This window comes from Lacrimispora sp. 38-1 (assembly GCF_049890855.1).
In the GTDB taxonomy this organism is placed as follows: domain Bacteria; phylum Bacillota; class Clostridia; order Lachnospirales; family Lachnospiraceae; genus Lacrimispora.
In genome coordinates, this window is sequence record NZ_JBANEW010000032.1 from 1 (window position 1) to 57,501 (window position 57,501).

At 42.8% G+C, this 57,501-nt stretch carries 58 protein-coding genes and 1 other RNA gene (1 of these 59 only partly in view); 17 read left to right on the forward strand and 42 right to left on the reverse strand.

Annotated elements, in window-relative coordinates; genetic code table 11:
* Positions 1 to 339: 339 nt before the first annotated feature.
* The 9 genes from V7D18_RS07130 to tadA form a co-directional block, all read right to left on the reverse strand.
* Positions 340 to 1,074 carry a CvpA family protein gene (locus V7D18_RS07130; RefSeq protein ID WP_426152852.1) on the reverse strand — a complete coding sequence of 245 codons (735 nt, stop codon included), beginning with the start codon at positions 1,072 to 1,074 and terminating at the stop codon, positions 340 to 342.
* Positions 1,071 to 1,904, reverse strand: a complete 834-nt coding sequence (locus tag V7D18_RS07135; protein ID WP_426152854.1) for a Cof-type HAD-IIB family hydrolase — start codon at positions 1,902 to 1,904, stop codon at positions 1,071 to 1,073. The genes V7D18_RS07130 and V7D18_RS07135 overlap by 4 nt, the downstream gene beginning before the upstream one ends.
* Before the next feature lie 13 nt (positions 1,905 to 1,917).
* On the reverse strand, positions 1,918 to 4,056 hold the full coding sequence (locus V7D18_RS07140) for a tetratricopeptide repeat protein (protein ID WP_426152856.1): 2,139 nt from the start codon (positions 4,054 to 4,056) through the stop codon (positions 1,918 to 1,920).
* A gap of 29 nt (positions 4,057 to 4,085) precedes the next feature.
* A complete protein-coding gene (recR, locus tag V7D18_RS07145) occupies positions 4,086 to 4,682 on the reverse strand; it encodes a recombination mediator RecR (RefSeq protein WP_097006959.1) in 597 nt (198 codons plus the stop codon).
* Between the two features lie 2 nt (positions 4,683 to 4,684).
* Positions 4,685 to 5,038, reverse strand: coding sequence for a YbaB/EbfC family nucleoid-associated protein (locus V7D18_RS07150; protein WP_117420068.1), 354 nt, complete (start codon positions 5,036 to 5,038; stop codon positions 4,685 to 4,687).
* 32 nt (positions 5,039 to 5,070) lie between these two features.
* On the reverse strand, positions 5,071 to 6,666 hold the full coding sequence (gene dnaX, locus V7D18_RS07155) for a DNA polymerase III subunit gamma/tau (RefSeq protein ID WP_426152859.1): 1,596 nt from the start codon (positions 6,664 to 6,666) through the stop codon (positions 5,071 to 5,073).
* 12 nt (positions 6,667 to 6,678) lie between these two features.
* Positions 6,679 to 7,758 carry a 6-phosphofructokinase gene (locus tag V7D18_RS07160; RefSeq protein WP_426152861.1) on the reverse strand — a complete coding sequence of 360 codons (1,080 nt, stop codon included), beginning with the start codon at positions 7,756 to 7,758 and terminating at the stop codon, positions 6,679 to 6,681.
* A gap of 201 nt (positions 7,759 to 7,959) precedes the next feature.
* An RNA gene (gene ffs / locus V7D18_RS07165) (signal recognition particle sRNA large type) lies at positions 7,960 to 8,221 on the reverse strand.
* Positions 8,222 to 8,289: 68 nt separating this feature from the next.
* Complete coding sequence (gene tadA, locus V7D18_RS07170) at positions 8,290 to 8,778, reverse strand: tRNA adenosine(34) deaminase TadA (RefSeq protein WP_426152863.1); 489 nt, start codon at positions 8,776 to 8,778, stop codon at positions 8,290 to 8,292.
* Between the two features lie 73 nt (positions 8,779 to 8,851).
* On the opposite strand from tadA, the gene V7D18_RS07175 reads away from it, so the two are divergent.
* Entirely contained in the window at positions 8,852 to 9,547 is a 696-nt protein-coding gene (locus V7D18_RS07175) for an anaerobic ribonucleoside-triphosphate reductase activating protein (protein ID WP_426152865.1), read from the forward strand.
* A 19-nt stretch (positions 9,548 to 9,566) separates the two neighbouring features.
* Here the strand turns inward: V7D18_RS07175 and V7D18_RS07180 are convergent, their stop codons facing one another.
* Positions 9,567 to 11,192 (reverse strand): DUF6128 domain-containing protein, encoded by a 1,626-nt coding sequence (locus V7D18_RS07180; protein WP_426152867.1) that lies wholly within the window; start codon positions 11,190 to 11,192, stop codon positions 9,567 to 9,569.
* A 117-nt stretch (positions 11,193 to 11,309) separates the two neighbouring features.
* On the opposite strand from V7D18_RS07180, the gene nagB reads away from it, so the two are divergent.
* From nagB to V7D18_RS07215, 7 genes are all read left to right on the forward strand, one after another.
* Complete coding sequence (gene nagB, locus V7D18_RS07185) at positions 11,310 to 12,044, forward strand: glucosamine-6-phosphate deaminase (protein WP_426152869.1); 735 nt, start codon at positions 11,310 to 11,312, stop codon at positions 12,042 to 12,044.
* Positions 12,045 to 12,400: 356 nt separating this feature from the next.
* Positions 12,401 to 13,231 carry a hypothetical protein gene (locus V7D18_RS07190; protein ID WP_426152871.1) on the forward strand — a complete coding sequence of 277 codons (831 nt, stop codon included), beginning with the start codon at positions 12,401 to 12,403 and terminating at the stop codon, positions 13,229 to 13,231.
* Complete coding sequence (locus V7D18_RS07195; protein ID WP_426152873.1) at positions 13,221 to 14,081, forward strand: ABC-2 family transporter protein; 861 nt, start codon at positions 13,221 to 13,223, stop codon at positions 14,079 to 14,081. Before V7D18_RS07190 ends, V7D18_RS07195 begins: the two co-directional genes overlap by 11 nt.
* A complete protein-coding gene (locus V7D18_RS07200; protein WP_426152875.1) occupies positions 14,035 to 15,045 on the forward strand; it encodes an ABC transporter ATP-binding protein in 1,011 nt (336 codons plus the stop codon). The genes V7D18_RS07195 and V7D18_RS07200 overlap by 47 nt, the downstream gene beginning before the upstream one ends.
* Before the next feature lie 68 nt (positions 15,046 to 15,113).
* The gene (locus tag V7D18_RS07205; RefSeq protein WP_426152877.1) at positions 15,114 to 15,518 is read left to right on the forward strand and encodes a bacteriohemerythrin; all 405 of its coding nucleotides are present in this window, start codon (positions 15,114 to 15,116) and stop codon (positions 15,516 to 15,518) included.
* Positions 15,519 to 15,687: 169 nt separating this feature from the next.
* Positions 15,688 to 16,107 (forward strand): HIT family protein, encoded by a 420-nt coding sequence (locus V7D18_RS07210; RefSeq protein ID WP_288827384.1) that lies wholly within the window; start codon positions 15,688 to 15,690, stop codon positions 16,105 to 16,107.
* Between the two features lie 39 nt (positions 16,108 to 16,146).
* Positions 16,147 to 16,698: a TIGR01440 family protein gene (locus tag V7D18_RS07215; protein WP_117420105.1), complete on the forward strand. Its 552-nt coding sequence runs from the start codon at positions 16,147 to 16,149 to the stop codon at positions 16,696 to 16,698.
* Positions 16,699 to 16,753: 55 nt separating this feature from the next.
* Here V7D18_RS07215 and V7D18_RS07220 read toward each other — a convergent pair whose 3' ends face one another.
* Both V7D18_RS07220 and V7D18_RS07225 read right to left on the reverse strand, forming a co-directional pair.
* On the reverse strand, positions 16,754 to 18,427 hold the full coding sequence (locus V7D18_RS07220) for a peptide ABC transporter substrate-binding protein (RefSeq protein ID WP_426152879.1): 1,674 nt from the start codon (positions 18,425 to 18,427) through the stop codon (positions 16,754 to 16,756).
* Positions 18,428 to 18,635: 208 nt separating this feature from the next.
* Positions 18,636 to 20,366: an oleate hydratase gene (locus tag V7D18_RS07225; RefSeq protein ID WP_426152881.1), complete on the reverse strand. Its 1,731-nt coding sequence runs from the start codon at positions 20,364 to 20,366 to the stop codon at positions 18,636 to 18,638.
* Positions 20,367 to 20,574: 208 nt separating this feature from the next.
* Here V7D18_RS07225 and V7D18_RS07230 point away from each other — a divergent pair, with 208 nt between their 5' ends.
* Complete coding sequence (locus V7D18_RS07230; RefSeq protein WP_426152883.1) at positions 20,575 to 20,808, forward strand: hypothetical protein; 234 nt, start codon at positions 20,575 to 20,577, stop codon at positions 20,806 to 20,808.
* Here the strand turns inward: V7D18_RS07230 and V7D18_RS07235 are convergent.
* From V7D18_RS07235 to V7D18_RS07245, 3 genes are all read right to left on the reverse strand, one after another.
* Positions 20,805 to 21,368 carry a TetR/AcrR family transcriptional regulator C-terminal domain-containing protein gene (locus V7D18_RS07235; RefSeq protein ID WP_426152885.1) on the reverse strand — a complete coding sequence of 188 codons (564 nt, stop codon included), beginning with the start codon at positions 21,366 to 21,368 and terminating at the stop codon, positions 20,805 to 20,807. The two genes, V7D18_RS07230 and V7D18_RS07235, sit on opposite strands and share 4 nt — an antisense overlap.
* A gap of 16 nt (positions 21,369 to 21,384) precedes the next feature.
* Entirely contained in the window at positions 21,385 to 22,257 is an 873-nt protein-coding gene (gene rsmA / locus V7D18_RS07240; protein WP_426152887.1) for a 16S rRNA (adenine(1518)-N(6)/adenine(1519)-N(6))-dimethyltransferase RsmA, read from the reverse strand.
* A 115-nt stretch (positions 22,258 to 22,372) separates the two neighbouring features.
* Entirely contained in the window at positions 22,373 to 23,557 is a 1,185-nt protein-coding gene (locus tag V7D18_RS07245) for an MBL fold metallo-hydrolase (protein ID WP_426152889.1), read from the reverse strand.
* 199 nt (positions 23,558 to 23,756) lie between these two features.
* Here V7D18_RS07245 and V7D18_RS07250 point away from each other — a divergent pair, with 199 nt between their 5' ends.
* Entirely contained in the window at positions 23,757 to 24,344 is a 588-nt protein-coding gene (locus V7D18_RS07250; protein WP_426152891.1) for a TetR/AcrR family transcriptional regulator, read from the forward strand.
* Positions 24,345 to 24,353: 9 nt separating this feature from the next.
* Here the strand turns inward: V7D18_RS07250 and V7D18_RS07255 are convergent, their stop codons facing one another.
* From V7D18_RS07255 to metG, 3 genes are all read right to left on the reverse strand, one after another.
* Positions 24,354 to 25,121, reverse strand: coding sequence for a TatD family hydrolase (locus V7D18_RS07255; protein ID WP_426152893.1), 768 nt, complete (start codon positions 25,119 to 25,121; stop codon positions 24,354 to 24,356).
* A 22-nt stretch (positions 25,122 to 25,143) separates the two neighbouring features.
* Entirely contained in the window at positions 25,144 to 25,899 is a 756-nt protein-coding gene (locus V7D18_RS07260; RefSeq protein WP_426152895.1) for a TraX family protein, read from the reverse strand.
* A gap of 82 nt (positions 25,900 to 25,981) precedes the next feature.
* Positions 25,982 to 27,958 (reverse strand): methionine--tRNA ligase, encoded by a 1,977-nt coding sequence (metG, locus tag V7D18_RS07265; RefSeq protein WP_426152897.1) that lies wholly within the window; start codon positions 27,956 to 27,958, stop codon positions 25,982 to 25,984.
* Between the two features lie 518 nt (positions 27,959 to 28,476).
* Here metG and V7D18_RS07270 point away from each other — a divergent pair.
* The gene (locus tag V7D18_RS07270; RefSeq protein WP_426152899.1) at positions 28,477 to 30,294 is read left to right on the forward strand and encodes a DUF885 domain-containing protein; all 1,818 of its coding nucleotides are present in this window, start codon (positions 28,477 to 28,479) and stop codon (positions 30,292 to 30,294) included.
* Positions 30,295 to 30,349: 55 nt separating this feature from the next.
* Here the strand turns inward: V7D18_RS07270 and V7D18_RS07275 are convergent, their stop codons facing one another.
* From V7D18_RS07275 to V7D18_RS07290, 4 genes are all read right to left on the reverse strand, one after another.
* Positions 30,350 to 30,877, reverse strand: a complete 528-nt coding sequence (locus V7D18_RS07275; protein ID WP_426152901.1) for a GerMN domain-containing protein — start codon at positions 30,875 to 30,877, stop codon at positions 30,350 to 30,352.
* 27 nt (positions 30,878 to 30,904) lie between these two features.
* Positions 30,905 to 31,354: a MarR family winged helix-turn-helix transcriptional regulator gene (locus V7D18_RS07280; protein ID WP_426152903.1), complete on the reverse strand. Its 450-nt coding sequence runs from the start codon at positions 31,352 to 31,354 to the stop codon at positions 30,905 to 30,907.
* A gap of 106 nt (positions 31,355 to 31,460) precedes the next feature.
* A complete protein-coding gene (locus V7D18_RS07285; RefSeq protein ID WP_426152905.1) occupies positions 31,461 to 31,988 on the reverse strand; it encodes a nucleoside recognition domain-containing protein in 528 nt (175 codons plus the stop codon).
* A gap of 32 nt (positions 31,989 to 32,020) precedes the next feature.
* The gene (locus tag V7D18_RS07290) at positions 32,021 to 32,353 is read right to left on the reverse strand and encodes a hypothetical protein (RefSeq protein WP_426152907.1); all 333 of its coding nucleotides are present in this window, start codon (positions 32,351 to 32,353) and stop codon (positions 32,021 to 32,023) included.
* Positions 32,354 to 32,465: 112 nt separating this feature from the next.
* On the opposite strand from V7D18_RS07290, the gene V7D18_RS07295 reads away from it, so the two are divergent.
* Positions 32,466 to 33,536 (forward strand): undecaprenyldiphospho-muramoylpentapeptide beta-N-acetylglucosaminyltransferase, encoded by a 1,071-nt coding sequence (locus tag V7D18_RS07295; protein WP_426152909.1) that lies wholly within the window; start codon positions 32,466 to 32,468, stop codon positions 33,534 to 33,536.
* Here the strand turns inward: V7D18_RS07295 and V7D18_RS07300 are convergent.
* Genes V7D18_RS07300 through V7D18_RS07365 form a run of 14 tightly spaced genes read right to left on the reverse strand, consistent with a single transcriptional unit; the run spans position 33,533 to position 45,171 of the window.
* Positions 33,533 to 34,078: an RNA polymerase sigma factor gene (locus tag V7D18_RS07300; RefSeq protein ID WP_426152911.1), complete on the reverse strand. Its 546-nt coding sequence runs from the start codon at positions 34,076 to 34,078 to the stop codon at positions 33,533 to 33,535. The two genes, V7D18_RS07295 and V7D18_RS07300, sit on opposite strands and share 4 nt — an antisense overlap.
* Before the next feature lie 17 nt (positions 34,079 to 34,095).
* Positions 34,096 to 34,512: an HIT family protein gene (locus tag V7D18_RS07305; RefSeq protein ID WP_426152913.1), complete on the reverse strand. Its 417-nt coding sequence runs from the start codon at positions 34,510 to 34,512 to the stop codon at positions 34,096 to 34,098.
* A gap of 37 nt (positions 34,513 to 34,549) precedes the next feature.
* Entirely contained in the window at positions 34,550 to 35,155 is a 606-nt protein-coding gene (locus V7D18_RS07310; protein WP_426152915.1) for a rhomboid family intramembrane serine protease, read from the reverse strand.
* Positions 35,156 to 35,207: 52 nt separating this feature from the next.
* Complete coding sequence (locus tag V7D18_RS07315; protein WP_426152917.1) at positions 35,208 to 36,533, reverse strand: DUF6382 domain-containing protein; 1,326 nt, start codon at positions 36,531 to 36,533, stop codon at positions 35,208 to 35,210.
* Position 36,534: 1 nt separating this feature from the next.
* Positions 36,535 to 36,924: a hypothetical protein gene (locus tag V7D18_RS07320; protein WP_426152919.1), complete on the reverse strand. Its 390-nt coding sequence runs from the start codon at positions 36,922 to 36,924 to the stop codon at positions 36,535 to 36,537.
* Positions 36,921 to 37,355 (reverse strand): prepilin peptidase, encoded by a 435-nt coding sequence (locus V7D18_RS07325; protein ID WP_426152921.1) that lies wholly within the window; start codon positions 37,353 to 37,355, stop codon positions 36,921 to 36,923. Before V7D18_RS07325 ends, V7D18_RS07320 begins: the two co-directional genes overlap by 4 nt.
* A gap of 10 nt (positions 37,356 to 37,365) precedes the next feature.
* Complete coding sequence (locus V7D18_RS07330) at positions 37,366 to 38,289, reverse strand: hypothetical protein (protein ID WP_426152923.1); 924 nt, start codon at positions 38,287 to 38,289, stop codon at positions 37,366 to 37,368.
* A 14-nt stretch (positions 38,290 to 38,303) separates the two neighbouring features.
* Positions 38,304 to 40,208, reverse strand: coding sequence for a DUF5702 domain-containing protein (locus V7D18_RS07335; RefSeq protein ID WP_426152925.1), 1,905 nt, complete (start codon positions 40,206 to 40,208; stop codon positions 38,304 to 38,306).
* Positions 40,208 to 40,381 carry a Flp1 family type IVb pilin gene (locus V7D18_RS07340; RefSeq protein ID WP_117418860.1) on the reverse strand — a complete coding sequence of 58 codons (174 nt, stop codon included), beginning with the start codon at positions 40,379 to 40,381 and terminating at the stop codon, positions 40,208 to 40,210. Before V7D18_RS07340 ends, V7D18_RS07335 begins: the two co-directional genes overlap by 1 nt.
* Before the next feature lie 27 nt (positions 40,382 to 40,408).
* Positions 40,409 to 41,671 carry an immunoglobulin-like domain-containing protein gene (locus V7D18_RS07345; RefSeq protein ID WP_426152927.1) on the reverse strand — a complete coding sequence of 421 codons (1,263 nt, stop codon included), beginning with the start codon at positions 41,669 to 41,671 and terminating at the stop codon, positions 40,409 to 40,411.
* A 12-nt stretch (positions 41,672 to 41,683) separates the two neighbouring features.
* Positions 41,684 to 42,496: a type II secretion system F family protein gene (locus V7D18_RS07350; RefSeq protein ID WP_426152929.1), complete on the reverse strand. Its 813-nt coding sequence runs from the start codon at positions 42,494 to 42,496 to the stop codon at positions 41,684 to 41,686.
* Positions 42,411 to 43,607 carry a CpaF family protein gene (locus V7D18_RS07355; protein WP_426153108.1) on the reverse strand — a complete coding sequence of 399 codons (1,197 nt, stop codon included), beginning with the start codon at positions 43,605 to 43,607 and terminating at the stop codon, positions 42,411 to 42,413. The genes V7D18_RS07350 and V7D18_RS07355 overlap by 86 nt, the downstream gene beginning before the upstream one ends.
* A gap of 37 nt (positions 43,608 to 43,644) precedes the next feature.
* Positions 43,645 to 44,646: a hypothetical protein gene (locus tag V7D18_RS07360; RefSeq protein ID WP_426152931.1), complete on the reverse strand. Its 1,002-nt coding sequence runs from the start codon at positions 44,644 to 44,646 to the stop codon at positions 43,645 to 43,647.
* A gap of 12 nt (positions 44,647 to 44,658) precedes the next feature.
* Positions 44,659 to 45,171: a prepilin peptidase gene (locus tag V7D18_RS07365; RefSeq protein WP_426152933.1), complete on the reverse strand. Its 513-nt coding sequence runs from the start codon at positions 45,169 to 45,171 to the stop codon at positions 44,659 to 44,661.
* A gap of 370 nt (positions 45,172 to 45,541) precedes the next feature.
* Between V7D18_RS07365 and V7D18_RS07370 the strand changes: the two genes are divergently transcribed.
* The 4 genes from V7D18_RS07370 to V7D18_RS07385 all read left to right on the forward strand — a co-directional run bounded on the left by V7D18_RS07370 (position 45,542) and on the right by V7D18_RS07385 (position 49,110).
* A complete protein-coding gene (locus V7D18_RS07370; protein WP_426152935.1) occupies positions 45,542 to 45,943 on the forward strand; it encodes an ArsR/SmtB family transcription factor in 402 nt (133 codons plus the stop codon).
* A 71-nt stretch (positions 45,944 to 46,014) separates the two neighbouring features.
* Positions 46,015 to 46,233, forward strand: a complete 219-nt coding sequence (locus V7D18_RS07375) for a YaaL family protein (RefSeq protein ID WP_426152937.1) — start codon at positions 46,015 to 46,017, stop codon at positions 46,231 to 46,233.
* 87 nt (positions 46,234 to 46,320) lie between these two features.
* Positions 46,321 to 48,231, forward strand: coding sequence for a 1,4-alpha-glucan branching protein GlgB (gene glgB / locus V7D18_RS07380; protein ID WP_426152939.1), 1,911 nt, complete (start codon positions 46,321 to 46,323; stop codon positions 48,229 to 48,231).
* 129 nt (positions 48,232 to 48,360) lie between these two features.
* Positions 48,361 to 49,110 (forward strand): phosphotransferase family protein, encoded by a 750-nt coding sequence (locus V7D18_RS07385; RefSeq protein WP_426152941.1) that lies wholly within the window; start codon positions 48,361 to 48,363, stop codon positions 49,108 to 49,110.
* 45 nt (positions 49,111 to 49,155) lie between these two features.
* On the opposite strand, the gene V7D18_RS07390 is transcribed toward V7D18_RS07385, so the two are convergent.
* From V7D18_RS07390 to V7D18_RS07415, 6 genes are all read right to left on the reverse strand, one after another.
* Entirely contained in the window at positions 49,156 to 50,913 is a 1,758-nt protein-coding gene (locus V7D18_RS07390) for an ABC transporter ATP-binding protein (protein ID WP_426152943.1), read from the reverse strand.
* Positions 50,910 to 52,643, reverse strand: a complete 1,734-nt coding sequence (locus tag V7D18_RS07395; protein ID WP_426152945.1) for an ABC transporter ATP-binding protein — start codon at positions 52,641 to 52,643, stop codon at positions 50,910 to 50,912. Before V7D18_RS07395 ends, V7D18_RS07390 begins: the two co-directional genes overlap by 4 nt.
* Positions 52,640 to 53,050, reverse strand: a complete 411-nt coding sequence (locus tag V7D18_RS07400; protein WP_426152947.1) for a DUF3783 domain-containing protein — start codon at positions 53,048 to 53,050, stop codon at positions 52,640 to 52,642. Before V7D18_RS07400 ends, V7D18_RS07395 begins: the two co-directional genes overlap by 4 nt.
* Positions 53,051 to 53,265: 215 nt before the next feature.
* Positions 53,266 to 53,553, reverse strand: a complete 288-nt coding sequence (gene spoVG, locus V7D18_RS07405; protein ID WP_104439707.1) for a septation regulator SpoVG — start codon at positions 53,551 to 53,553, stop codon at positions 53,266 to 53,268.
* Between the two features lie 26 nt (positions 53,554 to 53,579).
* The gene (glgD, locus tag V7D18_RS07410) at positions 53,580 to 54,701 is read right to left on the reverse strand and encodes a glucose-1-phosphate adenylyltransferase subunit GlgD (protein WP_426152950.1); all 1,122 of its coding nucleotides are present in this window, start codon (positions 54,699 to 54,701) and stop codon (positions 53,580 to 53,582) included.
* Positions 54,698 to 55,972 carry a glucose-1-phosphate adenylyltransferase gene (locus V7D18_RS07415; protein ID WP_426152952.1) on the reverse strand — a complete coding sequence of 425 codons (1,275 nt, stop codon included), beginning with the start codon at positions 55,970 to 55,972 and terminating at the stop codon, positions 54,698 to 54,700. The genes glgD and V7D18_RS07415 overlap by 4 nt, the downstream gene beginning before the upstream one ends.
* 244 nt (positions 55,973 to 56,216) lie before the next feature.
* On the opposite strand from V7D18_RS07415, the gene asnS reads away from it, so the two are divergent.
* A protein-coding gene (gene asnS, locus V7D18_RS07420; protein ID WP_426152953.1) for an asparagine--tRNA ligase crosses the window boundary here: on the forward strand, positions 56,217 to 57,501 show its 5' portion. It continues 107 nt past the right edge of the window; 1,285 of the gene's 1,392 nt are visible here — the first part of the coding sequence; its start codon is at positions 56,217 to 56,219; the stop codon falls past the right edge of the window.

The following is a 57,501-nucleotide window of genomic DNA, read 5'->3' on the forward strand; positions in this document are numbered from 1 at the left end:
TTTTTGTTGTTCTCTCTCGATCAGCAACTCATTTATTCTATCACGTTGCCGTTTCTTTGTCAACAACTTTTTTTACTTTTTCAATCGGTATAATTTGATTGCCTTTGCGGTATGTTCCGCATCGGAACTATAATATAACATGTACCCAGGAGATTGTCAAGGAGATTTGTGTCATTTATTGATACAATTTTTTGAGTCTTATTTTCACTACTATATATATACGTTTTTACGGAATTTCTCTATATCTTGGGATGAAAACAAAAAACTGCAGAAAAGGCATTTAGGCCTTTAACCTGCAGATTTGTTTTAATTGCATATATCATAAATACAATTATTTTCTCAAATTAGTCCACGCAATACCCCCATAACCATCAGGTTCAGAAGATTGTGGCTGTAAAGAAACGACAGCCATTGACTGGACTCAATCTGCCGTGTAATAATCATACCCCATTCTGTACCAGAGAATGCAGTAACAAGCAGACATGCCAGCCAAAGGAACAACAATCCCTCAAGACCGCCGGCAATCGCTCCTGCTATTTTATTAATTCCCGATATAATAGGAAGTCTTGCAATAATATCCAGCCATCTGATAACCAGCTTTGATGCCAGATAAACAGCCGCAAACAGCAAAACAAATCCGGCTGAATTAATAATTGTATCTGCAAGATAGTTCCCTACATAATCAGTGAACGCCTGGACTCCCATCATCTGATAAATCTCGCTGTTGTTATTTTCAATCAGCGCTGACTTAACCGTACGAGGTAAATTCAGGTTCTCTATAATCGTTCTTTGAGCAGACGGCTTGTCTGAGGTCTCTTCCTGGGAACTCTGTTCCTGCCCAAGACCTGCTGCCTTTACGATATTCTGAGCTACTGTCTGCTGAAGAGTCGTGTTCTCTTTTAAATAAGTGGTTACAGCTGGCAGTGATACACGAACAATGGTCAAAGATAAAATCATTGCAAATATTGATACAACCAGCCGGATAAATCCTCTGTGATGTCCGTAAAGAACCATCCCAAGCAGATATACTCCGGCAATCACAGATAACCAGTTTTCCATATACAGTCTCGTCATATTTTCATTTCCAATACCAAATTCCTGATGGCAGAAGCTACTCCGTCCTCATCATTGGTCTCCGTTACATAGTCTGCTGCTTCAATGAGCTCTTTGCTGCCATTTTTCATGGCAACTCCGACTCCGGCTTTTAATATCATGGTAAAATCATTCTCTCCGTCACCGATTCCCATGGTTTGACTGGGGCTGATTCCCAGATGGGATGAAAGCCGAATGATCGCATCCCCTTTTGTTGCATCAAGTGCGTTGATCTCCAGATTATTGGAAATCGACGAGGTAACCAGAATGTCATTTCTTTTTTCCAGCTCTGCCCTCAGCTTCGCTCTTTCTTCCATATCAGGAAAAAACAGATTGATCTTTTCAACTGGCTTATTGGCCTTTTCTACGAACTCTATAATGTTAGGGCAGATATCTCGGGTATTTCGAACCAGATCCTGCAGCTCAGGAGTCAAAGCAAACTCTGGCAAATGATCGATGAAACGGGATTCCGTGATCCCACGTCTTTCTATGTATGGATCGTACATCACACGGTACGGATCCACAAACCGCAAGAGCTCCAATGCAAGATCACAGGTCAGCATCCTGGTATCTATTACTATATTTTCTTTCATGTCCTCAATGACAGCACCGTTGGTGGTGATGGCATACCGGATTCCGGGTATGTCTTTTACCTCAGCGGGTATTCCATCAACGGTCCGTCCGGTACATGGAACAATGTGTATTCCTTTACGGATACAGCTTTTCAGAGCTTCACGATTATGATCAGACAAACATTTTCTGCTGTTTAACAAGGTTCCGTCCAGATCAATCGCAATGAGTTTAATATCCACGTTTTATCTCCATTTAATAAATAAAATGTTCCTCTTTTAAAATAAGCAATCCATCTTTATCGTATTTTGTAGAGAACAGACCCTTGATTCGCTTTCCAACGGTTGGTTTTTCAGCACGGTCTGCGGCCTCTTCAATCAGACCTTCTGCATTAGCTCTGTTTAAAGGAACGCCATCTTCCTCCATGATTTCAATTCTCTCGTAGAGTGCAAGCATGCTCTTCCCGGTAATGTTGCAGTCAATCTCATTGGCGTATCTGCAGGCATACTGAGCAAATTCATCGATATCCATTTCCTCATCAGAATATACTGGTCCAGCCTGTTGTCTGGAGGAGGGCTCGTCCACAGGCTCATCGTAAAAATCTTCCTCATCATAGCCGCTCTCCTGTTCATACTCATCATAGCCAGAGTAATTATACTCCTGACTCTGCTGATATTCCACAGTACTGTTTTGGATTACCGGATCTTGCTGATACATATCTCTTCCCCTGATTACTCCGGCATCACTGTCTGCAGGCACGGGATCAGGAGCCGAAACTTCTTCTCCGGTTCCAATGCATTCGAATTTACTCGCCAGAACCGGGTGATCCTGATGCAGCGCTTCCATCTGTTTAGGATTATCGATCAGTACTACGATCATTCCGCTTGCATCTCTTTCCATGAGCTGGTTTAATTCATCAAGAGCCTGTGGTGTTAAATCGCCAGCTTCTTCTATTACCAGATCTTTTCCGGTAAGCCTGTCCGCAGATGCAAAGACACCCCGATTAGACAGCTTTGCTCCAGTGATCTTGGCAACAGGATTGTTCACACCGCTTTCCCTGTGGATCTGCTTTAATGCTTCCACTGCCATCTGAAGTCCTTTTTCCGGAGTCCTGGCTTCAATCATGAGGTGATTACGAACAGGCGTCTCCGGAATGTCCTCTTCATCCTCTTCTCCGTACAACTCTTCAAAATCAAGCTCTTCCTCTTCTGCCTGAGGGAAATTATAACCGCTTCCGTCAGCCTCTGGGAACTCAGTTTCTTCTGCCTCATAGTAATTAGAATATTGTTCTTCCTCATTATCAAAACTGTCTTCCTGAGGCAGATCATAGTCTTCATCACTTTCTGCAGTAGCAGCTGACTGGGTTCCGTAGATCTCCTGACCGAAATTCTGGGGTTCTTCCTCTTCGATGATTGGCTCCGAGTGCTTTTCCTCTTCTTCCTCTTCCGGTATATAGTTTTCCACTGATCTGGGGAATACAGATATGTTGTGTCCAACTCTACGGATATCTTCCAGTACTCTGGTATGCTCCGCAGCCGGCTCTGCTTCATTGACTGGTTCATCATAGGAAATCTTGGACATTTCCCTTGCAAGAGATTCCTGGACTTCCGCATCCTGCATGCTGGCTTCATAATCATCTTCCACCGACTCCTCATACACCATGTTGGTGTACTGACCGGCTTCCGGTTCTTCCTGATAATAATCAATTTCCGGTTCCAGCTGCACGCTGACTTTTTTCCCGGTTCCATACTCCTGCTCAACTGCCCGGAGCCTGGCTTCATATTTGTCTCTGTTTTCTATCAGATCCATCTGATAATTTGTCAGGGGAGCATACTGTACTTTTAAGTCCATTGCCTTTTCCACATATTTTCCAAGTCCAAACATCAGCATAATGCGGTCACAGGTTTCTACACAGCGCTCCGCCATACCGGCAAGACTGTAAAGCTCCGCCAGCTCGTAAAGCCATTTTTCATCAAGCTCCACACTGGTGTAGGATTCAAGTGAATGAATGAGCTGCTGGGCCGGCGCCCCTTTTGCTTTTAAAATCATATAGCGGAGGAGCTGCTGCCTGGGATCTTCAGAAGCCAGATCTCCGAATTCCTTGTAATAGCTTTCTGCTTCTTCGATATTACCCTCTTTGACTGCAAGCTCGGCCAGTTTATAGAGAAGCCTTTTTCCAATAGGGGCCCGCTCAAAGGCCTGTAAAAGGATCTCTTTTGCCTCCTGATAATCTTCATTTTTTTCGTATACCATGGCTACCATGGAAAGCAAATTGGTGTTGCGGACTCTTCTCCAGTCGATTGTATCGGCGATCTTCATAGCCGTCTCATAGTCGTTTTTGCCGACCAGTTTTTTAATTTGTTCAACTTTTATATTAAACTCGTACTTATCCATTCTTTGCATCTCCTAACAAGGCAAATGAGTTACAGTTCGACTCTGCCCTCCAGAGCCCGTAACAATGTCACCTCATCTATGTACTCTAAGTCTCCGCCAACGGGAACACCGCTGGCTATGCGGGTAACCCTGATTCCTGTAGGTTTGATCAGCTTACTGATATACATGGCTGTTGTCTCACCTTCGAGACTGGAATTCGTGGCAATGATTACTTCTTCCACATCTCCCTGCAGCCTCTGCATTAATTCTTTCAGCTTTATATCTCCAGGTCCGATTCCCAGCATAGGGGATATGGCTCCATGGAGCACATGGTAAACGCCTTCAAACTTTCCGGTTTTTTCATAGGCAGCTAAATCTCTGGTATCTTCCACCACCATAATCACCTTATGATTGCGTTTCTCACTCTTGCAAATGGGGCAGCGCTCCTGATCCGTCAAGGTAAAACATTCTTTGCAGTAATGCACGTTACGTTTTGCTTCGGTTATGGATGAAGCAAGACCTGTTACCTGTTCTTCCGGCATATTAATAATATGGAACGCCAGGCGCTGTGCAGATTTACTGCCAATGCCGGGAAGCTTTGAAAGCTCTTCAATTAATCTGGTTATCTGACTGCTGTAGTAATCCATAGTTAGAACGGAAAGCCTCCGCCTAATCCACCCATTCCACCGGTTAATTTAGACATGGCAGAACTGCTGTCTTCTTCCATCTGGCGGAATGCTTCATTGGTAGCCGCCATAATTAAATCTTCCAGCATCTCAATGTCATCGGGATCAACCACTTCCTGGGATAATTTTACGGAAGTCACTTCTTTTTTGCCGGAAACTGTGACAGAAACCGCTCCACCGCCTGCTGCAGCTGTATATTCCTTCTCTTCAAGAGCTTTTGTTGTCTCTTCCATCTGACGCTGCATCTTCTGTGCCTGCTTCATTAAATTATTCATATTGCCAGGCATAGCGCCTGGAAAACCGCCACGTTTTGCCATGGTGTATATCCTCCTATATTTTCATAATCATTTTATTCTTCTATTGTAATATCCATTAAAATATTGGCTTTTAATTCTTCGTCGCTGACGTAAATGGTATCCATACGTTCGCCTCCGCCCCTGAGCCTTGTCTGAAAAGCAATGGATTTTTTATAATGATCTTCCACATACCGTTCAATCTCCGCAATTGTAGTTTCTCGGCTTCCGATCATGTAATTACTCTGATCAGAAAAGACGACACAAAGGCGGCTCTCACCAGCCGGTTCAACCACCGTTTCCCGAAAACTGGCACGTATGGGACCACCCAGCTCCCGTATGATTTTTCCCCAGTCACTTCGGATCAGATTTAAGTCTTCCAACTGCCCCTGGGGAAGTGCAACTCTCTGGGCCGGAGTCAGGGGATCGGACTCTGCATTACCTGACCCCGATTCGGCAGATAAAGAAGCTGCTCCTTCGCCCTTTTGAAGAAATGTTCCGCTCTCCAGCTGCTGTTCAATGCTTTTAAGCCGTTGAAGAATGGAATCATAATTCTGCTCCATCTGCGGACGTGTCAGCTTGATGAGCGCAACTTCTATGAGTACACGCTTTTGGGAAGCGTAGCGCAGCTGATTGGATAAATCTGAGAACACACGGATATACCGGAGAAGTGTCTCATGATCCGCAAGCGCACTGTCTTCTCTTAAAAAATTCTGGTTCTCCGTTGACATATCAAGCAGGTTCTCCCCGTCGTCCACGGATTTAATGATAAGCAGATTCCTTAAATACCAGATAAAATCAACTACAAACTGCCCCAATTCTCTCCCCTGTATCACCATATCTTCCAGACATGTGATACAGTCTTTGGTTTTATTTTGTGCAACAGCTCTGAAAAGCCTTCCAAATACCGTGATATCCACTGCACCTAGTACATCAAGTACATTGTCATAGGTAAGAAGCTCCCCGTAATGGAAAGCGATACACTGATCCAACAGGCTTAATGCGTCTCTCAAAGCTCCGTCTGCCGACTTTGCAATGTAATTCAGTGCTTTCTCCTCTACCCGGATCTGTTCCGCTTCTGTAAGTTCTTTCAGATGTTCTGCAATTGTCTCAACCGTGATCCGTTTGAAATCATAGCGCTGACATCTGGATAATACTGTGACGGGAATCTTGTGCACTTCTGTTGTCGCCAGAATAAATATAACATACGAAGGAGGTTCTTCCAGAGTTTTCAGCAGCGCATTAAATGCTCCGGTAGAAAGCATATGAACCTCATCGATAATATAAACCCGGTATTTTCCTTCTGTAGGCGGATACTGGACCTGCTCCCTGATCTCCCGGATGTTTTCCACACCATTATTAGATGCCGCATCAATCTCAACAACATTCAGAGAAGCACCTGCTGCTATATTCCTGCAGGTCCGGCATTCCCCGCATGGACTGCCATCTGCCGGCTGCTCACAATTGACTGCTTTCGCGAAAATCTTTGCGATACTGGTTTTACCGGTTCCCCGAGTTCCGCAGAACAGATATGCATGCCCGATACGCTGGGATATAATCTGGTTTTTAAGTGTTTGCACAATATGGTCCTGCCCCTTCACATCTGCAAAGGATGAAGGGCGCCATTTCCGATATAATGCCGTATATGACATGCCTGTTACTCCTTATTTGTCGCCGAAGCTGATTCCTATCATCTTGGCTTCCTTAACGATGGAACATTCCGGATCGACGGTCTTTAATTTACCGGCCACCTCGGCTAAGGGCGCCTTAACAATCTCATTGTTTTTGACTGCCACCATGTAGCCGTATTCCCTGTTCTTTATCAGTTTTGCTGCTTCTGCCCCAAGGCGGGTGGAAATTACTCTGTCATAAGGACATGGCTCTCCGCCCCTCTGCATATGACCCGGAACGGTAACCCTGACTTCCTGTCCAGTCCGTTCCGTGATCTGGGCTCCGATCTCATAGGCCACAGAAGGATAAATCACGCCGCTCTTCTTTTTTTCTTTCAGTTCTTTTTTCGTCAGGACCGCATTCTCTTTGGAAATCGCACCTTCTGCAACGGCAATGATGGAAAATTTCTTTCCTTCTCCGGTTCTTTTCTTTAAAGCTTCTATAATTACATCCAGATCATATGGAATCTCCGGAACCAGAATAATGTCGGCTCCTCCGGCGATCCCCGCATAGAGAGTCAGCCAGCCTACCTTATGACCCATAACTTCAACAATAAAGACTCGTCCATGGGAAGCAGCCGTTGTATGAATACAGTCAATGGCGTTAGTCGCCACATTAACCGCACTCTGGAAGCCAAAGGTTATGTCCGTACCCCATAAGTCATTATCTATGGTCTTTGGCAGCGATACAACATTTAACCCTTCCTCCCGTAAGAGGTTGGCTGTCTTCTGGCTGCCGTTGCCGCCAAGAACGACCAGACACTCCAGCTTTAAGTTTCTATAGGTGTGCTTCATTGCTTCTACCTTATCAAGACCGTTCCCGTCCGGTATCCGCATCAGTTTAAACGGCTGTCTGGAGGTTCCCAGAATCGTTCCCCCTTTTGTCAGAATTCCGGAAAACTCTTCAGGCTTCATCACGCGGTAATTTGCATAAATAAGGCCCTTATAGCCATCTTCAAATCCAACAATCTCGATTTCGTCAAACAGCCGGTATAATGCCTTGGCAACGCCCCGCATGGTAGCATTTAAGCTTTGACAGTCACCGCCGCTTGTAAGAATTCCAATTCTCATCATAAAAGCACACCTCTTCTTTGATTAGATTTGTTATTTGGAAATAGGTACTATTATACCCATTTTATTCTCAATTATAATACAAAGGGGATTGTGGGGCAAGGGAAAACTTTATTTCATAAGATAATGTAAGGAAATATTAAAAATGAAAAAACACCGCAAAGCAAATCACTGCTCTCCGGCGTCCTGATAACTATATTTAATCCGTGCGTCTCACTTTGAACCGCTATCACAGGCGTTACCCTGACAGTTAACTCGGTCCAGGCACCCTCACGGCACACAGAAGGTTCCACTTAGTGCTGCTGCATTCCTGCCCTGACACGGTTCATGAAGATCTGTTGCGTAAGACCCAAACGTCATCGTCACTTATCAGGGGCAGCCCTGCAATAGCCGGCCCTGGGTGAGACATCACCCCTGCTGGAGCGGATTGCAGGTACAGGGCACCGCTATCTCCCCGGCTGCACGGAAACTTTATGACGTATTATTACTTAATCGCAGTTAAGTATACATGGAAACCTCGGGATTGTCAAGGATTTACGGGGCAATTGTATCTTCCATTTTCTGTTTTTTATTATCACGTAATTCTTTAAAAAATTTTTTCATCATCTGTGTGCATTCCTCACCCAAAACCCCGGATTCCATTTCCACCTGATGATTAAATCCGCTTTCATGAAATAAGTCCAGGACAGAGCCTGCACAGCCCGCCTTTGGATTCATACAGCCAATGACGACCTTTTTCATTCTGGCCTGGACAATTGCCCCGGCACACATGGGGCAGGGTTCCAGAGTTACATACATCGTACAGTCTTCCAGTCTCCAGTCTCCCAGCTTTTTACAAGCCTTTCTGATTGCAAGGATCTCTGCATGGGACAGTACATTTTTATCTGCTGTCCGCCGGTTGTATCCTCTGGCAATGACTTTATCTTCATATACAATAACACAGCCAATCGGCACTTCACCAACTGCTCCGGCTTTCTTTGCCTGTGTAACTGCCTGACGCATATATTTTTCATCTGTGGTCATAATTATTCCTCTTTGCTGTTTAATGTGGTATACTTGTCCTTAGTATATCATGAAATAAAGGAATGGTGAAGAGATGAAGCTTTGCGGTCTTCAAAAAACAACACTTCTGGATTATCCGGGTCATGTAGCTGCGACGATTTTTCTGGGCGGTTGCAATTTCCGCTGTCCTTTTTGCCATAACAGTGGATTGATTGGAAGCGAAGCTAAGACGCTGTTCTCACAAGAAGAAATTATAAATTTTCTTATAAAGAGAAAGGGAATCCTGGAAGGTGTCTGTATTACAGGAGGAGAACCTACACTCTCCGGAGAGCTTGAATCATTTATCCGGAGAATCCGGGAGCTGGGTTATCTTATTAAGCTGGATACCAACGGCTATCGTCCTGAGGTATTAAAGAAACTGATCACAGACGGCCTTCTGGATTATGCAGCCATGGATATTAAATCAGGACGGGAGCATTATAAAAAAGCTGCAGGGATCGGAGATCTTAAAATAAGAAATGTGGAAGAAAGTGCAGCATTTTTAATGGAAAACCATATACCTTACGAGTTCCGCACTACGGTTGTAAAAGGAATTCATACTATGGGAGATTTCGTGGATATTGGTAAATGGCTGGAAGGTAATTCCCCGTACTTTCTTCAGAATTATGTGGACTCAGATCAGGTTTTATATCCAGGCTATACCTCTTTTTCTGACAGTGAACTCCAGGGTTTTTTAAAAATATTGAAACCATTTCTTCCCGGAGCTTTTATTAGGGGTGATTCTTTCTGACGTAAAGCAGGGGGCTTTATCAGCCCCCTATTTTTATATCAGTATACCAGAATCCAAAACGCCCGTCTTCAATGGGCTGGTCTTTTGAAAGCACAAAATTAGGAAAGCCGAACATTGATGCCATATATCGCTCATTGCTGTAATAATGACCCGGGATACCCAGCAGATAACGGGGCGTTCCTTCAGGATTAAACAGTTTGGCGAGAATTAAGTATCGGTAATTATAGTAACCATGAAGTAAAAAACTGTTATTTCCATACACCCATGCATCTCTGGGGAGAAGTCCGATATCCTGAGGCTTGATGGTCAGGATCTCGCATCCGTCTTCATAATCAAATGCCAGTATCCTGGTATGTTCTTTTCTCAGTCTATCCCAGACTACGCTATGTGAATTTTCTTCCAGATTTTCTCTCTGGCGCAGCTGCTCAAGTGCCTTCGGATCTCCCAGTTTCGGATCAATCTGATTTTGGTTTTCTGTTTCTTTTATTACGGCGTCTGCACGATACAAACGGGTAGTTCCTGCATCGGGCTCATGGAGCACCTCTGCGTTCTCGGCCAGACTGGATGTATTGGAACTCATCTGAAGAGTTTCTTTTAATCCAGTATCCTCTGTCTCGGCAATGATCGGTTTTGGCATCAGGGGCACAGCCTCCTGCTGTCTTTGTACAGCGGTATCATCCTCAGCTGGCGGATCCGTGAGTACGGATTCGGCAGACATTGGTGCTGTCGGCATTGGTGCTGTGGGACGCGGACTGGGCTGTATCGGTCCGGTAGGCATCTGTCCCGTTGGCATGGGGGCGGTAGGCATCGGCCCGTTCGGACGGGGCTCCTGCCACCAGCCGGGTATTGGTCCGGTCATTACTGGTCGGGTATTTTGCTGCCGATCCGGCATAGGTGCAGTGATAGGAGGTGGATTTCCCTGCCTCCAGCCTGCCGTAGGACCAGTTACCGTGGTTCCTGTATTCCCACCTGCCGGTACAGAACCGGTCATTTGCTGGATCTCAGGCATGATGGAGTCATCATCCTGGGGAATTTCCGTCTCTTGGTCTTCCTGGCTTGGCTCACTCCCGGTTGGCACCGAACTTTCTGTTTGGAGAGCAATCTCTTCATCCTCAGACTTAAGATTCTCTGTTTTAACAGGCATCTCCTCCGTATCCTGACTGCCGCCATCTTCCAGCGGAAACTCTTTTTCTATTTCCTGAACAGCTTCTTTTATCTGTTCTTCCGATATTGCAGAGGTCTCTTTCAGTGTAGAATCTGTATGCTCCAGATCTACTTCTGCCGCATGGGCGACCGCGTCCTCCCATATGGTAGTATAAGATCTCCATGTATTTTTTACATCATGTATGGTCAGTCCAAAACATTGGTCCATATTAATCCCGGAATGTTCAATATCATTTACAGATACTGTGGCTCTGAATTCACCGGAACCGCCTCGTATGAAAATATTACCCAGGTAAATTTCCTTTTCTCCGGCTAACAGATATACTCCAATGTCGTTACCGCCTACATAAATTTTTTTCACACTTACCGTAATTTTGCACTGGATTCCTCTCGTCTCTATCTTGGCAAATCCGATGTTTTTTCCTTTGATTCCGCCTTCATAGGCATAAATATATGAGATTAGTCTTCGATAGTTAGACATGCCACCACTCCTTTATCACTATTTTATGCAAAATGCCATTGCATCTATGACATAAAAATGATATCCTGATAAAAGAATAAAATAAAAATTTTTTCCAAAATATGGAGGATGAAAAAAATGAAGCTCTACCGTGCGAAAGACTACTATGATATGAGCCGAAAGGCAGCAAATATCATCTCTGCTCAGATCATTATGAAACCAAACTGTGTTCTTGGTCTTGCTACTGGTTCTACACCTGTAGGCGCCTATAAACAGCTGATTGAATGGTATAACAAAGGTGATTTGGATTTCTCCCGTGTAAAGACAGCAAATCTTGATGAATACAAGGGACTTAACAGAGACAATGACCAGAGCTACTACTGTTTTATGAAGCAGAATTTATTTAAGCACGTAAATATCGATGAAGTCAACACTCATATTCCTGACGGAATGGAAGCAGACGCAGAAAAAGAGGCGGCCAGATATGAAGAAATTCTGAAAAATCTGGGCGGTATCGACTTACAGATTCTGGGTCTTGGTCATAACGGTCACATCGGGTTTAATGAGCCATCTGATATATTTCCTAAGGACACACATATTGTTGACTTACAGGAAAGCACCATTGAGGCGAACAAACGATTCTTCACTTCTGCTGACCAGGTTCCGCGCCAGGCTTATACGATGGGAATCGGCACCATTATCAGAGCGAAAAAAATTCTGTTAATGGTAAGCGGAGAAGATAAGGCGGAGATTCTTCATACTGCCCTTTGCGGGCCGGTAACAACAAAAGTTCCTGCCTCCATTCTGCAGCTCCATCCGGATGTAATAATCGTTGCAGATGAGGCAGCACTTTCCAGATGGGAAACGATCTGATCTTGACGTGATTTGCTTTTAGTGATATAATAAGCTAAAATTTTTTAAGGAGGTGAGACGCTGTGGGACATATTTCAATTCAGGCTACTTCATTATGGACTAATATTGTTAATATCTCTGCAGTTTTCGGTAATTTTGACGCGTCCGTGTATCAGTGCGCCCATTTTTACGAAAAAGGCAGCGTCTCATCTGAAAATCATTCTGTTAGCCGGTAGTTTTTACCACTGGTTTTTCGGTTGATTTTCCGCCCGGATGCTCCTGCACCGGGTTTTTTTGTGCGTTTTTTTCGAAACGGCAGTCTGAACGGACGTTAATGCAATTTGAATACATAACACACAAAATGGAGGATATAACCTATGAAACAGGTAAAAACGTTTCTGTCCGGCTGCGGCTTTCTCTCAAAAGCCGTATGCTCCACAATATTAATCTGCTCGAAACAAATCTTTGACGGAGGTTTTCTCTGCATAGCCGGAGGCTACTTTGTTCAGATTGTCCAGTTTGTTCTGCTCACATTTATCTGGAAGGCTCTGGAGAAAACCAATGCTCTGCCGTCAAACGTTTCTTTGGGTCAGCTGATGACCTATACTCTGATGTCTACTGTATTACATCAGGAATTAAATATTATTTCCCCGGCCACCTCGTCCTTATGGGAGGGGTCTGTGATCGGGCGTTTTCTAAGGCCTGTATCTATTGAAGCCAGCTTTATATCCGAAACGATCGGCAGATTCTGGATTCCCAACTTTTTATTTCTGGGCATTCCATTATTGCTTTTTGCGCCGGTTCTGTCTGTCAGCCCATTGCCGGCTTCTCTAAGTCTTGGGTTCCTTTCCCTCATAAGCCTGGTACTGGCAGTTACTATTGGATTTGCGGTAGATTTACTTTTCGCTTCACTGGCCATGAATCTTAAAAACGGCTGCTTTGCAGCTCTTGCTGTCAGGGAGGCTGTTTATTCCCTGCTTTCCGGAGAAATGATCCCCTTTTCCTTATTTCCAGAGAAGCTTGGAACGCTGTTTTCCCTGCTGCCTTTGGGTTCCGTTGCCCATGGGCCTTTAACCATCTACACGGGTACTGCCATTTTTCCCACCAAGGTTCTGGCACTCCAGCTTTTCTGGGCTGTCGTTTTATGGATTCTGGCTATATATGTATTTGAAAAAAGCAAAGAAAGGATGATCTCTTTTGGCGGATAAATTTAAAACACTATTCAGGCTTTACAGGCAATACGCAAAAATGGATTTATTATGGTTTCTCAGGGATACCCGCTATTTTTTTATTCAGCTGGTTTCTGATATTGTAAGCGGTGGCTGCACCATTGCAGGTGTATGCCTGTTATCTGCTAATTTTAAAAACTTTTCCGGAATGAACCAAAACGAAATTTTGTTTATGATGGGCTACTCTCTCTTCATTGACGGAATCTATATGGTATTTTTTATCGGTAATAATACCGGCATGGTCAGCAGGATTATCGGACGGGGACAGCTTGATCACATTATGATCCAGCCGGTCCCCATATGGGCAGAGCTTCTAGCACAGGGTTTTTCCCCTGTTTCCGGTTCTCCTATGCTGATTTTCGGAATAGCGCTTACTTATTATGGCGCTGCCAGGGCTGTAATGCCCATAAATGTTTTTATGATTTTGCTGTTTCTATTTTACAGTACATGCTCCATTGTGATCGTGTTGTCATTTATTTACCTGCTCTCCTGCTCGGCGTTCTATGCTCCGGCTGCTGCAGAAGAGATAGCTTGCGTGGGAAAGGATTTGTTTTCTACCATCAAAACCTACCCCCTGGGAAATATGAGAGGCTTTCAAAAGCACATCTTTTTGTCAATTATACCGGTAGGCCTTTGTGCGTGGTTTCCTTCCACACTTTTAATAAAGGCCGGGAAATACGGAACAGGAGCGGTTTTCGTTCCCGAAGCACTTTATCTGCCTGCGGCAGCTGCAATATTTCTGATTATAGCAATTGTAACGTTCAAGAAAGGAATGAAACATTATGAAACCTACGGTTCTCCAAGATACTCCGGCTTTGGCCATCGATAATATTACAAAAGAATACTGCCAGTGGCAGCGAAGCGGCAATGCCCGCGATATCATTAAAAATCTGATCCATCCGGAAAAACGGGTGGTAACAGCTCTTGACCGGGTATCTCTTCAGGTAAAAAAGGGCGAATTCGTTGCTTACGCAGGCGCCAACGGCGCCGGCAAAAGCACCACAATAAAGATTCTTTCCGGAATCCTCATGCCTACAGAGGGAACTGTTTCTGTCCTTGGACTTAATCCTGCCAAAGACCGGATTAAACTCATGCGCCATATTGGAGTCCTTTTCGGCCAGCGTACAGAACTGTGGTGGGACCATCCGGTAATATCCAGTTTTGAATGGAAGAAACAGGTATGGAACATACCGGATTCCACCTTCCGCAAAAACCTTGAGATGGTTACGGAACTTTTAGACCTCTCGGACATTTTAAAAACTTTTGCCAGGGAATTAAGTCTGGGGCAGAGAATGCGGGCGGATATTGCCATGCTTCTTCTGCACAGTCCGGAGCTGATTTTTCTTGATGAACCCACACTTGGTCTTGATGTTCTTGCAAAACAGCAGATGATCCGGTTTTTAAAGAAGATAAACCTGGAGAGCAAAACCACAGTGGTCGTTACCAGCCATGATATGGACGATCTGGAGGAAATGGCCCAGAGAATTGTTCTTATTAACAAGGGAAGGATCGCATTTGACGGTAACTTTGATGAACTTCGAAATGTGATGGGAGGATTTTACAGGATTGTGCTTACCACCGCATCAAAGGAGGCACCTCTCTCTCTGCCCGGAATGAAACTTCTAAAAACAGACAGCGGAATTCACGAGTACGAATTTGACCGGAATATACTGGGAATTCATAAGGTTATGGCGCTGCTTTCCGACTATCCCCAGATCCTTGATGTGGAGATTAAAAAGGCCCCTATCGAGGATGTCGTGGCAAATTTATATTTGAGCTGGCGCGAAAATTAACGGTTGGTTTTTTCGAATTATTAGTGTAGAATATAGTTACATAATTTTAAAACGAAAGAGGTGTACTTATGGCATACGCATTTACTAAAGATCTGGAGACCGGCAACCAGTTAATTGATTCCGAACACCGTCAGCTCATTGATGCAATCAACAATTTACTAACTGCATGTTCCACCGGCAAAGGCCGTGCAGAGCTGGCTAATACAACTAAATTTTTACAGGATTATACTGCCAAGCATTTTGGGGACGAGGAGAAACTTCAGCTTCAGAGCCAGTATCCGGATTATACAAATCACAAACGTTACCATGAAGAATTTAAGAAGGTAGTTGCAGGAATTTGTCAGAAGCTTGATAAAGATGGACCTACCGTTGCACTTGTCGGCGAAGTAAACAGCGCTATTGCAGGCTGGCTGATCAACCATATCAAAAAAGAGGATGTCAAAGTGGCAACCCATATTAAAAGCAGATCCTGACACTAATAAACCTTACAACCAAGCAGTTTCTTACCAGAGTCCTGGCAGGAAGCTGCTTTTTTATTATGCGGCACAAAATAATTGCTGTGCTCTCTTTTCATTCTGTCTGTATTTTGATAAAATAGATTCAGAAATGAAAAACAAATTACTGGAAAGAAGGTACATGATTATGAAAGACCCAAACTGCGCATATTGTATGAAAGGAGACTTAGTTGCCAAATTCGGTTATCCTGTCTGCGAGATGGAAACAGGCTTTTTATATTTATTTAAGGAACAGAGCAAAAAAGGCAGAGTTATTCTGGCATATAAAGATCATGTCAGCGAGATGATTGATATCAGTGACGAGGAGAGAGATGCATTTTTTGCTGAAGTTTCCAAAGTATCCAGAGCTATTCACAAAGTTTTTAATCCGGACAAGGTAAATTATGGCGCTTATGGAGATACCGGCTGTCATCTGCACATGCACATTGTTCCGAAATACAATGGAGGAGATGAGTGGGGCGGTACATTTGCCATGAATCCGGATAAGGTATATTTAACAGATGATGAATATGAGAAAATGGCGGAAGCCATTCGTGCGGCTTTATAATCAGTAAGATAATCGTACAGGGAAGGAAGGTGCCGGAGAATGTTGGATGAAATCAGAAAACAGGCAGGCAAAGCTGCAAAAGAGCTTTTGGAAGCATCACATTTGAAGGAAAAGGACTTAGTGGTCATCGGCTGTTCTTCCAGTGAGATATCCGATCACAGAATCGGTTCCCATTCCAGTGCAGAGATTGGCCAGGCAGTATTTTCCGCAATCTATGAAGTGTTTCATAAACAGGGAATTTATGTGGCTGCCCAGTGCTGTGAGCACTTAAACAGGGCACTTATTTTAGAAAGGGAAGCGGCAGAATTCTATCATTATGAACCCGTCAATGTAGTTCCCCAGCTAAAGGCCGGGGGCTCCTTCTCTCTTGCCGCCTATCATGGTTTTGAACATCCGGTAGCAGTTGAATCCATTAAGGCTCATGCAGGAATTGATATTGGAGATACACTGATTGGAATGCATTTAAAAGCTGTGGCAGTTCCCGTGCGTATAAAAACCCAGTATATCGGTTCTGCCCATGTGGTTGCAGCCCGTACCAGACCGAAATACATCGGCGGTATCCGCGCCTTCTATGATGATACCATAGAATAATAAAAAACCTGCTGTCAGGCGGTAATTGCCGCGTACAGCAGGTTTTTTTATTACTCTATTCCATGGTTGCGTACATAAAGTACCAATAGCCGTAAGGAGAATGCCATGTTCCTTTTACCTCAGGTTTCTGCAGATAAAAATCACTGGAATATACGAGAGGAGATACCGCAGCATCTTCCATCATGATCTTTTCTGCCTGATGAAGCTTATTATAATGCTCTGCTTTATCAGCTGTGCTTCTGGCCTCAGTCAAAAGTTTATCTACTTCCGCACTGGAATACTTTCCGTCATTGTTTCCGCTCTCTGTTGAAAGCAGATTCAACATGTTGGATGGATCATCGTAATCATATACCCAGCCTCCGCGGCAGATTTCAAAATCACCGGCACGGCGGGTAGGCGTGAATGTGGACCACTCCACAATCTTAATATCCATTCTGATTCCAAGCTCGCTCCAGGCATTCTGCAAGTATTCTGCTATTGGTTTATTATAGCCGGCATCATTAGTCATGTATTCGATGACAGGGAATCCTTCACCATTTGGATATCCTGCCTCAGCAAGCAGTGCTTTTGCCTTTTCCAGATCTGCTTCATAATTATCTACGCTGAAGTAATCTCCGCCATTATTTGTACGGCTTACCTCTTCAAAAGAAGAACCTTCCGTTTCGTCAGAGATTCCAGGTCCTACAAAATTAGCTGCTGGAAGTGCAGTTCCCATCATAAGGGTATCGGCTATGTAACTGCGATCAACCGCAAGACTTAATGCACGGCGGACTTTCGCATTGGTAAATGGTTCCTTCTGGGTATTGAAAATTGTATAGGATGTTGCCATTCGTGGTTCTAAATGGAATTCAGGTGAATCCTTAAGGCTTGGAATCTCATCAGTTGGAACATCACGGATCATCTGAACCTCACCTGTCTGATATGCGCTGTATGCAGCATTGGAATCTTCCATAAGAACAAACTTTAATGTATTTAAAGTAACCTTATCTGCATTCCAGTAATTTTCATTCTTAGCAAATGTGATATGAGATCCGGGTACCCACTCAATCATCTTTAACGGACCATTAGAAATATATGTTTCAGGTGTAAGGGACCACTGGTCACCTTTCGCTTCGACTACATCTTTCTTTACAGGGGCCATACTTGCATGAGTAATAATCTTGTCAAAGTATACACAAGGACCAGAAAGCTCAACTACAAAGGTTTTTGCATCAGGTGCAGAAACTGCCAGGGCATCAATATTTCCTGCTGCTGCTTCATCATAGCCCTTGATCATGGAAAGCATATCCGCTGCATATGGTGCTGCAGTCGCAGGATCAGCCATACGTTTCCAGGAGTACACAAAGTCCTCAGCAGTAAAATCGGAACCATCACTCCATTTCAAACCGTCTCTTAAATGAAATGTGTAGGTGAGTCCGTCATCACTGACATCATAGGATTCTGCCTGTCCGGGAACAATATTGTTCTTCTCATCAAATGTCAGAAGTGTCTCAAACGCATGCAAAATCATATTGGATGCATCAATTGCCGAGTTGAGAGCTGGATCAATGGTTTCCGGATCCGGTCCTATTTCTACTGCCAGGTCAAGACCCCCTGTTGAGGTATTGGCCGCTGCCTCTGTCTTCTCAGTGCCGCTCTGCGTTGTGCCTGACTTTCCGGTACCTCCGCATGCACTTAAAACCAGGCCAGAGACAAGAACAGCTGCTAATACGAGTGCTGTTTTTTTCATAATACTTCCCTCCGTATCTATGTTCGTTCTATCGTCCGTCCTTCAAGGACAGTACGGGTTATAGCATACCACAAAAGAACCAATCATGCAATCAGGTTTTTCGCTTTAAACTCTTGTGTTGTAAGGCGATAGCGCGATAACGCGTCAAAGGGCCAGACGATTTGCATTCCTCATTCGTCTGGCTCACAAAGACATTCTATATATTTTTTTAACGATAGGAAGTGTGCAGTGCCTTCAGTAATACTTTGGGATTTTTTACATATGGAGTAACGGGGCAGATCTTTTTGTCTATCCCCATCAGAGTATAAACGGCAATTCTTGCAGCACGTACCGAATACTCTTCAGTAAAGACCATATCCTCCGGTATTTCAACAAACTGACTGACCATGGCAAAGTTCGTGGAACCCTCGGGAACCACCTCCGGCCGGTCAACCATCTTCCTCGGCTGGAACTGCGCATCGACATAAGGCATCATGCAGGGGATTACATTAATTATATCTGCCATAATCTCTTCTTTTCGGTTTTCCATATGAAGGTGGCAGAGAAGTTCTGTAAGAAGTTCCTCTCCCGTACAATCTTTCATCGGTTTTTTTATATAATCACCTAATTTATCTGTATATAGACCATATCCCCAGAATATGGTCTGATCCATGGGCTGATTGACAAAATGAGGCTGAGCTGCAACAACAATGCTCATAAGCCAGCTGGAATCCTTAAAAGTCATTAAAGCTCCGCTGCCAGGAACATTGCCGGAATAGTCCTCTATAAGCTTTAGCAGCCGGTTTCCTTTGCTGGTCACGGTAAAGCTCTCCCAGTTTGTCTCACTGGCATCTCCAAAAAATGGATATGGATTTCCAAGTCCCTGCTTTTTAGCTGCCACTTTACTCCATAATTCTCCGGAGATCGGCCTTAAAGAAGGAGCCGGTGCGGGGGTATGGAGATCTCCTAAAGTAGCACTGTCTGTCATGCATGCATTTGTCATAATGCAGATGTCGCCATCATCAAGCTCCAGGACACGTGTGACTCCATGGTCAGTTAAGTGGAGAACCTTTGCGGTGATCTGATCCCCCTCCGCAAAATCGATGTCTGTTACAGTGCAGTTTTCTGCAAATATGACTCCTTCTTTTCTTAAGTAAGCTTCGAGTGGGCGAATCACACTGTCGTACTGATTAAGGGGCGTTCTTGTAACACCCTCCAAGGTATCTATACGGGAAAATTCCAGTATCATTCTGCGCATATAACGGCGGAACTCAAATAAGCTGCTCCATTTCTGAAAAGCAAAGGTGGTCTGCCACATATACCAGAAATTCGTTGCGAAAAAGTGGGGCATGTCTGCAAACCATTCTTCAATGGTCATATCATCAAGCTTATCCTCAGGTGTGTTCATCAGTCTTAAAAGAGCCATCCGCTCTTTCTGGTTAAATCCCATGCTCTTCACATCAAGTATCGTTCCGTCTTTATCAATTAATCGTGCTTTGGCTGATGTTGGGTGGGCATGGTCAAAATCCAGAATCTCTTCCGTCACGCTTTTTCCCTGTTTGCTAAGAGAGGGAATGGAGCGAAACAGCTCCCAGAAGTTCTCGTAGGTCTCTTCATTAAGCATACGCCCGCCCCTGCAGACAAACCCCTTTTCTGACGTGCCGATACCGTCATTGCTTCCTCCGAATATTGGCATACCTTCAAAAATGGTAATCTGATTTCCAGGCATTTTGCAATCCCGGATCAAATAAGCTGCTCCTGCAAGACTTCCAAGCCCGCCTCCCACAAAATAAGCCTTTCCTTCTGGTATCACCGGATTTTTCCCGTCATCAGTCTGCTTTACCTTCTTTAGATCCCCGTTCCGTTTATAAAGCGTCCTGGCGGCCACTCCCGCTGCTGTAGCTGCTAATCCCAGTGCAAGTAATTTAATCATGTTGCTTTTTTCCATTTTCTTCTTCATAATCCACGCTCCAATCTCATTTTAAATCAGCTGATAAGCTTATATTATCATACTACATTTTTTCCGTCACCATACATGCTTTTATACCTGTATAAAAAAACGACACCCAGAATATGGTGTCGAAAAACCAGACAATTTTTCTATATTGTCTATCGTAATTTTTATTATATTCTTTTACAATAAAAATAATGAATAAGGAGGACAATCCATGTCGGGTACATTACACAAACATATACGGGAAAGCGTTTTAAGAACCGCACTTCTTCATCAGCTGAAAAATGGTCAGAAGGCTCCGGAACGGACCGCCCGCAACTTAAGCGAACTGCTGCTGAAGTTCAGCCCTGCATCGAGTGAACTTTTTACTTACGATGAGCTTCTCATTATGATAAAACGTTGTTCCATAGAGGAATGCCTGAATCTGATTATACAGAAACTGGCTTAAAGCTCCGCCTGGCTGCGAATGTAACCGATCCGTTCTGTGGCTCTGGCGAGGCTTTTTAACCGATCGGATACCTCTTTCGGCTCCATCTTCATTCCTTCTTTCACCCATTCCATGATTACCCCGCAAAGACCGTAGGCATAAAATCCCGCATCGAAATCCCGTTCTTCATACGTCAGTCTGCCCTTCTCATCCAGAACCTCAATTGCTTCCGAAAACAAAGCTTTTGTCATTTCATACAGATAACTCTCAAATGTATGCTCTTGTTCTTTTATTGTGTTCATATAGAAAACTTTTTCCCGCCTCATATTATTTAAAAGCTCATATATTTTTTCACTCCAGTTTTCAAGACTGATATCATCTGCGATCGCAGCAAAATTTTCATTATAATAAATCCAGCTTAACAGCTCATACTTGTCCTGATAGTGATAATAAAAGGTCTGCCGGTTCAGACCACATACTGCAGTAATATCTGATATGGATATCTTATCAAATGGTTTCTCTTTGCATATCTGCTTCAATGCTTCTGCAATCGCACGTTTTGTAATAAGCGAATCCGACATAAGCCCTCCTGTTATACTATTCTTTCATGTCTGTAAAAAAATTGGCAATTGCCGCAAACTGCTCTAAATTAAGTGCCTCTCCTCTCACTGAAGGGGAAAGACCCAGGCTTTCAATGGCATCTGCGATCTGTTCTTTGGTATAAGGTACCTCAGGAGAATTATTTAAACCGTTTTGAAGTGTTTTTCTTCTCTGGTTAAACGAGGCCCGGATCAGCCGGAACATCAACCCCGGATCCTTCACATTGACCGGGGGATTTTTATGCCGGGTCAGGCGGATTACAGCAGATCCAACATTAGGCCGGGGCATGAAGCAGTTAGGGGGAACATTGGCCACAATATAAGGTTTTGCATAATACTGAACAGCCAGAGACAGGGCTCCGTAATCCTTAGATCCAGGGCCTACCTGCATGCGGTCTGCTACCTCCTTTTGTACCATGACAGTAATGTTGTCAATGGGTACATTTCCCTCAAAAAGTCCCATGATGATAGGAGTCGTAATGTAATAAGGAAGATTCGCTACTACCTTAATGGGACGGCCTCCGTTATACTGTTGTGCAATCTGATTAATATCAACCTTAAGGATATCATCATGAATTATGGTAACATTATCATAATCCTCAAGAGTCTCATTCAGAATGGGAATCAGCTTTGAATCAATCTCCACCGCTACTACCTGCCCGGCATTTTCTGCAAGATACTGAGTCATGGTTCCGATTCCAGGTCCGATTTCCAGAACGCAGTCATCCTTTGTCACTCCCGCGGCCGCAATAATTTTATCCAGTACATGGGTATCTATTAAAAAGTTCTGCCCGAACTTTTTCTGAAAGGCAAATTCATATTTCTGTATGATTTCAATGGTTTTTTGGGGATTTCCTAATTTATTCTGCATATAACCTCTTTTTCCGCATATTTTTAAATTTATGGTATCTTATTATATGTAAAAAGTCAATAATTTAAAAATTGGATCGGGGTTACGCATACTCGCTGTTATGACAATATTCTGATCAGCCAACAGGGGCAATCACGATCTTTCCGTCTGCTTCAATCGGAACGGCGCCCGCATCTCTCAGAACAACTGCAACAGCGGCATCCAGTCGTGATGGAAGCTCCGGCCATTTCAAGGAAGCCTTGAATTTTATGTACTTGTTATCGGATTTGAGTAATTCTTTTACGATTTCGCCGATGGTTGCCCGGCCAATCCGGCGATGTGCTGCAAGTATCTCTTTTTTCATTTCTTTATAATAAGTGCAGAAGAAGTCAAAAAAAGCTTCGCTGTCAGCACTGGTACCAGTATACATCTCCAGCTCATATTTATTGATCAGTGTTTCATTTGCCTTAAGTATTTTGTTCATGTCATGAGATCTGTGGGCATCCATGGCATAGACAATATAGCCCTCTCGCGCCATGATCCTGTATTTATTAGTGATGTCTATCAGTCTGTCCAGGGAACTGTACAAAAATGGCGGATTAATCTCAATCGTAGTATCCCCGCTGAAAATAATTTTATATTTAGGATCGTAGATGCAGATATGTCCCCGGGAATGAGATCCGTCAAAGGATATGAAAAACCGTCCCAGTTCCCATCCGCTAAGAGTCACGCTGCCGTATTGTCTGTTATTTCTTGAACCGGGTCTTAAAATAGTTGCCTCATCCACCATGTGATTATCGTCATGACCTACAGTTTCCTCCACGATCTGCTGCATTACATTCCGGGTGAGCCTGTGAGATCTTTTTTCAGTCATTTCAAACAACGGATTTCCCGGAAATTCCGTGGCGAGCACATCTTCCCATTTTTCAAGTTCCGCGAAATCATTCATTATATCGGTTATCATACTTCTTGTAGTTCCGATTTCTTCTTCAGGAAGATAGAATTTCCAGGGAAGTCCGGTCTCCTTCACAACGTCACTATTTGCTGCATGATCAAAATGCCCCTGTGTTACCAGCATGACGACCTCATTTACGCCCCTTTTTTCATACATATCAACCAGGTCCAGTATTTTTTTCTTGTAATACGGAAGCGTACCCGGGTCTATGATGTACACCTTATCTTCGTCTCTTAATACATAGGTAGTGGACGACGGCGCGCTGCCCCAGAAATTGCCGCTTAAAAAGCCCTCGATTCTCCAAACGTCGGGCAGCACTTCCTGTACGAGAGCGTCAGCTTTTTCTCCATTTTTTGATTTTACCATAATGAATTCCTCCTGAGTTATTATAATATTTATGAAATATATTTATATTTATATTTCATAAATTTGTCTTCATTATAGATTCCTGCTATTGAATAATCAATAGTTATAATATATAATAATTAATAAATTTCATATTTTATTTTTATGGAATATTTTATGTCTTAACATAATTTGTATTTTTACTACTTAGGAGATTGATATGAACGGATTTGAAAAAAGACGGCAGGAAAAAAAAGAAGCCATAATGTTTGCAGCAAAAGAGCTGTTTAAACTATATGGCTACAATAAAGTCAGTATCGCGGAAATTGCAAAAAAGGCATCTGTTTCACAGGTATCCATTTACAATTTCTTTGAAAGCAAAGAAAATCTTAAAAATCAATTGCTGAAAACACTTTGGGAAGATTATTACCAGACAATCATGTCCATTCTTAACAGTACCGATACTATAGAGAAAAAAATTGAGAGCTTCTTCTATACAGTGGCTGTCTATTCGAAAAATTATTCTATAAATTTTATTGCAGAGTCCTTACGCAGCCAATTGGAACTGGAAGAAAACACAACAGAAATGCAGCTGGGAAAAATTAAGCAGGCAGTGGCTTCTCTTATTGAGCAGGGAAAACAGGAGGGTGTTATCAAAGATACAATTACGACAACTGCCATGATGAATTTAATAGATATGTTTCGATTCTATATGATTCACAATCCTTTGGCAGGTCTGAATTATGATCAAAACCCGCAACTTCTGGATGAACTGATATCTCTGCTTTTGACTGCACTTCTGGTTTAGTCTGAAAAATTATACCAGCGCATAAAGCCTTTTAGCATTTCTGCATGTAATCTCCATTATCGTTTCTTCCGGAATTCCCTTGATCATGCTGATTTCCCGCACCACAAAAGGCAGGTTTAAAGAAGTATTGCGTTTTCCACGGTTGGGTACTGGAGCCAGATAAGGACAGTCGGTTTCCAGTACCAGCTGTTCCAAAGGCATATACTCCACCACTTCTTTGAGTTTTCTTGCATTCTTAAAGGTAAGCACACCTCCAATTCCCAGATAGAAGCCCATGTTCAAATATTCTCTTGCCAACTCTTTCCCATAGGAGAAACAATGAATTACACCACCAATATCCTCAGCCTTCTCTGCCTTCATGATATCCAGAGTGTCCTTTGCTGCGTCTCGGCTGTGAATAATAACCGGAAGTTTTACCTCCCTCGCCAGATTAAGCTGCTTAATAAACCAGGTCTTTTGTGTGTCATGATCTGGTTCTTCCCAGTAATAATCGAGTCCGATCTCTCCAATAGCTACAATCTTTTTTCTCTTGGAGTTTTCTTTGAGCCAGTTTAATTTATCCTCATCAAGCTCTGCAGTCTCATTAGGGTGGACACCGATAGCCCCATAAACATGTGGATATTTTTCCGTCAGCTCCAGAGTGTTTTTCGATGTTTTTATACTGGCTCCCACATTAGTAACCGCTTCTATACCATGAGACTGCAGGCTGCCAAGCAGGTCTTCTCTGTCCTCATCAAATGCCTCATCATCGTAATGGGCGTGCGTATCAAAAATCATAAATATCTCCTTTAAGCGTTTGTCATGCTGTTATCATCAGCCTCAGAATATAAAGCAGGATTAGATGAAAAGGGTAAAACCAGTAAAAAAGATATTTAAAATTCTTCTCCCCTTTTTTCCCGTTATACATGTGTATGGGCAGGAGAGCAAGTGCCCCCGCTCCGAGGCAGCTTACGCTTATTAACGCCGCCGTAATTCCTGAAAATACAGTCTGAAGCTTTTTATTATTCCGAAATACGTATATGGTCAGAATCAGTACAATTCCATATATGTTATAATCCGATTTCAGCAGTATGGATACCCCGCAACCCACTCCTATTGCCAAAAACTGCCTGAGTGGATCACCCATGGCCTTCTGGTACCAGACCAGCACCCACAGACCAATTAAAAGGGTAAAGAACACATTCTGATATCCGGGGTGAAACCAGCTGTTAAAAACCGCCAGATCAAAAGGGATCTCTGAGATTAAAGCGAAAGCAAACAGCCTGATTCCATACTTTTTAATATCTCTGGTATGAAGAAACCCTTCTACCAGTAAATAGCAGAAAATAGGAAAAGCAATTCTCCCTATGGTTCGAAGAACAAAATCAATGGCACTCCACCTAGCCCCTGCCGGCGTAGCCAGTATTGTCTGCATCAATAAAGGATTCTGATATTTTAATATCCCGTTTTCAATCACAACCGCACCAATATGGTCAATCAGCATGGTTATGACCGCAATCATCTTTAAGGTATTCCCGGAAATTCCTTTTCTATGGGAAGCGGCAGATTCTGTCATGGAGTCCTCCTTTTAAATGACAAGACCGGATTATTAAAATCCGGCCTTGTATATCTTTTTCTGTCCTTAAGACAGTTTTTTATCAGCAGATCTCTGCTCCGGATGGCATTGTCTTTTCCGGAACCATAAGAGATAAATTGCCCTGTGCATCTTCCGCGCATAAAAGCATGCCTTCAGACAAAACTCCGGCCAGTTTCGCTGGTTTTAAGTTTACCACAACCATAACCTTTTTTCCAACCATTTCTTCCGGTGAGTAATGGGCTTTAATTCCGCTCACAATCTGTTTTACCTGGCTGCCTATTTTTACTTGCGAACATAAAAGCTTTTTTGACTTGGCTACCGCTTCACAGGCAATTATTTCACCCACCTGAAACTGCAGTTTTCCAAAATCCTCATACTCAATTTCCGGTTTTGCTTCTATATCGATTCCGTCATCTGCCTGAGCTTCCTTCTCCTCTTTGCCGCTTTCTGCTGCTGTATGCATAGCTTCCACCTTCTCCATCACTTCTTTTATATCCATGCGGGCGAATAATATCTCCGGCTTATCCGTCACCTTGTTTCCAGATGGGTATAAACCAAATTCATTCATCTGGGACAGCTCTCTTTTTGATGTGTTAAGCTGGGCAAGGATCTTTTCTGAGGTTTGGGGCATAAAAGAGGCAAGAAGAGAAGCTCCAATGGTAATGGCTTCTGTCAGGTTATAAAGAACCGTTTCCAGGCGGGCTTTTGAAGCCTCATCCTTTGCAAGAGTCCACGGTGCTGTCTCATCAATATATTTATTGCTTCTTCTGAAGATATTAAAAATTGAAGTAATTGCATCTGCAACCCGGAGTTTCTCCATCTTCTCGCTGACCTTCTTCACTTCATCAAGCACAACTGCCTTTAAATCCTCATCAAATGCATCTGTCGTACCTCCGTCTCTTACCACACCTTCAAAATATTTATTGGACATGGAAATAGTACGGTTCACAAGATTGCCAAGAATATTGGCAAGATCAGAATTCATGCGCTCAACCATAAGCTCCCAGGAAATGATTCCATCATTGTCAAAAGGCATCTCGTGAAGCACAAAATAACGGACTGCATCCACTCCGAAGAAATCCACCAGTGTATCAGCGTATAGAACGTTACCCTTGGATTTACTCATCTTTCCATCGCCCTGCAGCAGCCATGGATGGCCAAATACCTGTTTCGGAAGGGGCACATTAAGTGCCATTAAGAAAATAGGCCAGTAAATGGTATGGAAACGGATAATATCCTTACCAATCAGATGAAGGTCTGCAGGCCAGAGCTTTGAAAACTGGTCACTGTTTTTTCCATCGCAGTCATAACCGATTCCTGTAATATAATTTGTCAGTGCATCCAGCCATACATAAGTAACATGCCTTGGATCAAATGTCACCGGGATTCCCCATGTAAAAGTAGTTCTTGACACGCATAAATCCTGAAGCCCTGGGAGAAGAAAGTTGTTCATCATCTCATTCTTTCTTGATACCGGCTGTATAAAATCAGGATTTTCATTAATATGCCGGATCAGTCGGTCGGCATACTTGCTCATACGGAAGAAATAAGCTTCTTCCTTCGCCGGTTTTACTTCCCGACCGCAATCCGGACATTTTCCGTCTACCAGCTGGGACTCCGTAAAGAAAGACTCACATGGGGTACAGTATAAGCCTTCATAATATCCTTTATAGATATCTCCCTGGTCATAGAGCTTTTTAAAGATTTTCTGAACCTGTTCTTCATGCTCCGGATCAGTCGTACGGATAAATTTGTCATAAGAGGTATTCATCAGATCCCAGATTGTTTTGATCTGACCTGCTGCCTGATCCACGAATTCCTTAGGAGTTATGCCTGCTGCTGCCGCTTTTTCCTCAATCTTCTGTCCGTGCTCATCAGTTCCTGTCTGAAAGAACACATCATATCCTTCTTCTCTTTTAAACCGTGCTATAGCATCAGCCAGGACTGCCTCATAGGTGTTGCCGATATGAGGTTTACCGGATGCATATGCAATGGCTGTGGTAATGTAATATGGCTTTTTGTTCGAATCTTTACACATAATCTTTTCCTCCAGAAATATAATGAGATGCAGGGTGATTCATTTCCCAACAAAGAAAAACCCGTCTTAAAAAATCCTCATAGGAAATTTAAAGACGGGGCACTATCCCGTGATACCACTTTAATTTATCCATGCCTTACAGCACAGACCTCACCGGCTGCGTTCTAATCAAAAGCTTTTCAGAATAGAGCTTATGGTATATAATAACAGTCTGACACGATAACGGGTGTGACCGTCGAAATTTAAAGGCTCAGAAAGCCAATTCAACTTCGCTGCTCCAAGGCCATGTTGGGAAATACGCCCAGGCTTCCTTTTCAGCTACCGGAATTCTCTGTACATGAGGCGGGTTTCTTACTCTTCTTTTCTCAGCATTTTCAAATGAATCAATTGTCAGTAACCCTAGTGTAATAGTTTCATACCCGTTTGTCAAGCAGGTAAGTTTCAGGATCTGACCTTTTGTCATTACTTTTTTCTTATATACATATAAATAATATTAGTGAATTGCGGAGGATCTTAATATGAAAAACATTATTATCAGGCAGGGACGCCGTATCCTTTCCATTGTCTTGGCGGCTTTTCTGTTTTGTGCCTGTACACCGCCTCCAAGACAGACAGGAACTCCTTCTGATGCTCTATATGAAAAATACCATGCAGAAGATTTATCCATGCAGAAATCATTTGATCAGTTTACTGCCGATTTATTCCGGGATGAAATCAGCGATTCCGGTATCAGCTTTCATTTCAGCATTGCCGATCCCGCTACCAGAGGAATTGATACGGTCCCTTTAACTCTTGGTGATTTCTCTCTGGATAAGATGAAGCAGGGTACTAAGGACCTTCAGGAGGTAAAGAAAAAGCTGGAAGGGTTTAACCCCCGCAAGCTGACTGCTGATCAAAGACTTACATACCAGATTCTGTATTCCTACACCGATACCGAATTAACTTCTGATGGAATGGAACTCTACGCCCAGCCGCTGACCACCACAATTGGAATTCAGGCCCAGCTTCCTGTCCTCTTTGCAGAGTATTCGTTCTACAACAAAGCGGATGTAGACCACTATCTCTCACTGCTTTCCACCATTGACGAGTATTACGGACAAATTCTGGAATTTGAGAAGCAGAAATCTGCTGCAGGACTGTTTATGTCAGACGCTGCTGCCGATCATGTTCTGAAGTCCTGTGAGGCTTATTTAATACAACCGGATCACAGCTTTCTTGCTGAAACCTTCAATACAAGGATTGATGCCCTGACGGATTTAACTGACGAGGAAAAAGCCGAATATAAAAAGCAAAATTTAAAAATACTGGAAGAACATTTTATTCCTGCCTATAAAAACTTAATAAGCGGAATTACGGCTCTTATGGGGACCGGAACCAATGATAAAGGTCTATCCTGGTTTCCTGATGGAAAAAAATACTTTGAATATCTGGTTCATTCCAATACCGGAACCTCCTATGACTCAGTCAAAAGTTTAAAAAAAGCAATTGAAAGGCAGATGACTTCTGATATCAGGGCATTGGGACAAATCACTAAGGATCATCCTGAAGTGATTGACTCTCTGGACCACTACTCTTTCAAGTATACAAAACCAGAAGAAATCCTGGAATCCCTGAAGTCCCAGATTACCACAGATTTTCCGGAACTTCCGCCCTGCAGCTACACAGTCAAGTATGTGCCCGATGCTTTGGAATCATCCTTAAGCCCGGCATTTTACCTTGTTCCCCCTTTGGACCGGTACCAGGATAATGTTATTTACATTAACAATAACCCTCGTTTTAAAAACGAAGACCTCTTTACAACCCTGGCTCATGAAGGCTACCCGGGACATTTATATCAGAATGTATATTTCCTGAGCAAAAAGCCAAATGATTTAAGAAGCATACTATCTTTTTCCAGCTATTCCGAAGGATGGGCTACCTATGTGGAATATTATTCCTATACATTAGACAACGGACTGGATCCGGAGCTGGGAAAGCTGCTGGCACATAATACAGCAGTGACACTGGGAATCTACGCATACCTTGATATCTGCATCAATTATGAAGGCTGGGATAAGGAAGCGACCGCTAAATATCTGGGAACCTTCTATAACGTGGAAAATACAGATATCACAGATTCCATATTTAACAGTCTGGTTGAAAATCCAACCAATTATATGGAGTATTATGTAGGATATCTCGAGATTATGGAAATGCGAAACACTGCAGAGAGAATCTTAAAGGATGACTTCAACTTAAAGGATTTTCACACCTTTCTTCTTGATGTGGGGCCTGCACCCTTTTCTGTAATCCAGCCGGCTTTCCGCAACTGGCTGGCTAAACAGCTAAGAAGTTAAACTGGAATAAAAAAAGAGGCAGAAGCCGTAAAATTCATGGCTTTTGCCTCATTTTTTATTTAATTTCTTTATAATTCTTTACATATTCCAGATAATCGTTGTCGCCCTGTTTGACCGAACCGCTGGAATAATTTTTACCGTTTACCAGAAGTTTTAATTTATCCAGTTCAAAGTTTTCAATAAAGGTGTTGCCTATAGCAGCAATCGTAAGTTTGTCATCACCCTGGGGCACTGCAGACAAATCCAGGGTACCAATTCCATCAGCAGATTCATATTTCAAAACCTTGGTACCTTCCTCTAATACGCCGTACTCAATGAGTTTGCTCACTATTGCTTCGGCAGTCAGCTTATCCACTGCATCCATAGCCTGATTTAAACCGGTTTTATTATCATTCTTACTGTATACAGATATAATCTCCATAGGCTCTGCATTGGGGTCAGGGACTTTATCGCTGGCGCCTCCTGTTGATGCCATAACCTGAGGATCAGGCGGTGTTGTTTCCATCTTCGGCTGTGTTGGTGTACAGGCCGCAAGGGATACCATCAGCATTGCGCTCATTAAATACAAGATAATTTTTTTCATAAATGCGTATTGCCTCCTTTAATTCTGTTAAAGGCTCCGAAACCATCTATTCAGTTTGGTCAGAGCTTTGATTAAAACTTCTACCTCATCCTCACTTAACCCTTCTATCACTCCGGCTATCATCTCCCGATGAAATGTGGCATGATGGTCATAGGCTTGTTTTCCTTTATCTGAAAGAGAAATATAAACAACACGCCGGTCCTCTTCTCCCCTTTGGCGGGTAACATAACCTTTTTTAACAAGACTGTTCATGGCTATAGTCAATGTCCCCACCGTGACGGACAATTCCCTTGCTATCGCGGACATATTCTTAGGTTCTCCGACTCCGATCGCCTCAATTACATGCATATCATTATTGGTGATATTATTAAATTCCTGTGTAATGATAGCCTGCTGTTCGATATCCATTATATCCCGAAACAGCCTTACCAGTACTTCGTTAAGAGTTCCGTAAGTATCCACGTTTATCCCCTTCAAATCTATATGACAATAAAAGCTTCTTCGTAATTATACATGATTATGTATTTGAAGACAACCACCTGAATTCTTATGAAATTCTTAAATCAAAATGATTAATTTCCTTTTATACCAAAATCCGGCTCAAAAATACGCTGGCTGCTATTCCGGCTGCAGTGGCAGTCAATGCCCCCGCAAGAGTGTATCTTGTTTTTCTTATTTTTACAGTACCAAAATAAACACTGAGACAGTAAAACAGTGTCTCCGTGCAGCTCATAAGAACAGAAGTCATAAATCCAATATAAGTGTCTGTGCCATATTTTTTAAAAATATCCAAAACCAATCCAATGGCCGCTGAATTCGAAACCAGCCGAACTAAAATAACCGGCACGACCGGTGCCGGAAGATATAAATAAGAAGCCGGTTTTGTAAGCAGTTTTGCCAGAAAATCCAAAAAACCAGAAGCTCTAAGAACTCCTACCGCCGTCATAAGACCAATCAGTGTAGGCATAATGCCCGCAACGGTTTTCATACCATCTTTCGCACCGTCTAAAAAATCATCAAATACCGGACGCTTTGACAAAAAGCCAAATCCGACAATATAAAAAATGATCAGCGGAACCGCAGCTTCAGAGAGAAATAATAAAAATCCCATAGTTTTACTCACTATCCGTTAATTATTATAATCTATTCCGGCTGTTTCCTTTTCATACTATGGAATAATTTCAAAATTTTTCTTCGAATGATTAAGGCAGACTTTTGTAAGCAGCAAATGACTGAATTCCAGTAATACAGTATTCTCAGCTGCTTTCTCACAACGGTTTTTGATCCCCTTTTATTTAATTCAGTCATGATCTTCTGGAATTCATCCGGCGGAGGAGCAGGCGCAGCCGGTGTTAATTCCGGATGTTTCTGCATATAATCAAGCAAATGGGCTTCCAGTTTTTCTCTTGAATTTTGATTAGTATTTAACAAATGAAAGATGGAATACTTATTTATAGAATCTTTCTTCTGCTCCACATCTATACCTCTTAATTGCTGGTTATCCTCTGGTTCCCATACGCTTTGGGGTTGACTTTTTACCACTAACGTTTACTATAATAGTATATCGAATTTGGGAGGCAGCTTTTCTATGAAAAAAATAATTTTAACTGGCGGCGGTACTGCTGGTCATGTTACCCCGAACCTTGCTTTGATTCCTACTTTAAAAGAAAAAAATTATGAGATTCGTTACATCGGTTCGTATCAGGGAATTGAACGAAAGTTGATTGAGAATGCACAAATCCCATACAGTGGAATCTCAACAGGTAAATTCCGAAGATATTTTGACGTTAAAAACTTTACTGATCCTTTTCGTGTAATAAAGGGATTTGGAGAGGCGTTGAAACTCATTAAACGCTACAAACCTGATATGGTATTTTCCAAAGGAGGGTTTGTGGCCGTCCCAGTGGTACTGGCAGCGAAGCACTTAAAGATTCCGGTAATCATTCACGAATCAGATATGACTCCCGGCCTCGCCAACCGCATCTGCATTCCTGCTGCAACCCGTGTTTGTTGTAATTTTCCGGAAACTCTAAGCTATCTTCCTAAAAACAAGGCAGTACTGACTGGATCTCCTATTCGGAAAGAACTGTTAGAAGGAGACCGTATGACCGGATTAAATTATGCAAAGCTAAACGAAAATAAGCCTGTCATCCTGATCATCGGCGGCAGCCTGGGTTCTGTTACGGTTAACAACGCCATAAGGGGCATCCTGCCAAAACTCTTAAATAATTACCAGGTAATACATATCTGCGGAAAGGGCAATCTGGATGAAAGCCTTGCGGGTGTCCGTGGATATGTACAATACGAATATGTAGATGCCCCGTTGAAACATCTTTTTGCTGCTGCCGATTTGATGATTTCCAGAGCTGGTGCCAACTCTATCTGTGAAATACTGGCACTTAGAAAACTTAATATTCTGATCCCGCTTTCAGCCGCCGCCAGCAGAGGTGATCAGATTTTAAATGCCCGTTCCTTCTCAAAACAGGGATTCAGTTATCTTCTGGAAGAAGAAAACTTAAATGGCAGCACCTTACTTCAGGCCATAACAGATACATTTGCAAACCGTCAGAATTATCTTTCAAAAATGGAAAGCAGCGAACTCCATGATGCAGTAGATACCATCATTGAAATGATCGAGAACCTGATTTCCAAAAATTAATCCAAATTATAATTGGGACCGAGTATATTCTTTAAACAGACTCTTGTCCGATAGATCCGGGAACGGCAGACCGTTCCCGGAATTTCAAGCCTTTCACAGATTTCCGGAATCGTCAGCTGTTCCAGGAAATACAGTACGGCCATCTCCTTCCACTCATCTCTCATATTGGAAATTTCACTGGTGATTTTTAAAACAGACTCTTCCCCAAGAACAACATCCAGCGGATCGGTAACCACATACCTGGCAAGTAATGCCATCTCATTGGATGCATCCTCTTCATCAAGGCTCACTTTTTCGTAATGACCATTTTTTCGAAGAGAGTCTATGCACTTTCGTTTTAATATCTTAATCAGCATGCTTTTTTTCCGCGTATCTGTCCAGGTTAATGAATAATTTTCAAAGTAAGAGATAAATGTCTCCTGTACCACATCATCAAGTTCCAGATCCGGTACATTGAGTGTTTTTGCAATTCGGCGCAGCAGTCCCTGATATTTACCATATATGGACTGCAGCAGCAGATTTTCATCTTCATGTATGCTCATATCATATGCCCCTCTGATTACAGGGCGCTCCTGATGGCGGCTCCTGTCTGTGCTAGATCTTCCGGACTTGCTTTACCCGGCATCCATGAAACCATAACAGGACCTTCTTCATAACGGGGAATCAAATGCACGTGAAAATGAAAAACCGTCTGGCCTGCCTCTTTTCCATTATTCTGCACTACATTGAACCCGGAGCATCCCAGCGCCTTTTTCATGGCGACTCCTATTTTTGCTGCTAATGGAAGGACCTTTGCTGCCGTTTCTTCATCCAGATCACAGATATCTCTGTAATGCTGCTTCGGAAGAATCAGGGCATGCCCTTTGGAAGCCGGTCCTAAATCCAAAATTACACGAAACGTATCATCCTCATAAATTGTCTCCGAAGGAACCCCTCCATTTGCAATTTTGCAGAAAATGCAGTCATCTTCTCTCACACGCTCACCTCCTTCCAGCGTCATACCCCTATATTTATTATATGCTGCGGCTTCTGGGTCTTCGGTATAAAATAGCTCCCATGATAACACCTGTAATCAAACCTGCCACATGGGCAGCATTATCAACACCTGTGCTGGTAAAACCAAAATACAGGGAACATAGAATTACCACCACCAGCTGGCGGGTACTTAAATCTTCCAGCTGACCGCGATTAACTGCCACGGCATATAAAAGACCGCCGATCACACCGAAAATCGCACCGGATGCCCCTGCGGATACCACACTTCGGTATCCGGACAGATTCACAATCATGGATACAACATTCGCTCCTACACCGCAGATTAAATAAAAGACCAGATATTTAATATGACCAAGTGCACGTTCCAGATTATCTCCCAGAATAAATAAAATAAGCATGTTGTTCATAATATGATTGATACCAAAATGCATAAATGCAGAAGTAATCAGTCTGTAATATTCTCTTCTTTCAATTACCAGCGGCGCATACATGGCTCCTTGGGAAACCATAAACTGGGTATTCTCGGTAGATCCATTCATCTCCAGGTATAGAAAATAAATGACATTTAACGCAATGAGACCAATATTTACATAGGCCTTCTTACGTCTGCTAAATTCATCCATGGAAGCGCTCCTTCTGAATTATAATATGCTTATTTTATCATAAACTGACAGATTATGTAAATATAAACGCAAAATTTGCGATAAAAATTTCATCTCCCAGGTTTAATAAAACAGTTTCATTTGTTTCCAGAAGCCGTCCATTGACATATGTACCATTGGTGGAGTTCAAATCACTGATACAGTAATCACTCCCAGCCTTTTCTATTTTCGCATGAATCCTGCTGATTGTGTCCCCGTCAATTACATAATCCACCAGCCCCTCCTGCTTTCCAATGAGAAAGGGCGTATATGTAATTGCTATATCCTGATTACCCGGACCAGCCGACTTTAGAATACGTACTTCTATGTCTTTTTGATTATTGGTTAGAAGTACCGTCTGTATAAGTTCTCCGTCTGCAGATTTTAACGGAGTCTGGGGTTCCTCCTCACTCTCATAAAATGCAGTCTTCCATTCCTCCTGCTCCTCCTCATAATCGGAGTAACTCTTTACGTTGTCTTCCACGAGATGCTTTAATTCATTTTTGCTGCCTGATTTGATTATTCCATACAAAAAAGACAATATTCCTGCTGCCAGCACTATGTACCAGTATTTTTTAATTCCTCTTAAACCAAATATACTCCAAAACACGACCGCAGCCACAGATATGACCGCAGATGATATCATTAATGGCCTCCATGAAACAAATCTGGAAGCTTTTATTTGCGCAGTCTGAGTAAATTCCTGAATAACCTGTATATCGTCTCTCTCTGCATCCGTAAACCCTGATTGAGACTCACCGGCCTCCGTAAGATCCTGGCGGTTTCTTTCTTCCCTCTCCTGTCCTGCCGCCGGCCTGGTATTATGACTGCCGACCAGCTCTGTAAGAGTGTCAATACTATAATTATCCTTTAGGCTTTCCTGATATAGAGCATAAGCCATTACCACGCATTCTTTATCCTGGTGATTTACTTTCCCCAGAAGATAATGTAACAGTTCGGTCATCTCTTCCGAAAATTTTCTGTCTCTTCCCGGTACCAGACAGAGTGAAACAAAAAAATGGTCAGGTTCCAGATAGATAAACTCCGGCTGCAGTAGTATCTGATCCTCTTTCAGCAGATAGACAGGAATGCGGTTAAGAATCTGGGCAATCCCGGCAATGAGGCCCTTAAGTTCTTCTTTATTTAAGCTGTGGAATTCTAAAATCCGGTTTAAGGGCTGCTTAGAGGTGATTTCATAATAAAAATATCTACGTGAATCAATCTGTTTTAAATGAAATTTCAACAGACCATTAATGTGATTTTCTTTAAGCATATTAATCTCATATCCCTCTGTCCAAGATTTGTCCTGCTCTATAATCAAATAATTATGCTTCATTTCCCGCCTGTATGTAACATTCATCTCACTCCTCCTGACTAATCAGCGTAAGCTTTCTTAGAAAGTTCTCGGGATCAAATACCCGCTGTTCCAGCTGAAGTCTCCATTTGCCGCCCATTCCTGTTCCTTTAATCTGTCTTCCTGTAAGTGAATTCCCAGACATATTTAATTCAAATCGGTATTCCTTCCATGAGAAAGGAACGCCGGCTCTGTGAATTGCCCAGTCTGAGGCGTCTTCAGGGGATTCCGTCTCATTGTGCCTCAGTCTTTGCACGGATTCTGCAAGTGCCATAGACCCCGCCACCTCGTCTCTTAAGCGATAAGCGGACTGAATCGATATCATGAGAGCGAATAAAATGACAGCCATAACAAAAGCGGCCTCTACGGTATAGCTTCCGTTTAAGCGCCTGTTCATCTTATCACCATAATAAGCCAGACCGGAACCAGAAACGGGATAAACGGAATTTTTTCTTTTCCTACATCAACTCCATTAACACGATTTATGAGAAAAAACAGGCTGCAGAAAATACCGCATAGGCTTAATCCATAAACCAATAGCTTTAAGTTAAATAAAACAGGAAAAAACAGCCCGCTTATGATAAAGAAACAGCCATCTCCAGTGCCCACAGATTGGTTAGTCAATCTGCTTACCACCAGTAAAGCAAGACCAACCAGACAGCCAGTTAAGCGGCTGATCAGATCTTCTCTCTGTAATAAACACAGAATAATTCCTGCCGCACCGGCGCTTATAAAGAGTTGGATACTGATACTTTTTCTGCGTCCATCCTCCCAGGCTGCTGCCAGAAGAAATATTCCAAAAAATATACGATTCATTTGTTCTGCCATCTTTTCCCCCTTACTGAGAACAATAGGAACAGGCACCTAAGTGAGCCACTTCCGATAATGGTACAAGCCTTACATATGCGGTGATAGCCGTACAGTCTTTATTACTATGATATTTCTCACCTGACGGCATTATATAGACCGCACTTCCTTCTTCTGCCAGACCGGCGCATCTGCTGCAGGGCTTATATTTTCCTCCGTTTATATTGCGCATACTCTCAATAGCCTTTTTATTAACTGCTTTCATATGATTGTATAAATAGTGGCAGGTCCTTTTTTTATGATACCTGGTACTGTCTCTTCCCACGTAAACCATTTCCTCTGAGTGATCAGATTCCTCATTATTAAGCAATGTATTTCCAATCCATGCTCTTCGGCAGCATCTGGCTGTCATATTAATACGTTTCAGTCCCAGCACGGTAAATGGCATACGTATACGATAATCCATAATTAAATCAATGGTTTCGTTATCTTTTAAAATGGAAGAACGGGTAAAAGATACAGAATCGAGGTATTCACAGACATCATACCTGCCCATTTTCATTCTTACATAAAGAAGAATTCCCTGTTCTGTCATTCCATTCAGGAAGCCGTCGGGCAGTTCATTTACCCCTGCAGCATTAAGATCTTCTCCTTTCTCCAGCTCTTTTAAAACAGAAACATACTGGCTTAACTCTTCCCCTGTAATCTCAAGGGCCGTCTGCACCTTTCTCCCATCATTTAATAGTTTCATGGGCATCATCAGAATTATTACTGCGAACAGAAAAAGAGGAAGTGCCATCGCTGCTTCTATGGTCAGACTCGCGGAGCCCGCCTTTAAGGAGGTGGATGACAATACCCTTTTTGCAGAGATCTTTCTTCTTATCAAGGGGATTTGTACCTGGAGAGTAACCTTTGCTTTACGGATGATTTTAATAAACTCTCTGAAAAAGGGCATGATCATTCGCCTCCTTAATATGCTTTTTCTGTCCGTACGTCGATACGAAAAACAGGTTCCAGCCCTCCGAAAAAGAAATGCCGCGAAACACCTGTTCCTTTCATTTCCGCCCGATATATACAATGGGACATGCGAAACTCTTCATCTGCTGCACAAAGATTCATCTGAATGATATCCATAAGACGGTAATACTGCAGGCTGCTGTGGGAGACAAAAAGAATCAGTTTTAAATATCCGGTATAATCAACGCCGTTATTGTCACTTCCCCCTCCCTCAAACTTCCCCTGGCTTCCCGAGTCCAGCAAACTCCCAAGTGAAAGCCTCCAGTTTTCCTTTGATTTGATAAGGGAGACCTTTTCACCCTGAAGAAGACGCCTTATATCAACAATGGCTTCCCCCATTGCCCATATGCTCATTACGAAAAAAGCCACAAGTCCGGTAAGAGGCGTGAGTCCGGTAACGCCGGTAATTACTCCTGCCAAAGCATTTGCTTCTTCTCTTTTTTCCTGGTCCGTCAAAATATGCACCAGATTCAGACCCTCCCTCATAACCAGAATATCGGATACGGCCTGAGAAAAATTTTTCTCATCGGTATTCTTACCTGCAATTAAGTATTCCATCTCATACTTGACATCCTTACCTTCTTCTGATAAAAAGTTAGTCAGAAAACGTCCACAGTACTCCTCAAATAAAATTCGGTCTATTAATCCGTCAATCTCTCCCTGTTCTCCTGTATAAAGCAGGGATGGAAATGAGTTATTATTTAAAACTCCTTTTGATACCTCCTTCCCTTCCGGAAGAACCAGAGCCATTAGGCCGTTTTTTACAAGATCCTGCACCTTTTCTAATATTTTTTCTTTTTCAGGATCTTTTACACCGTTGGTATAGGAAAGGGCAGAAATATGTATCTCACACCAGATATCCCTAACCGAGCCCCATAGTTCGGATAAATCAGGCCCATCATCATCATCATCATCATCATCATCGTCTGAACTGCTATCCCATTCATCTATAATTTGTTCTACCTCCATAGCCCGGTCTTTCGAACGTTCTATCTTTTCCTTAATATGAATGACCTCTCCCTCAAGAGCTTCAACTTCCTTTCTCCTCTCTCCATCCTGCCTGACGTAGGAGTCATACCAGTCTGTGTCACTGCTTATTGTTTTTTGAACCGGGGCGCTTAGCTGGTTCATGGCTTCTGCTTTTTTGTTTTTTGTATTTTGTAATTGGATATTTAATTCATCTGCAATGTCACCGTAAGTTTTTATAAGGGTTGGAATCCGGTTAATCTCTTTCTTTAAATCGTCCGCTTTTTCTATGAATCCATACCCATCGTAATTGTTTAAACATGAATCCGCCTCCTGCCATATTTGCTTTTGCTTTTCTAAGGAACTATTTATGTCCTCAATCACATGCTCAAGACGTACTGCTTCCTTTGTGTGTTCCACATAGGATTTAGAAAGATCTTTTACGGCTGCGGCTTCCTTAAGATCTGCAAGCATTGTAACGGCTCCAGCCTCATCTGGTATATGATCAAAAATACCGTACTTCATATAATCCAGTATTTCCTGCTTCATGTATTTCCCTCTGCCATCGGTTATCTGAACACGCTGCATCAGATTTGTACTCTCTATATTCATAGAATACCAGCCGGAATGTTCCATGTAAGGTTTTATATAATCCAGCCAGTCCTGTTCCAATTGATCGCCGCTTTTATCCTCCAGAAGAAAGATCCGGTACTTATCCCATGCCTCTCTGTGATATTTGCTGAATACAGAATCCATGGCAGAATCCGCTGCAAGCTTCAAATACCATCTTGTCCCGGCAGTCCGTGCGGACTCTAAAAGTCCGCACATCAGACTGAGAATGCATAAAAGAGTTAAGCTGAGAAAGACCGTTATATGGCCATTGTTATGCATTAATACACCTCTTTCGACTGCTTGTTAATCTCTTCAAAAATACTATCCAGCAGTTTTTTGATGTTGGTTTTGAAAATAATCACAAGACCAATTAAAACCACCAGAATCAATACAATTTCGATAACCCCTACTCCATCCTCCTCTCTTATAAAGTCTTTGATCTGTTCTCTCATTGATACAGCCATGGTATCACCTCCTCTCTAGTAAAATGCAAGAAATGCTGGAACTACTATCATAATCATAACCACTAAAAGCATTAGAAGGAGTGGAAGCAAAAGTCTGGTTCCCGCCTCTTCTCCCAGCTTCCTCGCTGCATTCTTTCTCTGCTCAAATGCAGAGGCCATCTCAATATCAAGCGCATTTCTCAGCTGTCTGCCTCCGTTTTTTTGATTTTGCTCCAGTAAAGCTGCAAGCTTTATATATGGCTGAAGTCCGCACCGCCTTCCAAATTCACTGTAAGCACGACCTTCGGACAGACCGCTTTTTATCTGCGTTGCTGACTTAACCATCTCTTCGTAGGCAGGACGAATCGTCTGCTTTCCGTTTTTAAGTGACTCCCCATAACCGGCAGCAATCCGATCCCATGCTCCCCTGACTGTATAGCCTGCTCCAATATAGACCACAAGTTTTGAAACCACTTCTGAATAATCCAGTAAAAGCTGCTGTTCTCTCAACCTGCCTGCTTTCTGCTTTTCAACCTGGGTCCTGACCTGTAAAAGAACTGCCAGTGCAAAACCAAGCACAGGCAATATCCCATAGCTTCCATCCCTGGGTTTAAAATACTTAAGTTTCTGTCCTTCAAATTCCTGAGGTAAAATCAGCGCATCCTCCGTCTGCTGCATTGCATCAATCTCATTAGTCCATTTTCGAAAAGCAGCCTTCTGCTTCTCTTCCATTGTCAGGGCAGGTGGAATTACCTTACTTTTAAATTGATATCCATGCTCATGGATCCCGTCCGATACTGTTGCAATGATCATAATTTCTTTTCCCCCATCAGGAAGATCCTCGTTATAAACCGTGCCAAAGGAATCAATCAGGTCAGGATCACTTGTCTCCCAGCGGACCGATAGTCCGAAGCTGTCCAGTCTCGTTTTAAAATTCAGATTATGTTTTATGGTATTAAGGGAATCATTCTCTGAAAGCATCTGAGTTTCCAGCTCGTTTTTCAGTCTGCTAAAGAGATCTTCTGCTTCTTCTTCTGTATAATGACGCTCCCGAACTGGAATTTCTATCAATAATTTCTTATCATCCTGTTCTTTATCCAGTCCTTTTACTAAAACTTCATAAATGCTTTCTCCCTGCCCGGGTCCCGCTCTTTTTAATCCATATTCTTCGAACTCATTCTGCCTGCCCCATAGAGAGACAACCTCCATAACTACATACAAAAGTACTCCGCCTGCCATGCATACAGCCTGTATCTTTGTTACAGGCAATTTCCATCTGATTTTTAACTGATCTTTCATCCAACCTCCTGGTTATATTTCAATATCCATAATCCGCTTTGCTGTCCAAAAAGCAACCATATATATCACCATGCAGATGGTCATTAGAATTCTTCCTGCACCTGTGGTATACATGATCTGAAAAAAACCTGGAGAGGTGAAGTCTATATAAATGACAATTAAAAAAGGAATCACATTCATGATCTTTAGTTCGAACTGTTTAGAAGCCGTTATGGTAAGAATTTCCTGTCTTACCTGCACCTTATCCCTGATCACATCTGCGGTATGGCTGATAATAGAAACCAGCTCTCCTCCACTTCGTTTTGCGGTGGAAAACACCTCTGCAAAATTCTTTACATCATCCAGACCGCTTCTTAAGGCAAATTCAAGAAATGCCTGCTCCACCGACCGGTTAATACGAATCTGGCTTTCAATCAACTGAAATTCCTTCGTTATAAGCCCCTCCCCGCCATAAAGAACAGACAGCTCTCTTGAAGAGGAAAGCAATGCGTTTTCAACGGAATATCCGGCACTCAAAAAAGAGGATAGAAGTAAAATGCCTTCTTTAAATTCCAGATTCAGCTGCCTGAGCCGCTTTTCTTTTAATTCTTTTCTTTTTGTAAATGGAACAATTATTCCGAACGGAATAAAAATCAGAAATACCGCCAGACTGCGATAGAAAATATATGAAAATAGTGCTGCGATTAATACCCCCTGTCCGCAATAAACAATCCATTCCCTCAGAGACAGGATATATGTATCATAATTCAATGCCTGCTGCTTTGAGTTTTTCTGTATTTTTAAGACTCCCCACTTTTTTAAGGCTTCCACAAACTGTCCTGGCATTACCCTGCTCCGTCTTTTCTTCCTCAAATCTATAAAGGGGATTAAGTCTGATTTCACCATCTTCATAGCCTGCTACCTCCACAATAGACAGTACCCGTCTGCTTTTATCTCTCAGTCTTCCTAAATGAATCAAGACATCAATCGCAGCTGCAACCTGGCTGCGTACAGCCAAAAGAGGAATGTCTGCTCCCATGAGCACCATGGTCTCCAGTCTGGACAGCATATCCTTAGGGCTGTTGCCGTGTCCTGTGCTTAAGCTTCCGTCATGTCCCGTATTCATGGCAGAAATCATATCAAGCGCTTCTTTACCTCTGACTTCACCTACAATGATCCTGGATGGATTCATACGAAGAGCTGCCCTGATTAAATCACCAATCGTCACCTCTCCCTCCCCTTCTCCATTGGCACCTCTTGTCTCTAACCGGACCAGGTTGGGGATGTGAGTGATTTGAAGCTCTGCCGAGTCCTCTATGGTTACTATGCGCTCATTTTTTGGTATATAAGCTGAAAGAGCATTTAAAAAAGTACTCTTGCCGGAATTTGTTCCGCCGCTGATAAAAATGTTATATCCGGCTTCCACAATAATTTTTAAAAAATCTGCTGCTTCTCTGGTAATCGAACCAAGCTTTAAAAGTCTGTCTATGGTTATAGGCTCCGGAAACTTTCTGATTGTGACAGCCGGACCGTCAATGGAAACCGGCGGCAGCACAACATGAACTCTGGATCCATCAGCCAGCCTGGCATCTGCTATGGGTCTCGAAACATTCACAGTCCTGTTTATACGGCTGACAATCTGCTGAATCATATCTTCCAGCTGTTCCTGATTCTCAAACACCTTCTCCCAACGTTCCATATGTCCGTTTCTTTCAACAAAAATCTGATTTGCCCCATTTACCATAATTTCCGTCACTGTTTTATCATCTACCAGTTCCTGAAGTACACCTAAGCGCCTGAAGGAATCAAACAACCAGCCCCGCAGCAGCAGCTTTTCTCTTAATGGCAGATACTCTGTCATTCCCAGTTTTATTATCTTCTCATCTATCATGGTATACAGCTCTTCGTCTGATATCTGCTGATGCTGATTTAATTCCAACATGATTTCTTCCCGCATTGCTCTGCGCTGTTCCTCTTTCAAATCCTATCCCTCCCTATAACTGCTTTCTTAAGAGCTGCCGGGTAAAATCTCCTAATTCGCTCCATAAAAGCTGATCCAGATAATTGTCTCTCCTGCCAAAGGTACAATGATAGGGAAGTTTGATTTTCTGAATTCGCTTCAACATGGTATCATGACCTGAGGCCGCCAGATATGTCTCAAATTCCTCTACCTTGGCAGCTGATACACAGTCTTCTTTTACCGGCATATAGATTCCGTCACATACTTCAAGAACATCCGCCGCTCTTTTCCCCATCTGTCCCAGATCAAGTATGATGGTGCCGTATGTGCTTTGTTCCGATATCTGCCTGATTAATCCTGCTATCTCCTGTGATGAAACGAAAGCAAGATCTTCCGGATACTGAACCGGAGGTACATAATCTAAATTACCCCATGTATAAATGGCAGCACCAAGCCTGCTAAAGGAAAAGGTCCCCTGCCTGTAATAATAAAACAGGTCTGACATTCCCCTCTCGTACTCTTCCCCTGTTAATCCTGCCAGGCCGGAGCAGTCTTCCAGATTTAAATAAAGAACTTTTAAATCCCGGGTGAGAAGCTGTGCCATGGTCAGAGAAAAAGATGTCTTTAAGCAGCGGTTTACCGGCGAATAAACGCCTACCACCCTGCTTCTTTCAGACAGTACGGTATACCCCTGGTCTTCTGATACCACACAGTATTCCTCCATAATTTCCCGAAGAAGGTGATCAGCAGCCTGATACTTATAAACACAGGGATACGGTTCACCGAAAGAAATCATCTTCTCTTCTGTAAGAAGAACCACCCTGTCCGCTCCTATCTGTTCAATCTCCTCGTTTGATACACCGGAGCTGATAAGAAGAAGCTCTATGTCATGATCACTGCTGTAATTGATCAGTTCCTTAAGCGAAGTAAAGGACACAATGGATATGGGAACACGTTCCTTATCATTCACAAATTCTGCAAACTGTTCCCCAAATGCAGAATCCGCATCGTATACCGCCATAATACGTTTTTTCATAGCAACCTCCTGTTAAAAGAAAACAACAGCAAGAACCACTCCTGAAAACATGCATAATCCCAATGGTATTACTGCATCGTACCCATTCAGGGAGGAACTATAATAAGCTGTAATTTTTTTTGTTTGAAATATGGACCTGATATAGGTCAGAAAATAAGAAAACCGCTGAAAGGCACAGCCTTTTACAATCATTAGAACCAGGGACCAGAATGCCCCTATTAAAAATCCCCATGCGACCGCTGCAAAACCGGTGCCAAATCCCAGATAACCGCATATCAGGGAAATAATCTTAATATCACCTGCACCGATCATACGGCATATAAACAAGAAAAAAAACGCCGCTGTAACTACCAGGAACCGGCATGCAAAAAATATCATCTCCTGCAGTACAGCCTCACCGCCTCCATTCCCGCCCGCATCCAGCCAGGATAAAAAAAGTCCGGCTGCTATACCGGCAAGCACCAGCCAATTTGGTATCCGGTGTTCTCTTATATCAAAATAAGAACCGGCTGCCAGTATAAACAATAATACTACGATTTTAACAATACCACCTCCTCTTCCCTAAACTTTAAATCTGGAAATAATGCCGGAAAATCGGCTTTGGATCATGGAACAATGAATTCCATGTCATTGAATATGAGAAAGTCCGTATACAGAATGTATTCGGGATTCTGACCCTATTATGCACAAGATGATAACAAAAGTCAACTGTTTTTTACAATTTTTTCCAGAAACACAAAAACGGAACAACACCATCTGACAATATTTTTATTGTTATATTTTACAATTTTTTATTATAATTTTAAAATATATAAGTAATTTTATACAATTTTAGTTGACCTTTCCCTGTCCGGATGTTAATATAATATTAGTTCACTATTTTAAACCAAAGGAGATGTTTCAGGTGGCAAATGGAGATTTTTCCGAGCTCTTTAAAAGCTGCATGCCGCTTTTTATTGCCTTAGGAGACGAGGTCCGGCTTACAATTATCGAAGTTCTTGCCAAGACTGATTCGTTCCAGACAGAAGGCTTAACTTACATGGGGGATCAGACCGCAGTCCGGGGGATGAATGTGAATGAAATCACGGACAGAACAAGTTTATCCCGCCCGGCTATTTCTCATCATTTAAAGATACTGAAGGAAGCAGGACTGGTATCCGCCAGGCAGGAAGGAACTGCCAATTATTACTTCCTTACCTTTGGAGAAAGCACAAAAAAACTGTGCACTCTTGGGCAGTATCTCCAGAATTTTATGGATCCAGTCCAAATAATTTATGGAGATTCAGGCAATAGATGAATAAAGTTCCAATTTCCAGATATACTGAGATTTATAGGAACCTCGTTAATACGTTATCTGGAGATGATCATATGAAAAATTTATTGTTAGGAAAACACTTTTCCCTTACGGAAGAGGAACGAAATTTACGCAATGAGATTGAACGTTCCAAAACCGCCATTGATGCAGCAAGGAATCATTTTGAGCAGGTCGTTGACCCGACGTTAATTGACTGCTATATCTACGAGCTTAATGCCGCACAGCTTCGTTACCAGTTTCTTTTGCGCCGTTTTAAAAGCCGTGAGGTATAATCAGCCACAAATTCCGCTTTGATACGGACCTGTTATAAACGCTGTTTCAGCCTGTGGAATCGTGTACCAAAATGGAGGGGTGAGCAAATGGAAGATTTAACAAAAGAATTGGAAACAGGTTTTATTACGGAACTTGACCGGTATTTGTACAACAACGGCCGGCATTACGAGATTTATGAAAAACTGGGTGCTCATCCGAAAACATACAACGGAAAACAGGGGATGTATTTTGCAGTCTGGGCTCCTCATGCCAGCCAGGTTGGCGTAGTCGGTGATTTCAACGGCTGGAACCCCGACTTAAATCCTATGGTTTCCCTGGCCGACTCGGGGATCTGGGAAGTATTTGTACCGGAGGTCGGTATGGGTCAGCTGTATAAATATTCTGTGACCACAAGCAGCGGAAAGATTCTCTTTAAAGCGGATCCCTATGCTTTTTATGCGGAATTCCGCCCCCAGACTGCATCTGTTACTTACGATTTATCCTCATACCGGTGGAAAGACCAGACATGGTTGAAAGAAAGAGAAAAGCAGGATCCTTTATCCGGGCCTGTCAGCATTTATGAAGTCCACTTAGGATCATGGAAGAGAAAAAACCGGGAAGATAAAGAAGGTTTTTATACATACAAAGAAGCCGCTCATGAACTGGCGGAATATATAAAGGATATGGGTTATACCCACATAGAGCTTCTGGGCATTGCTGAGCATCCATACGATGGTTCCTGGGGATATCAGGTAACTGGTTATTATGCTCCTACTTCCCGTTATGGGACTCCGGACGAGTTCATGTATTTTGTTGATTACATGCACCAGAATGGAATTGGAGTCATATTGGACTGGGTTCCTGCACATTTTCCAAAAGATGCTCACGGACTTTCCGAATTTGATGGGGAAGCCTGTTACGAATACGCAGATCCTCGCAAAGGGGAGCATCCGGACTGGGGGACAAAGGTCTTTGATTACAGCAAATATGAGGTAGATAATTTTCTTATTGCCAACGCTCTCTACTGGGTGGAAAAGTATCATGTAGACGGGTTGAGAGTGGATGCCGTCGCTTCCATGCTGTATCTGGACTACGGAAGAGACCAGGGCGAGTGGGTTAAAAACTGCTGCGGTGGAAACGAAAATCTTGAAGCCATCGAATTCTTTAAGCATTTAAACAGTGTGATAAAGAAACGAGGAAAAGGAGCCGTTGTTATTGCAGAAGAATCCACCGCCTGGCCTAAGGTTACGGACCAGCCTGAGAATTCCGGACTGGGTTTTACTTTTAAGTGGAATATGGGCTGGATGCATGATTTTCTGGAGTACATGAAACTGGATCCCTATTTCAGAAAATATAATCACCATAAAATGACTTTCGGACTTACATATTTTACCAGTGAAAAATATATACTTGTATTGTCCCATGATGAAGTCGTTCATCTAAAAGGCTCCATGATCAATAAAATGCCCGGACTTCTGGAGGATAAGTTTTCTAATTTAAAGCTTGGTTATACTTTCATGCTCGGACACCCGGGAAAGAAGCTGCTTTTTATGGGACAGGATTTCGGTCAGTTCCATGAGTGGGATGAAAAGGACTCCCTAGACTGGTATCTGGCCAGGGAACCTCTTGGGGAAAATCTGCTTAATTATGTCAGAGACCTTCTTCACCTATACCGGAAATTCCCTGCACTTTATGATAATGATTACGTCTGGGAGGGATTCTCCTGGGTAAATGCCAATGACAATGAACATAGTATTTTCAGTTTTATCCGGCATGGTAAGAGCAGCCAGAACAGCCTGCTGTTTGTTTTGAACTTTACTCCTGTCAAGCGGCCCGAGTACCGGGTGGGCGTTCCCAAACAGGGAAAATACACCCTTGTTCTTGATACCTCTCACGGACTGTATGAAAAAGACAAAACAGCTCTGGTTTATAAATCTGAAAAGACTCCATGGGATGGCCAGGATAATTCCATTGCGTATCCGCTTCCGGCTTATGGAGCCGCCATATTTTGTTTTTGATTTGCTAATTATTTGGTTATATTTTATAAATTTTTCTATAATTCACTATACTTTTTCGTTATTTAGTAGTAAAATATAGGTAAGAAATTACATAATATGCTAGATTCAAAGACGGAAGGAGAGGTTCATATGGCAGCAGAATTAATCGCTACAACAGCAACAAAAAAGGTCTTTCACGATGGTGAAAAGGCAATCAAGGTTTTCAACGCTGAAGTTCCTAAGGCTGAAGTTTTAAATGAAGCACTGATCAGCGCCAGAGTAGAAGAAGTCGGCGGCATTAACGTTCCCAGAGTACTGGAAGTCGGTGTTTTTGATAACCAGTGGTCCATTACCTTTGATTTTATTGAAGGAAAAACCCTCCAGCAGCTTATGGATGAGAATCCTGAAAAACTGCCAGAATATATGGAACAGATGGTCAATCTTCATCTCAATGTCATGTCTAAGCATTGTCCTCATTTAAATAAGCTGAAAGATAAGATATCCAAGCAGATCCAGGATATTGAAGAGCTTGGTGACGTAACAAGATATGACATGCGCACTCAGCTTGACAGCATGCCAAAGCACACAAAACTCTGTCACGGCGATTTTAACCCCTCCAACATTATCGTAAAAAGCGATGGTACAATGTATGTTCTGGACTGGGTTCATGCCACTCAGGGCAATGCCAGTGCAGATGTTGCAAGAACCTATCTGCTGTTCTGTCTGCAGGATCAGACTAAGGCAGATATGTATATGAACCTGTTCTGTAAGAAGACCGGAACTGCGAAAAAATATGTTCAGTCATGGCTTCCCATTGTTGCAGCTGCCCAGCTTTCCAAAAAACGGCCGGAAGAAGCAGAGCTTCTGAATAAATGGGCTGGAGTCTGTGATTATCAGTAATGAGATGTTCAAAAGGGAACGGACCTTAAGTCGTCCGCTCCCTTTTTATGAATCATATTGTGCCATAACCATTTCATAATATCTGCCCCGTTTTTCCATCAGACTCTGATGAGTTCCCTGTTCCGCAACTTCGCCCTGATGTATAACCGCTATTAAATCCGCATTCTGAATGGTAGAAAGACGGTGTGCAATCACAAAACAGGTTTTTCCAGCCATCAGGCGGCGCATGGCCTGCTGTATGCGGATTTCAGTTCTTGTGTCCACATTAGATGTTGCTTCGTCCAGAATCAGTATTTTGGAGTCCAGGAGCATGGCTCTTGCAATGGTTAAAAGCTGCTTCTGTCCCTTAGAAATATTAGTTCCATCTTCTTTTAAAATGGTATCATAACCATTCGGCAGCTGTTCGATAAAAGAATGAATCCGTGCAGCCTTAGCCGCTTCCATCACTTCCTCCAAAGTTGCGCCTTCTTTACCATAAGCCAGATTTTCATAGATTGTTCCCTGAAAAAGCCAGGTTTCCTGTAATACCATGGAAAAGGCCTTTCGAAGGCTCTCCCTTGTGACATCTCTTATATCCAGCCCATCAATTAAAATTTTGCCTCCATTCACATCGTAGAAGCGCATCAGAAGATTTATGATTGTTGTTTTACCCGCTCCTGTGGGACCCACTATTGCAATCAGCCTTCCAGGCTCCGCTTTTAAGGATAAATCCTGCAGTATGGGTTTTCCAGGTTCATATCCGAAATTCACATGAAAGATCTCCACACAGCCTCTGACCGGGTGATTTAAGTCAGAAAGCACTACCGCATCTCTTCTGTCTTCCTGCTCCGGAATTTCATCTATAAGCTTAAACACCCTCTCTGCTGCAGCAAGAGCAGACTGAAGATCATTCATGATATTTGCCGCTTCATTAATGGGACCGGAAAACTTTCTTGAATAAAGAACAAATGAGGAAATCTGTCCCACTGTCATGGAACCGGTCAGATAAAGGAACGCTCCAAATATGCTGATTAAGGTCAGGGATAAATTGTTAATGAAATTTACCATGGGTCCTGTCATGCTTCCATAATATTCTGATTTGTAGTAGCTTTCCACTGCCTCTCTGTTCCGGATGGAGAATTTACTGATTACCTCTTCTTCCTCACAATAGGCTTTAATGGTTTTCTGCCCCGTCACCTTCTCTTCCACGAAGCCATTGAGCGCTCCAAGACTTTTCGACCGTGCCCGAAATAAAGGACGTGTGCGGCTTGTGATAAATCTGGTCATCAGACCTGATAAGGGCACCGTTATTGCGAATACCAGCACCAGTCTGGGGGAGATAATTACCATCATATAAAGAGCTCCCACAACCGTCACCAGAGTGGTAAGAATCTGAATTAAGTCACTGGAAAGTGATTCATTCACCGTATCAATATCATAAGATATCCGGCTTATAATATCTCCTGTCTGGTGGGTGTCATAATATCCGGCAGGCAGGCTGAGCATCCGGTCAAACACATCCTTGCGCATCTCATATACCACCTTACGGCTGATGGTGATCATCAATACCGACAGGATATAAGACAGGACGGAGGATGCCAGATAGAATACTGCCATTAGGCCTGCATATTGAAACACGCGCGGGAAATTTACCAGTCCTTTTCCAGGTTCTATCGCATCAACAGCATAGCCGGAAAGCAGCGGTCCCAACAGTGCAAGCAGATTGCCGGCTATTGTCATAACAAAAGCAAGAAGGAGCAGAAACCGGTACTTCATAAGATAAGGCAGCAGGCGTTTTATTGTGCTTTTGTGTAAGTCCTTCATCCGTTTTCTCCCCTTTCCGCTCCCATCTGGGAAATAAAAATTTCCCGGTAGCCTTCACAGGTTTTCATCAATTCCTCATGAGTTCCCATACCAATAGCAGCACCGTCTTCCAGTACCAGAATCTGATTTAAGTTCATAACAGAGCTCACTCTCTGGGCGATGAGTATGCAGGTAGTATAGGAAAAATTCTCCCTTAATTCTTTTCTTAACAGAGAATCCGTTTTGTAGTCCAGAGCACTGGAAGAATCGTCAAGTATCAGAATTTCAGGTTGGGCGGCAAGAGCCCTGGCTATCAGGATTCTCTGCTTCTGACCTCCGCTTAAATTTGCACCCCGGATATTTAATGATTCTAAAATCCCTCCTTTCTCACCGATAAAATCAAGTGCCCTTGCAAATCCTGCTGCTGCAACTGCCTCCTGCTCAGAAATATTTCTTCCCATTCGGATATTTTCCAATATGGATTCTTCAAATATCACATCATTTTGAAAAACCGTTCCAAACCCGGACCTTAATTCTTTAAGACTCATAGTTCGGATATCCCGTCCATTCATGCGAATAACGCCCTCATCCGGATCGTAATACCTCATAAGCAGATTCACCACTGTAGATTTCCCAGAACCGGTTGCTCCTATAATACCCAGCGTTTCTCCTTTTCCCAGCTTAAAAGTGATATCTCTTAAATGATTCCCGGTGCCGTCATAGGAAAAGGAAATATGGTCAAATTCCAGAAATGAGTCCTCTTTTTCCTCCTCTTCTAAAACAGGTGCAAGCTGAAAAGACGTCTCATCCTCACTTTCCAGGATCCTGTCGATCCTCTCCGCAGACGCTGCTGCCTTTGATGCAATAACGAACATCCTGGAAATAGACATCAGCGCATTTAAAATAATTGTAAAGTAAGTCATGAATGCCAGTATAGTACCCACTTTGGACAGCCCTGCATTAACCCGGTATGCCCCTGCAACCACCACGCATACCAGACCCATATTAAGAAATAAGTTCATGGCGGGGTTGGTTATGGCTGTTGTGACCGTTGCACGTTTTTCCCAGTCCACCACATCCCGATTGCTTTTATCAAACCGGTTCCGTTCAAAGTCCTCTTTAGAAAGTGCTTTAATCACACGAATTCCGGCTATATCTTCCCGAATAAGCCTTACAAATCCATCCACGTTTTCCTGCAGCTGAGTAAACAGCGGTATACTTTTTTTTGAAACGGTAATAACCACGGCTGTAAGAAGGGGAAGAACAGCTAAAAGAATACAGGCCAGAACCGGATCCAGTAATAGCGTCATAATAATTCCACCCACCAGTAAAATGGGTGCCCGGACCCCAAGCCTCTGAATTCTCCCAATCATCTGATGAACATGATAAGTATCGCTGGTAAGCCTGGAGATCAGGGAGGGTCTGGTTATTTCATCTGCCTGCCGGTTCGAAAGAACCATCACTTTCCGGAACAGATCTTCACGGATGGTAAATATGGAATCACTTGCCACTCTCGCAGCCATACGGTTTGCAATAATACTTAATGTCACCGCCAGCACAGAACATACAAACATGAATATTCCCCACATAAAAATCTCTTCTTTCTTTCCAGACGGAATTACTACATCAATCATGCGGGCCAGTGTCCAGGGAAGAAAGAGATCCATCAGTGTTCCAGAAAATTTAATGAAAAAGCCCACTGTCATCCGTAGATAATAGGGCTTTAAATAGTACGTAATAATTCGTTTCATGACTCTTCTTTGCCAGACATGGTCTCATGCTCTTTTTTTAGTTCCTGATACAATTCATAGAAACTCCATTTTGAGTTGGTATCTGTTATCACAGCCTTTAAGGCTATTTTTGATACCCCTGACCGCTTTAAATTCATCAGAAGTTCATCAATCCGCCTGCTGGAGAAATTCTTCATTATCAGAACCTCTTCCTCTACAACCGGACATTCTTGTGCGGGCTGTTCCCCGAATCCGTCGAGTCCTGCCAGCCAGCCTATCTTCTGGTCTGTCTGATCCGGAGAAATATTCTTAATACGGATTCCCATTCGAACGAGAACTGCCTTTAACCTGGCAATCCTGGTGTCATTCCCTTTCTGACTGTCCTTTTCCGGGCAATAGTATAATACCATTTCCTTCTTTACTGACATTTCCTCTCCTCCTGCTGTCTATAACAGTTGTCTGCGAAGTTCTTCGCCGTCTAACATGCTTAACAGCCATAATTAATCTGCCTTTCCAAAAATTGTTACTTTCTATTATAGTTTACAGGAAGTCCGGTGTAAATCCTGTATCTCATTGATTTTATAGGAAAAAAAAATCCGCAGCCGGATAAAACCGGTCTGCGGTTTAAAAATTCTATAGTTACTTAAGCAAATGCTGCTGCAACCTCCGGCATCTCAAGCGCTGTGGTCTCATACTTATCCAAAATTACTCTCTGGATCATATCCCGGGTTCCGGAATTAATAGGATGTGCAATATCCCGGTATTCCCCGTCTGCAGCCTTGCGGCTTGGCATGGCAATAAACAGGCCTTTCTCTCCTTCAATTACCTTAATATCATGAATCACAAATTCATTGTCCAGTGTTATGGATACAATTGCTTTCATCTTACCCTCTTTTTCGATGCGTCTAACTCTTACGTCTGTAATCTGCATGTTAAAGCCCCTTCCCGTCACATTTCCTATAATGTGTATCTTTCGTTTTTTTCTATGACAATTTTTACATTGTCTGGCGTTCCTATATAGGTGGTATTGGCCCGGATTGTATCCCGGCTTTCCACAATACAGTTTTCTATAACCGTATTGTCTCCTATATAAACATCATTTAAAATGATGGAATTCCTGATGACACAGTTGTTGCCGATGTATGCCTTTTTAAATAATACGGAGTTTTCAACTACTCCATTGACAATACTTCCGCTGGATATCAGACTGTTCTTCACAGCAGCTCCAGGATTATACTTAGCTGGTGGCAGGTCGTCAATTTTAGAATAAACATCCGGATACTGCCGGAAGAAATAATCCCTGACCTCTGGTTTTAAAAAGTCCATATTGGTATTATAATAGGACTCCACAGAAGCAATGTTTCTCCAGTAAGTATTCATACGGTAGGCATAGATTCTCTTCAGATTCCGATAGCGGACGAGAATGTCACTAACGAAATCATACCGGTCTTCCATGGCACACCGCTCAATTAACTCAATCAGCTGGCGTCTGCGAATCACATAGATACCGCAGGAAACCGTATTGGAGGAGGCAACCATAGGCTTCTCTTCAAAATCTGTAATTCTCCCATCGTCATTGGTTTTCACAATTCCGAAGCGGGTCGTATCTTCCCCTGCCGGAAGTTCCGTACAGACAACGGTAATATCAGCCTTCTTTTCAATATGATATTCCAGGACTTTTCCATAATCCAGCTTATAGATTCCATCCCCTGCAGCGATAACCACATATGGCTCATGGCTGTTTTTTAAGAATATCAGATTCTGATAAAGGGCGTCGGCAGTTCCCCTGTACCAGTCGCTGCTTTCTGCTGTAATGGTGGGAGTAAATACATACAAGCCTCCCTGCTTTCTTCCGAAATCCCACCACTTTGACGAGCTTAAATGCAGATGAAGAGATCTGGAATTATACTGGGTAAGCACCGCCACATTCTGAATATGGGAGTTTGTCATATTACTGAGTGCAAAATCAATGCTGCGGTAGTTCCCTGCTATGGGCATAGCGGCAATGGCCCTTTTATTGGATAATTCCCTCATTCTTTTGCTGTTTCCGCCTGCTAATACAATTCCTATAGCTCTCATCTCATACCACCTGCCTTTATGATGTAGTCACCGCCTGTCAACTCCCCATCGGGATAATCCTCCGGCCTGGTCTCTCCAACAATTGCTGTGTTCTTTCCCACCTTTACTTTATCTGGTATGACGGAATTTTCTCCGATAGTCACCAGGTCAAACTGATAGACCTTTGGATCATACTTGCTTGGCGCAAAGTCACCTGCTCCCAGTTCACAATCCGCACCGATGATAACATTCTCAGCGATGATTGCTTTATTGATCCTGGTGTTCTCCCCTATCACACATTCTCTCATGATAATGGAATCTTCGATTACAGCTCCTGATTTGATTACTACACCGGCACCGATGACGGAGTTATGAACCTCTCCCCAGATCTCAGTTCCTTCTCCGATGATACTACGGTCAATAACAGCCTCTTCTGCTACATACTGGGGCGGAATAATATCACTCTTCGTATAAATCTTCCAGTACTCTTCATAAAGATTAAACTCCGGAATGATATCGATCAGCTCCATATTTGCTTCCCAGTAAGAACTTAAGGTACCTACATCCTTCCAATAGCCGTTATACTCGTAAGCAAACACCCTGTTTCCCGATTCGAAGCAGTAAGGAATAATATGTTTGCCAAAATCACAGCCAGGAACATCCGACATGCGGATTAAAGCTTCCTTTAAAATCTTCCAGCTGAATATGTAGATACCCATGGAAGCAAGATTGCTTCTGGGATTGGCGGGTTTTTCCTCGAATTCTGTAATCCGGTTATTCTCATCGGTTATCAGAATTCCAAACCGGCTGGCCTCTTCAATAGGGACCGGCATGGCAGCAATAGTGATATCAGCATTATTTGCTTTGTGATACTCCAGCATAACTTCATAATCCATCTTATAAATATGATCCCCTGAAAGGATAAGAACGTAATCCGGATTATAGGTTTCCATATACTCCAGGTTCTGATAGATGGCATTGGCTGTACCGGTATACCAGTCACTCCCCTTGCTTCTTTCATATGGAGGCAGAATCGTGACACCGCCAACGTTACGGTCTAAATCCCACGGGATACCTATCCCGATATGAGTGTTTAAACGCAATGGCTGATACTGAGTCAGGACCCCTACTGTATCGACTCCTGAATTGATGCAATTGCTGAGCGGAAAATCGATGATACGGTATTTTCCGCCAAAGGATACTGCGGGTTTTGCCACCTTCTGCGTCAGTACACCTAAACGGCTGCCCTGACCGCCCGCAAGAAGCATGGCAATCATCTCTTTTTTAATCACGTTATCACCTCTTGCTGTTGATATTTATTGTACTAGCATTATACCACACATTCGTAGAATAGTGAACAAATTTTTGAATTATTGTGATAATTTTTTGTGCATTTTCCGACATTTTTCATGCTTTTGTCATTTCTTTTACATTTTAGCATTTATCCGGCGTTTTTGCTCCCCTCCCCCTTGAATCGAGGCTGAAAATACAGTATAATCTTATTAAGTATGCGAACATGTAAAAGGAGAAGCTATTATGGATTTAACCACAGTAAGACAAATATATAGAGACAAAGATTCATTTCTTAACAAGGAAGTTACAATCGGGGGCTGGGTGAGAAGCTTGAGGGATTCCAAAACCTTCGGTTTCATCGTCTTAAATGACGGAAGCTATTTTGATACCCTTCAGATCGTATATCATGACACAATGGAGAACTTTTCAGACATATCAAAGCTGAACGTAGGCGCTGCAATTATCGTCACCGGTACCCTTGTTCCGACACCGGAAGCCAAACAGCCTTTTGAGATACAGGCCGCAAAAATCGACATTGAAGGTTCCTCTGCTCCGGATTATCCTCTTCAGAAAAAGCGTCATTCCTTTGAATATTTAAGAACCATCTCTCATCTGCGTCCCAGAACGAATACGTTTCAGGCAGTATTCCGGGTGCGTTCTCTCATTGCCTATGCCATCCATCAGTTCTTCCAGGAGAGGGATTTTGTCTATGTACACACCCCGCTCATCACAGGAAGTGACTGTGAAGGTGCCGGAGAGATGTTCCAGGTTACAACCTTGGATTTAAAGAATATTCCCATGACCCAGGAGGGTGCTGTGGACTTTACCCAGGATTTCTTCGGAAAACCTACCAATTTAACCGTAAGCGGACAGCTGAACGCCGAGACCTATGCGATGGCCTTCCGGAATGTCTATACCTTTGGTCCTACTTTCCGTGCTGAAAACTCCAATACAACCCGGCACGCTGCTGAATTCTGGATGATTGAGCCGGAGATGGCATTTGCTGACCTGCAGGATGATATGGAACTGGCTGAATCCATGCTAAAATATGTGATCCGTTACGTTCTTGAGCATGCTCCGGAAGAGATGAACTTCTTTAACCAGTTTGTGGACAAGGAACTGTTAGACAGGCTGAATCATGTACTAAATTCTGAATTCGCTCATGTGACTTATACGGAAGCGGTTGAACTTTTAGAGAAGCACAATGAAGAATTTGATTATAAAGTATTCTGGGGCTGTGACTTACAGACAGAGCATGAACGCTATTTAACAGAACAGCTCTTTAAAAAACCGGTATTTGTTACTGATTATCCAAAGGAAATCAAGGCATTTTACATGAAGATGAACCCGGATAACAAAACCGTTGCCGCTGTTGACTGCCTGGTTCCCGGAATCGGTGAGATCATAGGCGGAAGCCAGAGAGAAGATAACTTAGACAAGCTTACCGCACGTATGGATGAGCTTGGACTTAAGAAAGAAGATTATGATTTCTACCTTGACTTAAGAAAATACGGTTCTACCCGCCATG

Bases quoted from the DNA above. Each gene is read 5' to 3' on its own strand.
- V7D18_RS07130 (WP_426152852.1), bottom strand. From the start codon at position 1,074: ATGACGAGACTGTATATGGAAAACTGGTTATCTGTGATTGCCGGAGTA.
- V7D18_RS07140 (WP_426152856.1), bottom strand. From the start codon at position 4,056: ATGGATAAGTACGAGTTTAATATAAAAGTTGAACAAATTAAAAAACTG.
- recR (WP_097006959.1), bottom strand. From the start codon at position 4,682: ATGGATTACTACAGCAGTCAGATAACCAGATTAATTGAAGAGCTTTCA.
- V7D18_RS07150 (WP_117420068.1), bottom strand. From the start codon at position 5,038: ATGGCAAAACGTGGCGGTTTTCCAGGCGCTATGCCTGGCAATATGAAT.
- dnaX (WP_426152859.1), bottom strand. From the start codon at position 6,666: ATGTCATATACGGCATTATATCGGAAATGGCGCCCTTCATCCTTTGCA.
- V7D18_RS07160 (WP_426152861.1), bottom strand. From the start codon at position 7,758: ATGATGAGAATTGGAATTCTTACAAGCGGCGGTGACTGTCAAAGCTTA.
- tadA (WP_426152863.1), bottom strand. From the start codon at position 8,778: ATGACCACAGATGAAAAATATATGCGTCAGGCAGTTACACAGGCAAAG.
- V7D18_RS07175 (WP_426152865.1), top strand. From the start codon at position 8,852: ATGAAGCTTTGCGGTCTTCAAAAAACAACACTTCTGGATTATCCGGGT.
- V7D18_RS07180 (WP_426152867.1), bottom strand. From the start codon at position 11,192: ATGTCTAACTATCGAAGACTAATCTCATATATTTATGCCTATGAAGGC.
- nagB (WP_426152869.1), top strand. From the start codon at position 11,310: ATGAAGCTCTACCGTGCGAAAGACTACTATGATATGAGCCGAAAGGCA.
- V7D18_RS07190 (WP_426152871.1), top strand. From the start codon at position 12,401: ATGAAACAGGTAAAAACGTTTCTGTCCGGCTGCGGCTTTCTCTCAAAA.
- V7D18_RS07200 (WP_426152875.1), top strand. From the start codon at position 14,035: ATGAAACCTACGGTTCTCCAAGATACTCCGGCTTTGGCCATCGATAAT.
- V7D18_RS07205 (WP_426152877.1), top strand. From the start codon at position 15,114: ATGGCATACGCATTTACTAAAGATCTGGAGACCGGCAACCAGTTAATT.
- V7D18_RS07210 (WP_288827384.1), top strand. From the start codon at position 15,688: ATGAAAGACCCAAACTGCGCATATTGTATGAAAGGAGACTTAGTTGCC.
- V7D18_RS07215 (WP_117420105.1), top strand. From the start codon at position 16,147: ATGTTGGATGAAATCAGAAAACAGGCAGGCAAAGCTGCAAAAGAGCTT.
- V7D18_RS07220 (WP_426152879.1), bottom strand. From the start codon at position 18,427: ATGAAAAAAACAGCACTCGTATTAGCAGCTGTTCTTGTCTCTGGCCTG.
- V7D18_RS07225 (WP_426152881.1), bottom strand. From the start codon at position 20,366: ATGAAGAAGAAAATGGAAAAAAGCAACATGATTAAATTACTTGCACTG.
- V7D18_RS07230 (WP_426152883.1), top strand. From the start codon at position 20,575: ATGTCGGGTACATTACACAAACATATACGGGAAAGCGTTTTAAGAACC.
- V7D18_RS07235 (WP_426152885.1), bottom strand. From the start codon at position 21,368: ATGTCGGATTCGCTTATTACAAAACGTGCGATTGCAGAAGCATTGAAG.
- rsmA (WP_426152887.1), bottom strand. From the start codon at position 22,257: ATGCAGAATAAATTAGGAAATCCCCAAAAAACCATTGAAATCATACAG.
- V7D18_RS07245 (WP_426152889.1), bottom strand. From the start codon at position 23,557: ATGGTAAAATCAAAAAATGGAGAAAAAGCTGACGCTCTCGTACAGGAA.
- V7D18_RS07250 (WP_426152891.1), top strand. From the start codon at position 23,757: ATGAACGGATTTGAAAAAAGACGGCAGGAAAAAAAAGAAGCCATAATG.
- V7D18_RS07255 (WP_426152893.1), bottom strand. From the start codon at position 25,121: ATGATTTTTGATACGCACGCCCATTACGATGATGAGGCATTTGATGAG.
- V7D18_RS07260 (WP_426152895.1), bottom strand. From the start codon at position 25,899: ATGACAGAATCTGCCGCTTCCCATAGAAAAGGAATTTCCGGGAATACC.
- metG (WP_426152897.1), bottom strand. From the start codon at position 27,958: ATGTGTAAAGATTCGAACAAAAAGCCATATTACATTACCACAGCCATT.
- V7D18_RS07270 (WP_426152899.1), top strand. From the start codon at position 28,477: ATGAAAAACATTATTATCAGGCAGGGACGCCGTATCCTTTCCATTGTC.
- V7D18_RS07275 (WP_426152901.1), bottom strand. From the start codon at position 30,877: ATGAAAAAAATTATCTTGTATTTAATGAGCGCAATGCTGATGGTATCC.
- V7D18_RS07285 (WP_426152905.1), bottom strand. From the start codon at position 31,988: ATGGGATTTTTATTATTTCTCTCTGAAGCTGCGGTTCCGCTGATCATT.
- V7D18_RS07295 (WP_426152909.1), top strand. From the start codon at position 32,466: ATGAAAAAAATAATTTTAACTGGCGGCGGTACTGCTGGTCATGTTACC.
- V7D18_RS07300 (WP_426152911.1), bottom strand. From the start codon at position 34,078: ATGAGCATACATGAAGATGAAAATCTGCTGCTGCAGTCCATATATGGT.
- V7D18_RS07310 (WP_426152915.1), bottom strand. From the start codon at position 35,155: ATGGATGAATTTAGCAGACGTAAGAAGGCCTATGTAAATATTGGTCTC.
- V7D18_RS07315 (WP_426152917.1), bottom strand. From the start codon at position 36,533: ATGAATGTTACATACAGGCGGGAAATGAAGCATAATTATTTGATTATA.
- V7D18_RS07320 (WP_426152919.1), bottom strand. From the start codon at position 36,924: ATGAACAGGCGCTTAAACGGAAGCTATACCGTAGAGGCCGCTTTTGTT.
- V7D18_RS07325 (WP_426152921.1), bottom strand. From the start codon at position 37,355: ATGGCAGAACAAATGAATCGTATATTTTTTGGAATATTTCTTCTGGCA.
- V7D18_RS07330 (WP_426152923.1), bottom strand. From the start codon at position 38,289: ATGCCCTTTTTCAGAGAGTTTATTAAAATCATCCGTAAAGCAAAGGTT.
- V7D18_RS07335 (WP_426152925.1), bottom strand. From the start codon at position 40,208: ATGCATAACAATGGCCATATAACGGTCTTTCTCAGCTTAACTCTTTTA.
- V7D18_RS07340 (WP_117418860.1), bottom strand. From the start codon at position 40,381: ATGAGAGAACAGATCAAAGACTTTATAAGAGAGGAGGATGGAGTAGGG.
- V7D18_RS07345 (WP_426152927.1), bottom strand. From the start codon at position 41,671: ATGAAAGATCAGTTAAAAATCAGATGGAAATTGCCTGTAACAAAGATA.
- V7D18_RS07350 (WP_426152929.1), bottom strand. From the start codon at position 42,496: ATGCCAGGACAGTTTGTGGAAGCCTTAAAAAAGTGGGGAGTCTTAAAA.
- V7D18_RS07355 (WP_426153108.1), bottom strand. From the start codon at position 43,607: ATGCGGGAAGAAATCATGTTGGAATTAAATCAGCATCAGCAGATATCA.
- V7D18_RS07360 (WP_426152931.1), bottom strand. From the start codon at position 44,646: ATGAAAAAACGTATTATGGCGGTATACGATGCGGATTCTGCATTTGGG.
- V7D18_RS07370 (WP_426152935.1), top strand. From the start codon at position 45,542: ATGTTTCAGGTGGCAAATGGAGATTTTTCCGAGCTCTTTAAAAGCTGC.
- V7D18_RS07375 (WP_426152937.1), top strand. From the start codon at position 46,015: ATGAAAAATTTATTGTTAGGAAAACACTTTTCCCTTACGGAAGAGGAA.
- glgB (WP_426152939.1), top strand. From the start codon at position 46,321: ATGGAAGATTTAACAAAAGAATTGGAAACAGGTTTTATTACGGAACTT.
- V7D18_RS07385 (WP_426152941.1), top strand. From the start codon at position 48,361: ATGGCAGCAGAATTAATCGCTACAACAGCAACAAAAAAGGTCTTTCAC.
- V7D18_RS07390 (WP_426152943.1), bottom strand. From the start codon at position 50,913: ATGAAGGACTTACACAAAAGCACAATAAAACGCCTGCTGCCTTATCTT.
- V7D18_RS07395 (WP_426152945.1), bottom strand. From the start codon at position 52,643: ATGAAACGAATTATTACGTACTATTTAAAGCCCTATTATCTACGGATG.
- V7D18_RS07400 (WP_426152947.1), bottom strand. From the start codon at position 53,050: ATGTCAGTAAAGAAGGAAATGGTATTATACTATTGCCCGGAAAAGGAC.
- spoVG (WP_104439707.1), bottom strand. From the start codon at position 53,553: ATGCAGATTACAGACGTAAGAGTTAGACGCATCGAAAAAGAGGGTAAG.
- glgD (WP_426152950.1), bottom strand. From the start codon at position 54,701: ATGAGAGCTATAGGAATTGTATTAGCAGGCGGAAACAGCAAAAGAATG.